At 41.1% G+C, this 57,060-nt stretch carries 64 protein-coding genes, 5 pseudogenes and 1 riboswitch (1 of these 70 only partly in view); of the genes and pseudogenes, 58 read left to right on the top strand and 11 right to left on the bottom strand.

Annotated features, from left to right (window positions below):
• On the top strand, positions 1–204 hold the 3' end of the coding sequence (locus R2B77_RS00805; protein WP_203246901.1) for a metal ABC transporter permease. 663 nt of this gene lie to the left of the window's left edge; 204 of the gene's 867 nt are visible here — the last part of the coding sequence; the start codon falls outside the window, past its left edge; it ends in the stop codon at positions 202–204.
• A complete protein-coding gene (locus R2B77_RS00800) occupies positions 201–617 on the top strand; it encodes a Fur family transcriptional regulator (protein WP_203246902.1) in 417 nt (138 codons plus the stop codon). The genes R2B77_RS00805 and R2B77_RS00800 overlap by 4 nt, the downstream gene beginning before the upstream one ends.
• A 42-nt stretch (positions 618–659) precedes the next feature.
• On the opposite strand, the gene R2B77_RS00795 is transcribed toward R2B77_RS00800, so the two are convergent.
• The 4 genes from R2B77_RS00795 to R2B77_RS00780 all read right to left on the bottom strand — a co-directional run bounded on the left by R2B77_RS00795 (position 660) and on the right by R2B77_RS00780 (position 3,347).
• Positions 660–1,247: a 5' nucleotidase, NT5C type gene (locus tag R2B77_RS00795; protein ID WP_203246903.1), complete on the bottom strand. Its 588-nt coding sequence runs from the start codon at positions 1,245–1,247 to the stop codon at positions 660–662.
• Complete coding sequence (gene ispG / locus R2B77_RS00790) at positions 1,244–2,368, bottom strand: flavodoxin-dependent (E)-4-hydroxy-3-methylbut-2-enyl-diphosphate synthase (protein ID WP_322555617.1); 1,125 nt, start codon at positions 2,366–2,368, stop codon at positions 1,244–1,246. The genes R2B77_RS00795 and ispG overlap by 4 nt, the downstream gene beginning before the upstream one ends.
• Positions 2,369–2,450: 82 nt before the next feature.
• Positions 2,451–2,798 carry a hypothetical protein gene (locus tag R2B77_RS00785; RefSeq protein ID WP_203246904.1) on the bottom strand — a complete coding sequence of 116 codons (348 nt, stop codon included), beginning with the start codon at positions 2,796–2,798 and terminating at the stop codon, positions 2,451–2,453.
• Between the two features lie 45 nt (positions 2,799–2,843).
• Positions 2,844–3,347 carry a DUF1189 family protein gene (locus tag R2B77_RS00780; protein ID WP_203246905.1) on the bottom strand — a complete coding sequence of 168 codons (504 nt, stop codon included), beginning with the start codon at positions 3,345–3,347 and terminating at the stop codon, positions 2,844–2,846.
• Between the two features lie 201 nt (positions 3,348–3,548).
• On the opposite strand from R2B77_RS00780, the gene R2B77_RS00775 reads away from it, so the two are divergent.
• The 4 genes from R2B77_RS00775 to R2B77_RS00760 all read left to right on the top strand — a co-directional run bounded on the left by R2B77_RS00775 (position 3,549) and on the right by R2B77_RS00760 (position 8,637).
• Entirely contained in the window at positions 3,549–5,180 is a 1,632-nt protein-coding gene (locus R2B77_RS00775; protein ID WP_212391268.1) for a Na/Pi cotransporter family protein, read from the top strand.
• A 12-nt stretch (positions 5,181–5,192) separates the two neighbouring features.
• Positions 5,193–5,675, top strand: coding sequence for a DUF456 domain-containing protein (locus tag R2B77_RS00770; protein ID WP_203246906.1), 483 nt, complete (start codon positions 5,193–5,195; stop codon positions 5,673–5,675).
• A gap of 96 nt (positions 5,676–5,771) precedes the next feature.
• Positions 5,772–6,374, top strand: a complete 603-nt coding sequence (locus tag R2B77_RS00765) for a superoxide dismutase (protein WP_203246907.1) — start codon at positions 5,772–5,774, stop codon at positions 6,372–6,374.
• A gap of 109 nt (positions 6,375–6,483) precedes the next feature.
• Positions 6,484–8,637 (top strand): peptidoglycan D,D-transpeptidase FtsI family protein, encoded by a 2,154-nt coding sequence (locus R2B77_RS00760; RefSeq protein WP_203246908.1) that lies wholly within the window; start codon positions 6,484–6,486, stop codon positions 8,635–8,637.
• Positions 8,638–8,667: 30 nt separating this feature from the next.
• Here R2B77_RS00760 and R2B77_RS00755 read toward each other — a convergent pair whose 3' ends face one another.
• Both R2B77_RS00755 and R2B77_RS00750 read right to left on the bottom strand, forming a co-directional pair.
• A complete protein-coding gene (locus tag R2B77_RS00755; protein WP_322555616.1) occupies positions 8,668–9,117 on the bottom strand; it encodes a hypothetical protein in 450 nt (149 codons plus the stop codon).
• Positions 9,114–9,488 carry a hypothetical protein gene (locus R2B77_RS00750; RefSeq protein ID WP_203246910.1) on the bottom strand — a complete coding sequence of 125 codons (375 nt, stop codon included), beginning with the start codon at positions 9,486–9,488 and terminating at the stop codon, positions 9,114–9,116. Before R2B77_RS00750 ends, R2B77_RS00755 begins: the two co-directional genes overlap by 4 nt.
• Positions 9,489–9,657: 169 nt before the next feature.
• Between R2B77_RS00750 and rpmG the strand changes: the two genes are divergently transcribed.
• The 5 genes from rpmG to R2B77_RS00725 all read left to right on the top strand — a co-directional run bounded on the left by rpmG (position 9,658) and on the right by R2B77_RS00725 (position 13,886).
• Positions 9,658–9,807, top strand: a complete 150-nt coding sequence (rpmG, locus tag R2B77_RS00745; protein WP_179391711.1) for a 50S ribosomal protein L33 — start codon at positions 9,658–9,660, stop codon at positions 9,805–9,807.
• A 109-nt stretch (positions 9,808–9,916) separates the two neighbouring features.
• A complete protein-coding gene (locus R2B77_RS00740) occupies positions 9,917–10,492 on the top strand; it encodes a 5-formyltetrahydrofolate cyclo-ligase (protein ID WP_203246911.1) in 576 nt (191 codons plus the stop codon).
• A 2-nt stretch (positions 10,493–10,494) separates the two neighbouring features.
• A complete protein-coding gene (locus tag R2B77_RS00735) occupies positions 10,495–10,689 on the top strand; it encodes a YqgQ family protein (protein ID WP_212391270.1) in 195 nt (64 codons plus the stop codon).
• 119 nt (positions 10,690–10,808) lie between these two features.
• A complete protein-coding gene (locus R2B77_RS00730; protein ID WP_203246913.1) occupies positions 10,809–12,713 on the top strand; it encodes an LTA synthase family protein in 1,905 nt (634 codons plus the stop codon).
• Between the two features lie 69 nt (positions 12,714–12,782).
• On the top strand, positions 12,783–13,886 hold the full coding sequence (locus R2B77_RS00725; protein ID WP_203246914.1) for a YqgU-like beta propeller domain-containing protein: 1,104 nt from the start codon (positions 12,783–12,785) through the stop codon (positions 13,884–13,886).
• 54 nt (positions 13,887–13,940) lie between these two features.
• Here the strand turns inward: R2B77_RS00725 and R2B77_RS00720 are convergent, their stop codons facing one another.
• Entirely contained in the window at positions 13,941–14,117 is a 177-nt protein-coding gene (locus R2B77_RS00720; protein ID WP_203246915.1) for a DUF2759 domain-containing protein, read from the bottom strand.
• Positions 14,118–14,325: 208 nt separating this feature from the next.
• On the opposite strand from R2B77_RS00720, the gene R2B77_RS00715 reads away from it, so the two are divergent.
• Positions 14,326–14,964: an MBL fold metallo-hydrolase gene (locus R2B77_RS00715; RefSeq protein ID WP_203246916.1), complete on the top strand. Its 639-nt coding sequence runs from the start codon at positions 14,326–14,328 to the stop codon at positions 14,962–14,964.
• A gap of 49 nt (positions 14,965–15,013) precedes the next feature.
• On the opposite strand, the gene R2B77_RS00710 is transcribed toward R2B77_RS00715, so the two are convergent.
• On the bottom strand, positions 15,014–15,253 hold the full coding sequence (locus tag R2B77_RS00710; protein WP_203246917.1) for a DUF2626 family protein: 240 nt from the start codon (positions 15,251–15,253) through the stop codon (positions 15,014–15,016).
• A gap of 301 nt (positions 15,254–15,554) precedes the next feature.
• On the opposite strand from R2B77_RS00710, the gene comGA reads away from it, so the two are divergent.
• The 13 genes from comGA to hemY all read left to right on the top strand — a co-directional run bounded on the left by comGA (position 15,555) and on the right by hemY (position 27,013).
• A complete protein-coding gene (gene comGA / locus R2B77_RS00705; protein ID WP_203246918.1) occupies positions 15,555–16,562 on the top strand; it encodes a competence type IV pilus ATPase ComGA in 1,008 nt (335 codons plus the stop codon).
• A complete protein-coding gene (gene comGB, locus R2B77_RS00700) occupies positions 16,555–17,610 on the top strand; it encodes a competence type IV pilus assembly protein ComGB (protein WP_203246919.1) in 1,056 nt (351 codons plus the stop codon). The genes comGA and comGB overlap by 8 nt, the downstream gene beginning before the upstream one ends.
• A 13-nt stretch (positions 17,611–17,623) precedes the next feature.
• Positions 17,624–17,950 (top strand): competence type IV pilus major pilin ComGC, encoded by a 327-nt coding sequence (gene comGC, locus R2B77_RS00695; RefSeq protein ID WP_203246920.1) that lies wholly within the window; start codon positions 17,624–17,626, stop codon positions 17,948–17,950.
• Complete coding sequence (locus R2B77_RS00690; protein WP_203246921.1) at positions 17,931–18,395, top strand: prepilin-type N-terminal cleavage/methylation domain-containing protein; 465 nt, start codon at positions 17,931–17,933, stop codon at positions 18,393–18,395. Before comGC ends, R2B77_RS00690 begins: the two co-directional genes overlap by 20 nt.
• On the top strand, positions 18,388–18,687 hold the full coding sequence (locus R2B77_RS00685; protein ID WP_203246922.1) for a hypothetical protein: 300 nt from the start codon (positions 18,388–18,390) through the stop codon (positions 18,685–18,687). The genes R2B77_RS00690 and R2B77_RS00685 overlap by 8 nt, the downstream gene beginning before the upstream one ends.
• Positions 18,684–19,121, top strand: a complete 438-nt coding sequence (gene comGF, locus R2B77_RS00680; RefSeq protein WP_203246923.1) for a competence type IV pilus minor pilin ComGF — start codon at positions 18,684–18,686, stop codon at positions 19,119–19,121. The genes R2B77_RS00685 and comGF overlap by 4 nt, the downstream gene beginning before the upstream one ends.
• Positions 19,102–19,281: a hypothetical protein gene (locus R2B77_RS00675; RefSeq protein WP_203246924.1), complete on the top strand. Its 180-nt coding sequence runs from the start codon at positions 19,102–19,104 to the stop codon at positions 19,279–19,281. The genes comGF and R2B77_RS00675 overlap by 20 nt, the downstream gene beginning before the upstream one ends.
• A gap of 30 nt (positions 19,282–19,311) precedes the next feature.
• Complete coding sequence (locus tag R2B77_RS00670) at positions 19,312–19,827, top strand: shikimate kinase (RefSeq protein WP_203246925.1); 516 nt, start codon at positions 19,312–19,314, stop codon at positions 19,825–19,827.
• A 318-nt stretch (positions 19,828–20,145) separates the two neighbouring features.
• Positions 20,146–20,237, top strand: a riboswitch (glycine riboswitch).
• Positions 20,238–20,373: 136 nt separating this feature from the next.
• Complete coding sequence (gene gcvT, locus R2B77_RS00665) at positions 20,374–21,471, top strand: glycine cleavage system aminomethyltransferase GcvT (RefSeq protein ID WP_203246926.1); 1,098 nt, start codon at positions 20,374–20,376, stop codon at positions 21,469–21,471.
• Positions 21,472–21,504: 33 nt separating this feature from the next.
• Positions 21,505–22,851 carry an aminomethyl-transferring glycine dehydrogenase subunit GcvPA gene (gcvPA, locus tag R2B77_RS00660; RefSeq protein WP_203246927.1) on the top strand — a complete coding sequence of 449 codons (1,347 nt, stop codon included), beginning with the start codon at positions 21,505–21,507 and terminating at the stop codon, positions 22,849–22,851.
• Positions 22,844–24,301: an aminomethyl-transferring glycine dehydrogenase subunit GcvPB gene (gene gcvPB / locus R2B77_RS00655; RefSeq protein ID WP_203246928.1), complete on the top strand. Its 1,458-nt coding sequence runs from the start codon at positions 22,844–22,846 to the stop codon at positions 24,299–24,301. Before gcvPA ends, gcvPB begins: the two co-directional genes overlap by 8 nt.
• A gap of 175 nt (positions 24,302–24,476) precedes the next feature.
• The gene (locus R2B77_RS00650; protein WP_203246929.1) at positions 24,477–25,556 is read left to right on the top strand and encodes a TIGR04053 family radical SAM/SPASM domain-containing protein; all 1,080 of its coding nucleotides are present in this window, start codon (positions 24,477–24,479) and stop codon (positions 25,554–25,556) included.
• 29 nt (positions 25,557–25,585) lie between these two features.
• Positions 25,586–27,013 (top strand): protoporphyrinogen oxidase, encoded by a 1,428-nt coding sequence (gene hemY / locus R2B77_RS00645; protein ID WP_203246930.1) that lies wholly within the window; start codon positions 25,586–25,588, stop codon positions 27,011–27,013.
• Between the two features lie 55 nt (positions 27,014–27,068).
• Here hemY and R2B77_RS00640 read toward each other — a convergent pair whose 3' ends face one another.
• Entirely contained in the window at positions 27,069–27,398 is a 330-nt protein-coding gene (locus R2B77_RS00640; RefSeq protein WP_203246981.1) for a rhodanese-like domain-containing protein, read from the bottom strand.
• A 149-nt stretch (positions 27,399–27,547) separates the two neighbouring features.
• Here R2B77_RS00640 and R2B77_RS00635 point away from each other — a divergent pair, with 149 nt between their 5' ends.
• The 5 genes and pseudogenes from R2B77_RS00635 to R2B77_RS00615 form a co-directional block, all read left to right on the top strand.
• Positions 27,548–28,384 (top strand): lipoate--protein ligase family protein, encoded by an 837-nt coding sequence (locus R2B77_RS00635; protein WP_203246931.1) that lies wholly within the window; start codon positions 27,548–27,550, stop codon positions 28,382–28,384.
• A gap of 179 nt (positions 28,385–28,563) precedes the next feature.
• Positions 28,564–29,355, top strand: a pseudogene (locus R2B77_RS00630) (ribonucleotide reductase N-terminal alpha domain-containing protein); the annotation flags it as partial.
• A gap of 231 nt (positions 29,356–29,586) precedes the next feature.
• The gene (locus tag R2B77_RS00625; RefSeq protein ID WP_232843441.1) at positions 29,587–30,450 is read left to right on the top strand and encodes an LAGLIDADG family homing endonuclease; all 864 of its coding nucleotides are present in this window, start codon (positions 29,587–29,589) and stop codon (positions 30,448–30,450) included.
• A gap of 74 nt (positions 30,451–30,524) precedes the next feature.
• Positions 30,525–31,205: pseudogene (locus tag R2B77_RS00620) on the top strand (vitamin B12-dependent ribonucleotide reductase); the annotation flags it as partial.
• A 245-nt stretch (positions 31,206–31,450) separates the two neighbouring features.
• Positions 31,451–32,569, top strand: a pseudogene (locus tag R2B77_RS00615) (vitamin B12-dependent ribonucleotide reductase); the annotation flags it as partial.
• 45 nt (positions 32,570–32,614) lie between these two features.
• On the opposite strand, the gene R2B77_RS00610 reads toward R2B77_RS00615, so the two are convergent.
• On the bottom strand, positions 32,615–33,595 hold the full coding sequence (locus R2B77_RS00610; RefSeq protein WP_203246936.1) for a DUF1385 domain-containing protein: 981 nt from the start codon (positions 33,593–33,595) through the stop codon (positions 32,615–32,617).
• Positions 33,596–33,726: 131 nt separating this feature from the next.
• On the opposite strand from R2B77_RS00610, the gene R2B77_RS00605 reads away from it, so the two are divergent.
• The 25 genes from R2B77_RS00605 to R2B77_RS00485 all read left to right on the top strand — a co-directional run bounded on the left by R2B77_RS00605 (position 33,727) and on the right by R2B77_RS00485 (position 55,317).
• Entirely contained in the window at positions 33,727–34,155 is a 429-nt protein-coding gene (locus R2B77_RS00605) for a hypothetical protein (protein WP_203246937.1), read from the top strand.
• A 61-nt stretch (positions 34,156–34,216) separates the two neighbouring features.
• A complete protein-coding gene (aroQ, locus tag R2B77_RS00600) occupies positions 34,217–34,657 on the top strand; it encodes a type II 3-dehydroquinate dehydratase (protein ID WP_203246938.1) in 441 nt (146 codons plus the stop codon).
• A gap of 4 nt (positions 34,658–34,661) precedes the next feature.
• On the top strand, positions 34,662–35,720 hold the full coding sequence (locus tag R2B77_RS00595; protein ID WP_203246939.1) for a M24 family metallopeptidase: 1,059 nt from the start codon (positions 34,662–34,664) through the stop codon (positions 35,718–35,720).
• 22 nt (positions 35,721–35,742) lie between these two features.
• A complete protein-coding gene (efp, locus tag R2B77_RS00590; RefSeq protein ID WP_203246940.1) occupies positions 35,743–36,300 on the top strand; it encodes an elongation factor P in 558 nt (185 codons plus the stop codon).
• Between the two features lie 106 nt (positions 36,301–36,406).
• A complete protein-coding gene (locus R2B77_RS00585; protein WP_203246941.1) occupies positions 36,407–36,616 on the top strand; it encodes a hypothetical protein in 210 nt (69 codons plus the stop codon).
• Positions 36,595–36,993, top strand: coding sequence for a SpoIIIAC/SpoIIIAD family protein (locus tag R2B77_RS00580; protein WP_203246942.1), 399 nt, complete (start codon positions 36,595–36,597; stop codon positions 36,991–36,993). The genes R2B77_RS00585 and R2B77_RS00580 overlap by 22 nt, the downstream gene beginning before the upstream one ends.
• A gap of 14 nt (positions 36,994–37,007) precedes the next feature.
• Positions 37,008–37,907, top strand: coding sequence for a stage III sporulation protein AE (locus R2B77_RS00575; protein ID WP_203246943.1), 900 nt, complete (start codon positions 37,008–37,010; stop codon positions 37,905–37,907).
• 243 nt (positions 37,908–38,150) lie between these two features.
• The gene (locus tag R2B77_RS00570) at positions 38,151–38,576 is read left to right on the top strand and encodes a hypothetical protein (protein ID WP_203246944.1); all 426 of its coding nucleotides are present in this window, start codon (positions 38,151–38,153) and stop codon (positions 38,574–38,576) included.
• Positions 38,563–39,117: a SpoIIIAH-like family protein gene (locus R2B77_RS00565; protein ID WP_203246945.1), complete on the top strand. Its 555-nt coding sequence runs from the start codon at positions 38,563–38,565 to the stop codon at positions 39,115–39,117. The genes R2B77_RS00570 and R2B77_RS00565 overlap by 14 nt, the downstream gene beginning before the upstream one ends.
• A gap of 148 nt (positions 39,118–39,265) precedes the next feature.
• Positions 39,266–39,760, top strand: coding sequence for an acetyl-CoA carboxylase biotin carboxyl carrier protein (gene accB / locus R2B77_RS00560; RefSeq protein WP_203246946.1), 495 nt, complete (start codon positions 39,266–39,268; stop codon positions 39,758–39,760).
• A 14-nt stretch (positions 39,761–39,774) separates the two neighbouring features.
• Positions 39,775–41,121 carry an acetyl-CoA carboxylase biotin carboxylase subunit gene (accC, locus tag R2B77_RS00555; RefSeq protein ID WP_203246947.1) on the top strand — a complete coding sequence of 449 codons (1,347 nt, stop codon included), beginning with the start codon at positions 39,775–39,777 and terminating at the stop codon, positions 41,119–41,121.
• A gap of 17 nt (positions 41,122–41,138) precedes the next feature.
• Positions 41,139–41,540, top strand: coding sequence for an Asp23/Gls24 family envelope stress response protein (locus tag R2B77_RS00550; RefSeq protein ID WP_212391276.1), 402 nt, complete (start codon positions 41,139–41,141; stop codon positions 41,538–41,540).
• A 115-nt stretch (positions 41,541–41,655) separates the two neighbouring features.
• Positions 41,656–42,036, top strand: coding sequence for a transcription antitermination factor NusB (gene nusB / locus R2B77_RS00545; RefSeq protein ID WP_203246948.1), 381 nt, complete (start codon positions 41,656–41,658; stop codon positions 42,034–42,036).
• Between the two features lie 24 nt (positions 42,037–42,060).
• On the top strand, positions 42,061–42,924 hold the full coding sequence (gene folD / locus R2B77_RS00540; protein WP_203246949.1) for a bifunctional methylenetetrahydrofolate dehydrogenase/methenyltetrahydrofolate cyclohydrolase FolD: 864 nt from the start codon (positions 42,061–42,063) through the stop codon (positions 42,922–42,924).
• A gap of 84 nt (positions 42,925–43,008) precedes the next feature.
• The gene (gene xseA, locus R2B77_RS00535; RefSeq protein ID WP_203246950.1) at positions 43,009–44,364 is read left to right on the top strand and encodes an exodeoxyribonuclease VII large subunit; all 1,356 of its coding nucleotides are present in this window, start codon (positions 43,009–43,011) and stop codon (positions 44,362–44,364) included.
• Positions 44,365–44,607 (top strand): exodeoxyribonuclease VII small subunit, encoded by a 243-nt coding sequence (locus R2B77_RS00530; protein WP_203246951.1) that lies wholly within the window; start codon positions 44,365–44,367, stop codon positions 44,605–44,607. It abuts the gene before it with no gap.
• Positions 44,600–45,484: a polyprenyl synthetase family protein gene (locus R2B77_RS00525; protein ID WP_203246952.1), complete on the top strand. Its 885-nt coding sequence runs from the start codon at positions 44,600–44,602 to the stop codon at positions 45,482–45,484. The genes R2B77_RS00530 and R2B77_RS00525 overlap by 8 nt, the downstream gene beginning before the upstream one ends.
• Before the next feature lie 95 nt (positions 45,485–45,579).
• A complete protein-coding gene (gene dxs, locus R2B77_RS00520; RefSeq protein ID WP_203246953.1) occupies positions 45,580–47,481 on the top strand; it encodes a 1-deoxy-D-xylulose-5-phosphate synthase in 1,902 nt (633 codons plus the stop codon).
• Positions 47,478–48,299: a TlyA family RNA methyltransferase gene (locus R2B77_RS00515; RefSeq protein WP_203246954.1), complete on the top strand. Its 822-nt coding sequence runs from the start codon at positions 47,478–47,480 to the stop codon at positions 48,297–48,299. The genes dxs and R2B77_RS00515 overlap by 4 nt, the downstream gene beginning before the upstream one ends.
• A 120-nt stretch (positions 48,300–48,419) precedes the next feature.
• Positions 48,420–48,869 carry a transcriptional regulator AhrC/ArgR gene (ahrC, locus tag R2B77_RS00510; protein ID WP_203246955.1) on the top strand — a complete coding sequence of 150 codons (450 nt, stop codon included), beginning with the start codon at positions 48,420–48,422 and terminating at the stop codon, positions 48,867–48,869.
• Between the two features lie 15 nt (positions 48,870–48,884).
• Positions 48,885–50,582 carry a DNA repair protein RecN gene (gene recN, locus R2B77_RS00505; protein WP_203246956.1) on the top strand — a complete coding sequence of 566 codons (1,698 nt, stop codon included), beginning with the start codon at positions 48,885–48,887 and terminating at the stop codon, positions 50,580–50,582.
• A gap of 182 nt (positions 50,583–50,764) precedes the next feature.
• Complete coding sequence (locus R2B77_RS00500; protein WP_203246957.1) at positions 50,765–51,733, top strand: SpoIVB peptidase S55 domain-containing protein; 969 nt, start codon at positions 50,765–50,767, stop codon at positions 51,731–51,733.
• A gap of 280 nt (positions 51,734–52,013) precedes the next feature.
• Positions 52,014–52,805: a sporulation transcription factor Spo0A gene (spo0A, locus tag R2B77_RS00495; RefSeq protein ID WP_203246958.1), complete on the top strand. Its 792-nt coding sequence runs from the start codon at positions 52,014–52,016 to the stop codon at positions 52,803–52,805.
• 234 nt (positions 52,806–53,039) lie between these two features.
• Entirely contained in the window at positions 53,040–54,608 is a 1,569-nt protein-coding gene (locus tag R2B77_RS00490) for a DUF342 domain-containing protein (protein WP_203246959.1), read from the top strand.
• On the top strand, positions 54,601–55,317 hold the full coding sequence (locus R2B77_RS00485; protein ID WP_203246960.1) for a glycerophosphodiester phosphodiesterase: 717 nt from the start codon (positions 54,601–54,603) through the stop codon (positions 55,315–55,317). Before R2B77_RS00490 ends, R2B77_RS00485 begins: the two co-directional genes overlap by 8 nt.
• 40 nt (positions 55,318–55,357) lie before the next feature.
• Here the strand turns inward: R2B77_RS00485 and R2B77_RS00480 are convergent, their stop codons facing one another.
• Positions 55,358–55,594 carry a DUF2627 domain-containing protein gene (locus R2B77_RS00480; RefSeq protein WP_203246961.1) on the bottom strand — a complete coding sequence of 79 codons (237 nt, stop codon included), beginning with the start codon at positions 55,592–55,594 and terminating at the stop codon, positions 55,358–55,360.
• 203 nt (positions 55,595–55,797) lie between these two features.
• Here R2B77_RS00480 and R2B77_RS17960 point away from each other — a divergent pair.
• The 3 genes and pseudogenes from R2B77_RS17960 to R2B77_RS17950 all read left to right on the top strand — a co-directional run.
• A pseudogene (locus R2B77_RS17960) lies at positions 55,798–56,391 on the top strand (PAS domain S-box protein); the annotation flags it as partial.
• 39 nt (positions 56,392–56,430) lie between these two features.
• Positions 56,431–56,781, top strand: a pseudogene (locus R2B77_RS17955) (PAS domain S-box protein); the annotation flags it as partial.
• Positions 56,758–57,060 (top strand): sigma 54-interacting transcriptional regulator (locus R2B77_RS17950; protein ID WP_404830724.1); only part of this gene is annotated, 303 nt, incomplete at its 3' end. The pseudogene R2B77_RS17955 and the gene R2B77_RS17950, both read left to right, overlap by 24 nt.

Genomic DNA, 57,060 nt, shown 5'->3' with positions numbered 1-57,060 from the left:
AAAAGCTTCAAAGGGGCGATTATCTACTCGATTGTATTTGGGGAAACGGCAGTCATTGTTGGACTCGTGACAGCCTATTATTTAGATATTGCTCCTGGAGGAACAATTGTCGTTACGTCTATCATAATTTTGTTACTCGTTCTCGTTTGGAATAAATTACGGGCCGGTTACAATGCTCGTGCTGTGAAGGAGGGAATTGTATGACACCCGATGAGGCATGGCGTATACTGCAAGACAAGCAATTTAAACGCACGAAAAATCGAGAAACGATTCTTCAGTTTTTCTCAGAAAATGATCGTTATTTAACAGCAGCAGAAGTACGAGGTTTTATGGAACAAGATAATCCAGGCATTAGTTTCGATACGATTTATAGGAATCTCACGACCTTTGCAGAACTCGGAATTTTGGAGGAAACAGATTTGACGGGAGAACGTCATTTCCGGATGCAATGCGAGCCTGGCGTTCATCATCATCACTTCATCTGTACAGCTTGCGGTAAGACACGCAGTATTCCGCATTGTCCGATGGAAATGATTGCAGTTAATTTACCGGATTATGAAGTTGAAGGTCATAAGTTTGAGATTTATGGTAAATGTCCGTTATGTGTGGCGAATTAAAAATGGTGTGGCACTCTAGTTAGTAGAGTGTCACACCATTTTTTATTTCAATACAGCTTGTTCAATCGGAAACAATTTCTTAATCCAGTCATTCGCTTCTTGCCAGTCATTGACACGAATAACACCTTCGGGAATAGGCTCTCGATTATACGGTGTATCGAATAGAATGACAGGGATATTAAGTTCTTCATGAATTTCCACGGCATTGTCATGCTTGTCTTCAAAAAAAGCATGGACGCCAAATTTTTTCGCTGTTGCAATCTTATGATGACTGCCGACAAGTTCGATATGGTCGTACGGAATTTCTTCACGTTTGAACCAATCTACCGTGGCATCCCAAACCTGTGGACCGCGGGCGGAAATATAAAACAATTCGAACTGTGCATGCCAGTCATCCAATATTTTCTTAGCATAGGCTTGTGCAGGAGAAGTACTGTAAATATGTGCTTCTGCCCCTGTATACCACTGCCAGAAAACATCTTTATCGACTGGGAATGCCTCAGTCAAGTCATATTTTGTAATATCGTCAAGTACAAGATTACAGCCGAATTGTTCATTAATATGCGGTAACAGGGAAGTAGGGCATGTCACCGTACCGTCGATGTCAATGCCGAAACGGATATCTCTCATTCCGTTTTTCCTGCTTGAAGCAATAATTCTTCCTGGCGTTTCTTTTCAAAATATTCTTCAGCAAGTTTATCAATTTCAATCTTCAGTTCATCAACCATCGTTGCTTCAGGCACTTTACGAACGATTTCACCTTTCATAAAGAGTAAACCTTCGCCGCGCGCGCCGGCAATACCGATATCCGCTTCGCGTGCTTCGCCTGGTCCGTTGACTGCACAGCCGAGCACCGCGACTTTCAGAGGTGCTTTGATATGTGAAATATACTCTTCAACTTCATTGGCAATGGCAATGAGGTCGATTTCAATGCGTCCACAAGTAGGGCAAGAAATAAGTGTTGCCGCATTGGAGGACAGACCGAATATTTTTAACAATTCACGTGCAACTTTGATTTCCTGAACAGGGTCCGCGCTCAACGAAACACGCATTGTGTTACCGATACCAGCTGACAAAAGTGTTCCGAGACCTGCTGCGCTCTTAATTGATCCTGCAAACAGTGTACCAGATTCGGTAATTCCCAAGTGTAATGGATAATCGAAGGCAGCTGCGGCTTTCTGATAAGCCTCTACTGCCAAATTGACATCAGATGCTTTTAAAGACACGATGATGTCATGAAAATCAAGGTCTTCCAATATTTTAATATGGTGAAGCGCACTTTCTACCATTCCATCTGCAGTCGGATAGCCGTACTTTTCAAGAATTTTTTTCTCGAGTGATCCAGCATTGACACCGATTCGAATCGGAATACCTTTTGCTTTTGCAGCATTGACAACGGCTTCAACTTTCGCCTGTCTTCCAATATTACCTGGATTAATGCGAATTTTATCCGCCCCTTGCTCAATGGCGATTAGCGCAAGTTTGTAATCGAAATGAATGTCGACGACAAGCGGGATATTAATTCGTTCTTTAATAGCCCTGATTGAGTAGGCAGCCCGCTCATCTGGACATGCAACGCGAACGATTTGGCATCCAGCTTCCTCTAAACGCAAGATTTCTGCAACTGTAGCTTCGACGTCGTGCGTCTTGGTTGTCGTCATACTTTGGATGAAAAGCTCATCGCTTCCACCGATCGTCAAATTACCGACGCGGACCTTACGTGTGTTTGCTCTGTTTATCATTGGTTTCATTTATTTCTCTCCTTAAAATGTCTAGACCTTATTACTATATCTATTTTAACAATCAACATAGTAAAAAGACAAGGGACAGCCCTTATCTAATGGATTCAGTACAATTGCTACTTGGGATACGTGAAAGAGGAAGGTCGATTTTCTCGCCCGCAAAAAGCTGCTGGTTTTGAAGATGCGGATTGAGGGCATAAAAAGAATGTAATCTATCTAGAAAGCCTATATGTGGGTCAGGATAGAGTGCAAACAACGTCTCAATCGTATCTCCAACGACTGTTGTTACTGGAATAGAAGTGGCTGTAAGTTGTTCCTCACAAGGTACAGGCTCTTCCTCACGAATGAAGGAAGAAAGTGAAATGGTCCCTTCTACGAGGTCCATTCGAATGACGTGAAAGGCTATGAATAATAGTAAGGCAAGTAGTAGAACTCTCATGGTAATCCCCTCCTTCGTCACTATATGCACTAGAAAGGGAAGTATTCATTTTGCTAGCTTCGGGTAATGCTTCGCCGCGCTGGCAACATAGCCTACATGGATGAGCGAAGTGATAAACATGTTGTAATCGCTCATGAATGGAAAGAATTCCAGTGCAATGGTTGCGAGAATGGGAACTGTCACTGCGATAGCCGAAGTGTTCCACATAAAGCGATATTCTCCTCGTCTTTTCATCAGTCGCAGTAAAACGACACCGATATAGGCGAAAATACTAATACGTAGAAAAATATAAAGAGTGCTAATGACTAATTGTAGGATGAAAGCGATTGGATAGATAAGTCCGCCAACCAATTGACCTTGTTCTAGTAGCTCCGGGGATGCCTCGAACAATACAGTATCTCCTGCGATATAACGGACAAAAGAAATGACTGTAAAGAGTGTTATGAATAAGAACACGTATTGGAATACCTTACCGATTTTTAGCAAACGGAATGCGGCTAGTTTTTTCGGTTCATATATAGATGCTTTAAAAATTTGATGGAATTTCATATGTATCATCTCCTCTACTAGAAATAGTTTATCATTTTCTTTACAAAGAGTCGTCAAGTATAAATTTGGCGGTGCGATGTTATTTGTAAAGCGATTGTTAAGATAATGTAAAGATTGAGTCGTTTCTATTTACAATTCGTTGATGTTATCGACATAATAGGAAGCTATTATACATAAAGAATGATGGAGGTTGACTGCGTAATGGAGGTAAACTGGCAGGAAATGCTGTTCCAGTTTTTAGGCGGACTAGGGATATTCTTATTCGCAATAAAGTATATGGGAGATGGGCTTCAAAAGACAGCGGGCGATCGGCTTAGAAGCATTCTAGATCGCTTCACGACAAACCCATTTATGGGCGTGCTCGTCGGGATTATCGTTACAGTACTTATTCAATCGAGTTCTGGAACGACTGTTATTACTGTGGGACTTGTTAGTGCAGGCTTTATGACACTGCGCCAAGCGATTGGTGTTATTATGGGTGCTAATATTGGGACAACCATCACAGCATTTATCATTGGGCTTGATGTCGGGGCATATGCACTTCCAATCATGGCAGTTGGGGCATTCCTTATTTTCTTCATCAAAAAAAGTCGAGTTAAAAATATTGGAGAAGTCATTTTTGGATTTGGTGGACTGTTCCTCGGGCTCGAATTGATGAGTGGAGGCATGAAACCATTACGGGAACTAGAAACCTTTACAGATATGATGGTTTCGATGAGTGACCAACCGATGCTTGGTGTAGTTGTCGGAACAGTCTTTACACTGATTGTCCAAAGTTCTAGCGCCACTGTTGGGATATTACAAGGTTTGTACGCTGAAAATCTTGTCAATTTGGACGGTGCGTTGCCGATTCTTTTCGGAGATAATATCGGGACGACGATTACAGCGGTGCTGGCGTCCATTGGTGCTTCGGTTGCAGCAAAACGAGCGGCGGCAACGCATGTTCTCTTCAATGTTGTGGGGACAGTTATATTCTTGCTGCTACTTGTACCGTTCACTGCCTATGTTGAATGGTTGTCAGGAGTTCTAGCGCTTGAAAATAAAATGCAAATTGCCTTTGCACACGGTTCCTTTAACATAGCCAATACAATTATCCAGTTTCCACTAATCGGAGCATGGGCCTGGTTAGTGACCAAAGTGATTCCGGGTGAAGACGTGACAATTGAATATAAGCCAAAGCATTTAGATCCGCATTTCATTGATCAGTCACCAGCCGTTGCAATTGGCCAAGCAAAAGAAGAAATTGTTCGCATGGGTGAGTTCAGTGTACAAGGGATGCAGGAGTCATTTGAATACTTGAAGACAGGCAATAAAAAACATGCTGAAAGAGCAAGTCAGATTGAAGATGCCATCAATAATCTAGATCGAAAAATCACGGATTATTTGATTGGAATTTCTTCTGCAAGTCTTTCACCGATTGAATCTGCACGTCATGTGATGCTCATGGACTCGGTACGAGATATTGAACGAATCGGAGATCATTTCGAAAACATTCTCGAGCTCATCGATTTCCGCGATATTAACCGTGTGAAATTAACGGAAGATGCAATGGAAGAGCTAACAGAGATGTTCACCTTGACGATTGAAACGGTTCAAAAAGCAGTAGATTCTCTCAATCTGAATGATATGGGATTAGCGAGAACTGTTGCTGAACAAGAAGACTTAATTGATAAAATGGAACGTAAATTTAGAAAAACGCATATTTTACGACTTACTGAAGGTCGTTGCAGCGTGCAATCAGGTATGGTCTTTGTCGATATCATCTCGAACTTAGAGCGTATAGGTGACCATGCAGTAAATATCGCTGAAGCGATTTTAGGAAATAGAGGATAAGGAGTTGAGTTGATGGAAATGATAGGCTGGATTGCTGCAATCGTTTTGTTCATCATTGCTTTTGCCGGACTTGTGTATCCAATCATTCCATCGGCTCTGTTTTTAGTAGGCGGTTTTCTCCTTTATGGTTGGATTCACACTTTCGACGGGATGAATGTTTTCTTTTGGATTATCCAAGTATTATTCGTTGTTTTGTTATTTGGTGCGGATACCTTGTCCAATTTAGTCGGAGTAAAGAAATTTGGTGGCTCGAAGGCGGGCATGTGGGGCAGTACAATAGGTCTGCTGCTCGGTCCGTTCGTCATTCCTGTCGCGGGTATTTTAATCGGCCCCTTTTTGGGAGCTGTCATTGCAGAACTAATTGTTACGCGCTCCGATGTGAAACAATCATTCAAAACAGGTATCGGTTCGCTCGTTGGATTTTTAACGTCAGTCGTGACAAAAGGCTTTATCATGGTTGTGATGATTGTGATTTTTATCCTCTTTGTTCGGTGAAAGTTCACAAATAGTACATTTTATTTGAACGCTTTTTACAATTTTGATAATGTTGAAGTGTAGGATAATTTTTTAATTCACTAGGAGGAATTGACAATGGCTTACCAACTACCTGAACTACCTTACGCATACGATGCATTAGAACCACATTTTGACAAAGAAACGATGAATATTCACCACACAAAACACCATAACGCATACGTAACGAACTTGAATAACGCACTTGCAGGAAACGAAGAGCTTCTAAGCAAGTCAATTGAAGACCTAATCGCAAACCTTGATGCAGTTCCTGAAGCGGCACGTACGGCTGTCCGTAATAACGGTGGCGGCCACGCAAACCACTCACTATTCTGGGAACAACTTTCTGCTGATGGTGGTGGACAACCAACTGGCGCACTTGCTGAAGCAATTGATAAAAAATTCGGCAGCTTTGACGCATTCAAAGAAGAGTTCGCAAAAGCGGGCGCTACTCGTTTTGGATCAGGCTGGGCTTGGTTATCACTGAACAATGGAGAGCTAGAAGTTACTTCTACGCCAAACCAAGATTCACCAATCATGGAAGGCAATACACCACTTCTAGGACTTGATGTTTGGGAGCACGCGTATTACTTACACTACCAAAACCGCCGTCCTGACTACATCGCTGCATTCTGGAACGTAGTAAACTGGGATGAAGTTGCAAAACGTTTCGGTAAATAATGAATCAATACACGTAATAATGGAACAAAGCACAGACCTTGAACGTCAAGGTCTGTGCTTTTTCTTTTTTTGGTGTTATAATTCATGATTGAAGAAGGAGGGAGATAATTTGAAAAAGCAGGTGCATAAAGCTGATCAAGCGAAAATACGCCAACGAAAACATATTGCATTTCGTATGAACTTCCTATTCTTTTCAATTTTCGTTCTTTTTTCAATGCTTATTTTTCGATTAGGCTACTTACAAATTGTCAAAGGGGAAGATTATAGTCGTGAGCTTGAGAAGACAGAAGAGCATACTGTCAATACAAGCATACCTAGAGGTAGATTGTTTGATCGGTTAGGAACCGTCATGGTGGACAATGAACCCCAAAATGCCATTACGTACACAAAAACGACTTCGACAAGCTCTGCTGATATGCTGAAAGTTGCTCAAGAGCTTGCAGGCTTAATTGAGCAAGATACGAAAAGAGTCACGCTAGGTGATAAAAGAGACTTCTGGATTTTGAATAATCCAGAAGAAGCAGATGCGAAAGTATCAAAAGAAGAAGAGAAAGCGATTGCTGAAGATGGAACACCGTCACGCACGGAAGTCCAGCGTGCAGTGAATAGACTGACGCGAGAGCGTGTGACAGATAAGGAAATTAATTCTTTTACAGAGGACGAGCTAGAAGTGCTTGCCATATACAGAGAAATGATGTCAGGATATGCGTACTCGCCACAAATCGTCAAAAGTGGTAATGTCACGGAAGAAGAGTTTGCGTCCGTTTCCGAACGGCTTGGTGAGCCTGAGCTATTGGGAGTTAACACGACAACGGATTGGGATCGGGTGAAAAAATCGACCAATGCGATTCTTGGTACAACATCAACCCCAATTGAAGGGATTCCGAATTCACGCAGGGACTATTTTTTGGCTAGAGATTATGCAAGAAATGACCGTGTTGGTAAAAGTTATTTTGAGCAATACTATGAGGAACTACTAAAAGGTCAAAAAACGATAATGAAAAATATTAAAGACCGTAGTGGACGAATTGTTGAAACGAAAACAATTAAAGAAGGAGAACCTGGCAAGGACCTTGTGCTAACAATTGATAGCGAGCTACAACTGGCAATCGAAGATATTGTATCCGAGAAATTATTGGAATTGAAAGCGGGTCCGAATGCACAGGAGTTGGACAGGGCGTTCTTTGTGATGATGAATCCGAATAACGGTGAAGTCCTGTCGCTTGTTGGCAAACAAGTAATCAAAAATAAGGATACAGGGAAATTTGAAATACGGGATTATACGTATGGCACATTTACTTCTTCCTATGAAGCTGGATCGACAGTGAAGTTGGCGACTTTGCTCACTGGCTATCAGGAAGGCGCTGCACGTATCGGAGAAGTGAAAATTGATGAACCGCTTAAAATCGGTGGAATTTATAAAAGATCACTTTTTAATCAATTTGGCAGGGTGCGGGTAAATGATATCGAAGCAATTGGGAAATCTTCAAACGTTTACATGTTCAGGATTGCGATCGCAATGGGAAAAGGAAATTATAGATTTGGAGAGGCAATGAGAATCGATAAAACAGCTTTTGATAGATTCCGTCAATCGTTTTCTTCGTTTGGTCTAGGAACAAAGACGGGTATTGATTTACCAGGTGAGATAGCTGGGTATCCTGGAAAGGATACATTGACAGGCTTATTACTAGACTTTTCTATTGGACAGTACGATACGTATACACCCCTTCAGCTTGCGCAATATGTTTCGACGATTGCCAATGGCGGATACCGTATTGCGCCTAAAGTATTAAAAGAAATACGTGAGCCTTCCGAAGATGGGGAAATTTTCGGGCCATTAATTCAGGAAACAGGGGTTACGATTTTAAATCGTATTGCGAATACAGATGCGGAGATTGAACAAGTGAAGCGCGGGATGCAATATGTATATGGTCCATCCGGGACGGCAAGAAACATGTTTGCTGGCAAAGCGTATGACGGAGCAGGAAAAACAGGTACTGCGCAATCGTTTAGTAATGGCTATGAGACCATCAATCTATCTCATGTAGGTTATGCTCCCTATGAAAATCCGGAAATTGCCTACGCTTGGGTCATTCCACATGTATCCACAAATCCAAGCAAACCCCAAATTGGTGCACAGAATGATGTCACTAAGCAAGCTGTGGATAAATATTTTGAGTTGAAAGCAAGCAGGGCAAAAGTAAATGAAACCACTGTTACGCAGCCAATTATAAAGGCAGTTGACAAAGAGGTTGAAAAATAAAAATAAGGAAGCCGCGTGGCTTCCTTATTTTTATTTAGTAATTTTTTTTGCGATTGTTTGGAGATCCATTGAGGAATCTAGCTGATACTCACCAATCTGAATCTTGCCGGCTAGTCCGTTATCTGAAAGATAATCATCGAATGCTTTGGCGTCCTGGATAATGCCTAAACTTTCGAGGGTAGCAGCAACGAGAGTAGAAGTTGAACCACTTTCAATGATTAGAATCTGTTCATTCAAATCCTCATCGCCTTCAACGACTTCAGGTTCAACTTTGTCATCAGTTTTCTCAGTGGAAGACTTCGTTTGGGCGATAGCTAGCTCTTCTTTCGTTTTAGCTAGCTCACTTTTCAACTTACTTATTTCTTCTTTGAATTGCAGTGCATCTGGATTAGCAGCTTCTTGATTATCCGGAGTGAAATATAAAATCCCGCCTGCTAAAATACAGCTAGCTCCGAGCGTACGCAGTATATCTCGCATCATGTTGTCACACCTTTCGAATGTAAAACAGTGATGACCTCCTCATTGGATAGGGAGGAGCGCTTGGCGATTTCATTGACGGAATAACCTTGCGAATGGAGTGATAGGATTTGACTAATAATGATATTGTGAATGGGCTTTGCTTTTGGTTGTGCAGTCATTTTCCGTTTGTTTACGGAAGGCATTGGTTGTGCGTTAATCATTAACTCTTCTTCCACAATGCGAATTCTTTTTTTCAAACCGTTCGTTTCCTCATGAAGACTCATTGAAACTTTTTCCAATTCATCTGCGTATTTGTTAGAAAAATTTCCGACGAAAAAGGAAGCAATGACGCTTATAAGTCCGATGATGAGTAGGATCATTGAAATGTCCATTTCTCCACTCCTTTGATGAATCAATTTGTTTTCATTTTACCATAGACAAGTCATTTAGGAAATTTCAATCTTTTTACTAGACAAATCTAGGTTATGTGATACACTTGATAAGTCGTATAAATCATGCTCATAATAAATTTTATATTCCTGATGAGTGGGAGGGACAATAATGCGCGTAAATATTACACTTGCTTGCACAGAATGCGGTGAGCGCAACTATATTTCAAAGAAAAACAAACGTAACAATCCGGAACGTATTGAAATGAAAAAATACTGCTCACGTGAAAAGAAACAAACTTTGCACCGTGAAACGAAATAATTGCTCAGGCCAAAACCTTCACCGGTTTTGGTTTTTTCATTGCTACACTCAGGACAACAATGCAGGACCCTACATTTTTTTAGTTTTTAGAACCGAAAGGGGATTACCGATGACTAAAAAAGTAATGAGGAACCAAGTGCTAGCGCTTATGAATAATATGAATCGTGATGAACATAAAGAATTATCGTTGGCCATTGTCAATCGTCTGATTCAAACAGCTGAATTTCATGATGCTGAGACAATTGGACTGACGCTCTCCCGATTTCCAGAAGTGGATACAAGACCACTTATTGAAGCGGCGTGGGAAGCAGGTAAAAGAGTTACGGTGCCCAAATGCATAAAAGAAACGCGTGATATGGATTTTCGTCTCATCACGTCATATACTCATCTAGAAACAGTTTATATGGATCTATTAGAACCGATCGTCGTTGAAACGGTCGCGGTTGAAAAGGATTCGATTGATTTACAAATTGTACCGGGAGTTGTATTTTCAAACGAAGGGTATCGAATTGGTTTTGGTGGCGGTTATTATGACCGCTATTTAGCTGATTATAATGGACATAGGCTATCTTTGGCATTTGACTGTCAAATTAATGGGCTAGTTCCCGTGAAAAGTCATGACATACCCGTCCATAAAATAATTACAGTAACAGGAGAAATAGTTTGTCAGGAAAATGAGGTTTGAACATGAAAGATTATTTTGGCGTCCTTCAATTGTTGAAACGTTACGGAATATATATTTACACCGGTAATCGAAGTGACGATATTGAAATGGTACTATCAGAAGTGAAGGATTTGTATGATAACGGGCTTCTCATGCAGGAGGATTATTTACAAGCAATACTTATTCTGCGTAACGAGTCAGCTGGACTATGCGAATAGTCCTACATTTATAGTTCTTTTTAACTTTTCTACTGCCATAATGAAACTTTTTGTCAATCATACCGTCTATTATATAGTGCAGTTTAAAGCAGTAATTATTTTTGAAAGGGAGAGATGGAATGAAGAACATAGTATGGCCCAAACATTCCGTACTCATCATCGCAATTATCGCAACTTGGCTTACAACGTATTTCGGCTATTTAACCAGCTTCAATATGAAAATTGATAATCTGATGCAGGAATTCATTCTTTTTTTGAATCCGCTAAGTTTCCTTTTATTTGTTTATGGCCTTGCGCTATTCATGAAGAGTACGAAAAGACGTAATATCTATCTACTGTCAGTAAGTGCAATCACTTCAGTTATTATGTTTAGTAATGCAGTATTCTATAGATTTTTTAATGATTTCATTACAATACCTGTATTATTTCAAACGAGTAACTTCGGAGATTTATCTTCCTCGGTAACCGCCAACTTACATTTGACGGATATTTTCTTTTTCACGGATGTTCTCATTGTCTATTTGGCGATTCGCTATATTCCAGAAGGACAACGGAGTGACCAACGTGGAAAAATTGCGAGAAAAATTTATTTTGTCGTAACGGCTATCGTGATGATGGTCAATTTAGGACTTGCAGAAATGGAAAGACCCCAACTACTTACACGTAGCTTTGATAGAGAGCTTCTTGTAAAAAATATTGGTACCTATAACTATCATATTTATGATTTGTTCATCCAATCAAAATCGCATGCGCAACGTGCACTTGCGGATGGCAGTGAATTAGTAGAAGTAGGGAACTATATTAATGCGAATTACGCTGCTCCTAACCCAGAAATGTACGGACTTGCGAAAGGTCGCAATATCATTGCCATCTCGCTTGAATCCTTGCAGTCTTTCGTTATTAATGAAGAGATGGATGGACACGTTATTACGCCATTCCTGAATGAGTTGACAAAGGATCCTGATACATTCTATTTCTCTGACTTTTATCACCAGACAGGACTTGGAAAAACTTCAGATTCTGAATTTATTCTTGAAAACTCGTTGTATCCAAGAAACGGCAGTGCGGTATTTTTCACGCATAGTGGAAATAAATATCAATCAATGGCCGCGCAACTTGGAGAAGAAGGCTACTTCACAAATGTAATGCATGCCAATAACCGAAGCTTCTGGAACCGTGATATTATGTACGGGGCTCTTGGAATTGATAAGTATTATGATCTTGAAAGTTATGTAGTCGGTGAAGGCGAAGCTGTTAACTGGGGAATGAAGGATATTCCGTTTTTCAATCAATCGGTTGAATTGATGAAAGATATGCCGCAGCCATTTTATTCAAGGTTGATTACATTGACGAATCATCACCCATTTGATTTAGATGAAGAAGATAAGCTTATTCCAGAATATACGTCTAACTCGAACACGTTAAATAAATACTTCCAAGCAGTTAGGTATATGGATGAGGCAATTAAGGTTCTTTTTGAGGACTTGAAAGCAAGTGGACTTTATGACAACTCAATCATTGTTATGTATGGAGACCATTATGGTATTTCGGAAAATCATAACAAAGCAATGGGGATGTATTTAGATAAGGAAATTACTCCTTATGATAATGCAAAATTACAGCGAGTTCCTTTGTATATCCATATTCCTGGTTACGGTGAAGGGAAAACGATTGATGAAGTGGCGGGACAAGTGGACTTAAGACCAACGATTCTTCATTTGATGGGAATTGATACAAAAGAAGATATGCAATTAGGTGCGGATATCTTTTCTCCAGACCACGAACCGTTTGCTATTTTCCGTGATGGGCGTTTTGTAACGGATAAGGTCGTTTTCACACAGGATGTTTGCTATGACACTGAGACTGGTGAAGAAGTGGATCCTGCAGCATGTGAATCATATATAGAACGTGCATCTACAGAGTTAAACTATTCAGATATGATTATTAATGGGGATTTACTCAGATTTAAGGAACAACAAGATTTTGAGAAATCTCCAATGAAAATAGGTCAACAGACTGAATAAAGAGGTTCTGCACGGGACTTTCCGTGCAGCCTTTTTTAACTTAATTCAATAGAGGATGGAGGTGGCATCATGAAAATGAGATTGATCACTTCCTGCCTTACAGTTCTGCTTCTGACAGGCTGCGTAGCGAAGGTGATAGATGACGGTGTAGAAGAAAATCCGGTAGATAACGAGCTAACAGAACAAATAGATGAAGTTGAAAATGCACAACAAAAAGTATTGACTGCTGATCCAGCGAAATTCCATTTTGTTGCAGATTGGCTAACGGATACAGAAATTGTCTATGTAGAAAAAAATGAAGGTTTTTATAATGTGAATAGTTTTGACTTAACGACAGGTAAAGTAACTACATTGTATGAAGAGCAGTCTATTATCGTAGATGTCCTCATCCACCCCTCGAAAAAATTTCTATTACTACATACAAGTGATAATTCAACCTCTGCAACGATTAAGATCTTATCGACAGATGGTATTTTACAAAATGAGGTTGAAGTTTCCTCTACAGAGTTGGAGATTGAGTGGAATGATTTAGATTCCACACTTCTTATCCTTACTGCCTTTTATGAAGATTGGACTTTTGATCTTTTTCTATTTGAAGGTGCAGAATCCGAATTGAGTTTGCTTCCAATAGATGATCCATTTCCTAAATGGTTTGGGAAAGAACAAATTATCATTGGTAATATAGAAGATCATGCGTTAGATGGAAGTGAACTTTCTCTTTTTAACCCGAAAACCAAGGAGTGGACCGATTTAGCTACGCAGGGCATTATTTATTTCGATACATACGAACAATCGTTATTGACTGTAACGATGAGTGCGTCAGGGGATGCGCAATACAAGCTATCCGATTTGGATGGAGCTGTACAGTCAGAATGGACATTACCTGCTGTTAGTAATTATTCCGAATGGGTCGTTCCCGAAGTGAACTGGTCATCCAATGAAACGGTCTTTTTACGAGCACCAGAAATAGGTGGGCAATTGGACGAATTAAGCTCTCCGTTTCGCCTAATTCGGGTAAAGGACGGGCAACAACAAGTGGTAAGTGAAGACGTCGCAACAGGCTTTCTACGCTGCTCAGCCTCTGGGGCAACTTGCATCACGGACTCTTCGGCAACAACAATCACGAATGTTGAGACGGGAGAACAAAGAATTTGGTTAGATTTAATTAATTAAAAAAATAACATCATTCTTTGTTTACGCAAAGAATGATGTTATTTTTTAATTAGCTTATAGTGTTGGTGGGTAACCTTGAAAAACGATTGTTGCAATTGTAAAGCCTCCAAAAATGACGGCAGCTCCAAGGTTGAAAACAATACTTAGAACATTACGCTCTTTGAACGCTTGGACTGTACCAACGACCGCTAGAATTGCGATAAGTCCGAAAATAACCATTAATAAGTTCATTGGGTAGACACTCCTTTCATATAGGAACTTCTGTTCAAATAGGGCTCAAGTCATGAGCGATACAGAAGTTAGCATTACACCGAAGCGTTATTTATTAATATTCCTCTTCTATTGTACTGTTTATCAGTAATTTTGTCGAGGTAAATAAGTGACGATTATTTGAAATCGTATTTCAAGTTGCGTAGTATATTTGATGGAGGTGAGATCGATGTTGAAGATTAATACATATCCGCTCGGACCCATTCAGACAAATTGTTATATCATCCAGGATGAAGCAGGAAATTGCTTGATTATCGATCCGGGTGAGGAAAGTGGCCGTATTATTCGTAAAATTATGAGCCAAGAGTTGACGCCCGTTGCTATTTTATTAACGCACGCTCATTTTGATCATATTGGTGCAGTGGACAGCATACGGGATCGCTTCAGCATACCAGTTTATCTTCATGAGGAAGAGAGTGAGTGGCTGTCGGACCCTAAATTGAATGGCTCTGCCAAATATCCTAATTTTCCTAATGTATCCAATCGTCAGGCGGATCAGCTTATTTCGCGGGAAGGTTTAATGGAGGTCGGTCCATTTACATTCGAAGTACGACATACGCCTGGTCATTCACCGGGGAGCGTGTCTTTTATTTTTGAGGACGCTCGTTTTGCTGTTGTAGGCGATACATTGTTCAAACGCAGTGTAGGTAGAACGGATCTACCAGGGGGCAATACGGGAATTTTACTCGATTCGATTCATACTAAGTTATTGACACTTGATGATGACTTTATTATTTATCCCGGACATGATTCATCGACAACACCTGGAGATGAAAAAGATTCAAATCCTTATTTGAATGGCTTCTAAATATGAAAACAAAAAAACAGCCCAAGTGGCTGTTTTTTTGTATGTACGATTAGTGCATACCTTGTACGTGAATGAATGTTGTATAGTAGCTGAATCCAACCATGAAAACAGTTAGGTATGCTCCAAAAATATACATATACATACGTTCTGAAAGGTTCAAAAACCCAAGTAGTAAGAAGAATACAGTGCTCGCAACAAAAATAAGTGAGGCAGGTAGCATGTCTCCAATGAAGAACATAACTGCGAAAATACCTGTCCACCAGCCCATTAACTTAAACATATTATCCATGTGTGCGTCCCTCCTTAATAAAACATTACAATAAGCTCCCATTCATTATAAAGGATAACGTCAGTAGAAGTAAACTCAAATCGTTATTTCATTGTGACAAAGAAGTGTATAAGATGAAAACTATTTTGAAATCTGAAATTTACTGCATAAAACAGTGTCAAATTTCAGATATGGTCCCTTTCGAGTAAGACACAATTCGGCTTTTGGGAAAAGTATTCCATATTTTAACCATCCATCGTATACTTTGTCGTAAGGTGGAAAGTGGTCTTCCATCTTTAAACTTGAAAAAGAGGGGTGTTCCATGAATAGAAATGATAACGTCGTCGAACAGAAGAGTTTTCAACTTCTAGAAACGGCCATCCAATATGATGCAAGTGATATCCATCTTGTACCGATGAGAGAAGGATATGAGGTGTTATTTAAAAAGAATGCTAGGCTCGACCGAACCGGTTCATTACCCCCACAGTTGGCGAGTCGAATGATTTCATTTTACAAATTCCTTTCCTCACTTGATATAAGCGATAAACGCAAACCCCAAAGCGGCTCTTTTCATAAACGAATGCAAGAAGAGAATTTTTCTTTCCGAGTGTCCACGATTCCATCTATTCAGATGAAAGAAAGTGTAGTCATTCGCCTGCAAAGACATGATCGGATTACATCACTCGACGAACTATGTATCGAGCAGGAGTGGTCGGAAAGCTTACGGCGGGCTGTGTCAAAGCAACAAGGGCTCATCTTGCTAACTGGTCCGACTGGCTGCGGAAAAACCACCACCATTTACTCACTAACGGCCTACTGCACTAATCAACTTGAGCGTCATGTTATTACATTAGAAGATCCTGTAGAAAATAATCATGCCCATTTGTTGCAGATTCAAGTGAATGAACAATCGGGGATGACGTACTCGGCAGGTCTGAAGGCGATTTTACGTCATTCGCCCGATGTTATTATGATTGGCGAAATTCGTGACAGTGAAACAGCAAAAATAGCAGTTCAGGCAGCTCTGACAGGACATTTAGTGCTCACTTCTGTTCATTCCAAAGATCCTGCGGGCTGTTTTTACAGAATGATGGATTTTGGAGTTTCTGCTGAAGAATTAAGGCAGACGATTATTTGTATTTCAGCCCAACGTCTAATCCAAAGAGCATCGGGAGAGATGGGTGCGGTATTCGAAATTATTCAAGGGGATCACCTCGACAACATGGCAGATTCGATTATTAAGGGAGAGAGAGTGGTGGTACCAGAACATCTTCAAGTGGAATCACTTATCCACAAATATGGTCCTAAAACAGTGATGCGAAATGGTTAAGTTTGTAAAGAAGTCAGTATTTCAGAAAAAGGACAAACTTCAAAATCAACCAGCGTTCCTCGATAGGCTTGCTGTCTTATTGCAAGAAGGGTACACATTTTATGAGAGTATTGTGTTGCTATTGCCCCATCATATGAAAAAGTATGAGTCGACATTGGTTGTGATTCATGAAGATTTAAAGAAAGGACTTGGGGTGACGTCTATTTTGAGGCGATTAGGATTTTCGTCTGCTATGCTCTTGCCTGTTGCCATCGCAGAATTGGATGGACGGTTGGCGCTAGCAATGAAAGGGATGGCACAGCGTCTAAGGGGAAAAGAAGAAAAACAGAAGAAGTTAAAAAATCTTTTAGCCTACCCGATGATTCTATTTATGTTTGTTGGAGCGCTACTCATTGCTTTTCGACGTTTCTTTTTGCCGAATATAGAAATGCTAGCATTTACAAGGTCAAGTGAGTCAAAGGGATTTCTTTCTTCCCTACCTTCTATTGTGACAAAAATACCCGACGTTGCTGTCCTGTTTGTAATTTCCTTGGCATTACTGACGTTAATAGCCTTCTTTGTGTACAACAAATTTGAGCCGAAAACTAAAATTCGGACGATGATATCTTTACCGATTGTAGGTACACTTTTCACTATGATTAAAACACGTGATTTCGCGAGTGAACTTGGTAGTTTGTTGGAGTCTGGACTTTCGATGCAAGATGCATTAGATATTTTGGTGGATCAGCGATTGGACAGGGTGCTCAGTGAAATTGCTGGCAATGTGAGAGAGCTGGTAATTTATGGAGAGTCATTTGATATAGCAACTCAGTTGACAGAAGGATTGACAAACCAATTAGCAGCATTTGCGAAGCACGGAGCAAATAGTGGCTATTTAGCAAAAGAATTAGTCATCTACAGTGAACATTTAGGGGAAGAAATCGATAAAAAATTAGCAAAGGCGTTAACTATGCTACAACCAGCTCTGTTTTGCATTATTGCAGTTTGTATTTTAGCAGCATATTTAGCTTTGCTACTACCTGTTTACGGCTTGATGGATAAATTATGAAAGGGGAAGCGAAATGAAAAAATATATGGGCAATTCAGGTTTTACATTAATCGAAATGATGATTGTGCTTTTAATAATATCGGTGCTAATCCTCATTGCGATTCCGAATGTTACTAAGCATTCGAAGTCGATCGATGAGAAAGGATGTGCTGCCTATGTGAAAATGGTTGAAGGTCAAATAGAGGCGTTTAAAATGGATGAAAAAAAGCTGCCAATTAGTCTCGAGGAGTTGACGGAAAAAGAGTATTTACCTGAAAATCCGCAATGTCCTAATGGTAGCCAACTTTCAATTAGCTTGGATGGGAAAGTGGAAATAGCAGATGGAACTCCGAGCCCATGAGCGAATGATGAAGGGGCATAACGAAAGTGGATTCACGTTTTTGGAGATGATTTTAGTTTTATCCGTAGTATCTCTAGTGACATTTATCATTTTACCCATTGGTGATAAGTGGATACGTAGTGCGTCGGAGGAGGATGGGCTACAAGCGTTTGTAGCAGCAATTCACAATATACAGGCGTATTCAATGGCGAATAATGTTGCGACAAGATTAGACTTTAAAAATTCGGGGACGATGTACATCACTCTGGTTCCGGGAAAACGTGAATTTGTCAGAACTACTTTTCCAATGGGAATGAGGCTGTCAGATTCGAGTAGTATGAAGGCAGTTGAGTTTCAACCCAATGGAGATATAGTAAGATCGGGCACGCTCGTACTCGAAACAAGCTCAGGCCTTACCGAAATTCGGTTTCAATTTCAGCGTGGGAGGATGATTGTTTATGAATGAAGGAGGTTATTCATGGTCTGAGGCGATACTGACATTGACTATTGTTATGGTTATATTTGGGTCTTTACTTCCTTTGGCGACAACAATGACCTCGAAGCTCCAAATGAAAAAAATGCAGATGTATGCGGCAGAAACGGCTCTTCAAGGGGCAATCTACTTTAAGGCTCACGGTTTGACGGCGGGTTATCGTCAAGTGGATGAAGTGGATTATCATTGGTCAATCGAAGGGCAAGCTGTTTGTGTTTCATATCATATGGTTGAACAGCCGATTAGAAAATGTGTGTATTCATGAAGCAAACAGATGAACGTGGCTATACATTACTAGAAAGTATATTTCAACTATTAATTATGGCACTCTTCATCCACCTGTTTATATTGTTTTTCTTCTGGAAAGATCCTGTTGAACAGCAGTATGCAAATTATTCCAAGATGCAATGGGAATTGTTTTCTGCAGAATTACAACAGCTTCTTACTGAGGTTAGTGAAATTCAATTACTGAACGGAGGAAAAGTTATTCATTTTAGAAATCATCATGGCTCGGTTGATATCGAACAAAGCGGTAGCGTTATCAGAAAGCGAGTAACGGGCGACGGGCATATTCCACTCCTGACAGATGTTCGTTCTGTGGTATTTAGCCTAGATAGTACAACGTTAACAATAGCTGTGACGACTGTAGAAGGCACCGTTAAAGTAAGGAGGTTTGCAGTTGGCCACTATCCAAAATGAACGTGGTGCGTTACTAGCTGCTGCGATTGTTTTATTATTTTTCGTTAGTACCTTTCTTTTCACCCTCGTTTCATGGCATGATAGTATTCAAAGGAACTATGATTCACTAGAAATATTTTATGAAAATGAAACGAAGAAGACAATGAGTCGGGACGAATAGAGCTATTTGTCCTGTAAAATGGGTGATAAAATGAAGAAAGTATACTTAATTGGCTATATGGGATGTGGAAAAAGTGCGATTGGCAAACGGCTAAGCTTTGCGACCAAGCTACCATATTACGATATGGATTCTGAAATCGTGAAAAAAACAGGCATGGCCATACCCGAAATTTTTGAAAAGTATGGGGAAGAGTATTTTCGTGATTTAGAGACGGAGTTCCTCGAAAATTTTCGTGATGAGTATTGTATCATTGCGACAGGCGGAGGAGTTCCGATGCGGCAAAAAAATCGTGAGATTATGAGACAGACAGGCATTGTCTTTTTCTTGAATGCACCGTTCCGTGATATATGGAGACGGATTGCCTCGGATCGCAATCGGCCTATTGTTCAGCGTTCCACACGTGTAGATCTTGAAAAGCTATTTAATGAGCGCAAACCCCATTATTTGCACACGGCCCATTTTAAAGTCGAAACAGAAAATCGTTCACTGCGAGATATTGTGGATTATATCGGATTCCAAATACGTAGACTGAAGGGCGAAACGTAAAAAAGTAGAAATCATTTTGATTTCTACTTTTTTATGTGCGAGCAAAAAACACGAACGATTATCTTTTTAAATTAAATATCGTTCGTAAAAGTAACTATCTATTAAAAACTATTGCGCTTTCACATAGCAAATGTTAAGATATAAGGCGAAAGGGCATGATTGTCCGAATCTTATTCGAATTCAACTTTATTCAGCAAGCTGAATGAAGATGAAGCCTCCGGCGAATGCCATAGATTTTGAATTGAGCAAGCTCAATTCAAAATCTCGACGCAATTACGCCGAGGCGTAATTGATACTAAGACCAATTGAATAACGCGAATGATTGTATGGGGAGAGCACGCACTGGCGTCGCCGAAGGAGCAAATAACAGCAGTTATGAATCTCTCAGGTAACAAGACTCATACATGACGCATCTCTGGAGAGTGCCGGCATTGTTCGGCCACCAACGAGGAAAGCCGTAAGGTCAAACTTTCAGGTACAAGGACAGAGGTTCTCTTTTAAGGGGACCTCTGTCTTTTTTTATCATTATCAAAGGAGGAGTAAGTTATGACAAATGTGTTAAAGCGTACTGCATTATTTGATAGCTACGCACAGTACGGCGGAAAAACAATCGACTTTGGTGGTTGGGAATTACCAGTTCAATTTTCAAGTATTAAAGCAGAACATGAAGCAGTGCGAACAAAAGCGGGTTTGTTTGATGTCTCCCATATGGGTGAGGTTTTTGTAAGTGGAGCAGGGGCACTTGCCTATCTTCAAAAATTAGTGACAAATGACGTGTCGAAATTAGCAGACGGTCAAGCGCAATACACGGCGATGTGCTATGAGGACGGTGGAACAATCGACGACCTTCTCATCTACAAACGCGGAGACAACGACTACCTACTTGTTGTCAATGCATCGAATATTGACAAAGATGTTGAGTGGATGAACAGCCATGCAACAGCGGATGTCGTCATTGAAGACAAATCATCTGACTATGGTCTTCTTGCTTTACAAGGACCTGTAGCACAAGAAGTACTACAAAAATTAACAGATGAGCCATTGGCGGATATTAAGTTTTTCCGTTTTAAAGAAAATGTCAACGTTGCTGGTCATTCTGTCCTTGTTTCACGCACGGGATATACTGGCGAAAATGGCTTTGAAATTTACGGATCACCAGAGGCGATTGTTGCACTTTGGCCAGCAATTCTTACAGCTGGTGAAGAAGAAGGGGTAATTCCAGCAGGTTTAGGTGCGCGTGATACACTGCGTTTCGAAGCGGGCTTGCCACTTTATGGCCAAGAGTTGTCAAAAGATATTTCACCACTTGAAACGGGCCTTGGCTTCGTTGTGAAATTGAATAAAGAAGAGGATTTCCTCGGAAAAGCAGCCCTTACTGCACAAAAAGAAAATGGTGTGCCCCGTAAATTGATTGGTCTTGAAATGATTGATAAAGGGATTCCGCGTACAGGCTACAAAGTATTCTTGGATACCGTCGAAATTGGCGAAGTGACAACAGGTACACAATCACCGACACTGAAAAAGAATATTGGCTTTGCTTTACTGAAAAGTGAGCATACAGCTGAAGGTACAGAAGTCGAAGTTGAAATCCGTAACAAGCGACTGAAAGCAGTTATTATTGCAACACCATTTTATAAACGCTAATCCAATAACATGATGAAAAGGGGCTAACTAGACATGAAGCATCGTTACCTTCCAATGACGGAAACCGATCGTACTGAAATGATGCAAACAATCGGTATTTCCTCAATAGATGAACTATTCGCTGATATTCCTGAAAAAGTTCGTTTTAAAGGCGAATACAATATTAAAAAAGCAAAATCCGAGACTGCATTAACAAAAGAATTGGCACAAGTTGCTGCAATAAATGCGGATGCGCGTACATATGCATCATTCCTTGGTGCGGGCGTCTATGATCACTTCAAACCCATCATCGTCGACCACGTCATTTCGCGTTCAGAGTTTTATACGGCTTATACACCGTATCAGCCAGAGATTTCACAAGGAGAGCTACAAGCTATTTTTGAATTCCAAACAATGATTTGTGAATTAACGGGTATGGATCTTGCCAACTCTTCTATGTATGATGGCGGAACGGCGCTTGCAGAAGCAGGAAATCTTGCGGCAGGTCACACACGTCGAAAAAAACTTCTTGTTTCTGAAACTGTACATCCAGAATCACGTGATGTTGTGCTATCTTATGCGTCAGGCCAATCAATTGAAGTCGTGACGATTCCGCAAAAAAATGGCGTGACAGATATGGCAAAGCTAGAAGAATTGATTGATGAGGATACAGCGGCTGTTCTTGTACAATATCCAAACTTCTTCGGTCAAATTGAAGATATTCAAAAAATTGGTGAACTAACGCATGATAAAGGTGGATTATTTGTTGTATCCTCTAACCCACTAGCACTTGGCGTACTGACACCTCCAGGTAAGTTGGGTGCTGATATTACAGTGGGAGATGCACAACCATTCGGTATTCCGGAAGCTTTCGGTGGACCACACTGTGGTTATTTCGCTGTAACGAAAAAGTTAATGCGTAAAGTTCCAGGACGTCTTGTTGGAGAAACGACTGATGACGAAGGACGTCGTGGTTATGTATTGACATTACAAGCACGTGAGCAGCATATTCGTCGTGATAAAGCGACATCTAATATCTGTTCAAACCAAGCGTTGAACGCATTGGCGGCTTCTGTTGCGATGACTGCACTTGGTAAAGTCGGTGCACAGGAAATCGCTTACCAAAATATTGTTAAAACACGTTATGCCAAGGATGCATTTGAAAAAGCTGGTTTTGAAGTCTTATTTGGCGGTGCTCATTTCAATGAAATCGTCGTTAATTGCAAAAAATCGGTTAAAGAAGTCAATGCACACCTCTTCCAGAAGGGGATTCTTGGTGGATATGATTTAGGCTTGACGTACCCGGCATTTGCCAATCACGCGTTGATTGCTGTGACTGAACAACGTACAAAAGAAGAAATCGATGCACTTGTGCAGGAAATGGAGGCCCTTCATGCATAAAGATAATCAGCCGTTAATTTTCGAACTGACAAAAGAAGGACGAATTGGTTACAGTCTTCCAGAACTAGATGTACCTGAGTTGGATCTGTCAGATTTATTGCCAGCGGGATTTATCCGCGAAGAAGCAGCAGAACTTCCAGAGGTTTCTGAGCTTGATATTATGCGCCATTACACAGCGTTGTCTAATCGTAACCATGGTGTAGACACAGGATTTTACCCGTTAGGATCTTGTACGATGAAATATAATCCGAAAATTAACGAATCTGTTGCACGATTCCCTGGATTCGCCAATATTCACCCATTGCAAGATGAGTCGACTGTACAAGGTGCAATGGAAATTTTGTATGATTTGCAAGAGCATCTTGTTGAAATTACAGGAATGGATGAAGTAACACTTCAACCAGCGGCTGGAGCACATGGTGAATGGACAGCACTGATGATGATTCGTGCATTCCACGAAGCAAACGGTGACTTCCACCGTACGAAAGTGCTTGTTCCAGACTCTGCACATGGAACAAATCCAGCATCGGCAACGGTTGCAGGTTTTGAGACCGTGACGGTGAAGTCAAATGAGCATGGACTTGTTGATCTTGAAGACTTGAAACGTGTAGTTGGACCGGATACGGCGGCATTGATGCTGACAAACCCAAATACGCTTGGACTATTTGAAGAAGACATTCTTGAAATGGCTGAAATCGTTCACGCTGTTGGTGGGAAATTGTATTATGATGGTGCAAACTTGAATGCAGTTATGTCTAAAGCACGCCCTGGCGACATGGGCTTTGATGCGGTTCACTTAAACTTGCACAAAACATTTACAGGTCCTCACGGTGGTGGCGGTCCAGGTTCTGGTCCAGTTGGTGTCAAAGCAGACTTGGCTCCGTTCTTACCAAAACCAGTGCTTGTGAAAAAAGACGATGTGTATACATTTGATTACAACATCCCACAAACGATTGGTCGCGTGAAGCCGTTCTATGGTAACTTTGGTATTTACCTTCGTGCGTACACGTACATTCGTTCAATGGGGCCAGATGGCTTGAAAGCTGTTACGGAATATGCGGTATTGAATGCAAACTATATGATGCGTCGACTTGAGCCTTACTTTGACCTGCCATATAACCGTCATTGTAAGCATGAATTTGTTCTTTCTGGGCGTCGCCAGAAGAAATTGGGTGTGCGTACACTTGATATGGCAAAACGACTGTTAGACTTTGGTTATCACCCACCAACAATCTACTTCCCACTAAATGTTGAGGAAGGCATGATGATTGAGCCGACAGAAACAGAGTCAAAAGAAACACTCGATGCATTTTGTGATGCGCTCATTCAAATCGCAAAAGAAGTTGAAGAAAACCCTGAAATCGTTCAAAACGCACCACATACGACGGTCATCAATCGTTTGGATGAAACGAAGGCGGCACGTCAACCTGTATTGCGTTATACAAAATAAGTTTGATTTAAAAAAGCACAGCCTTGCGTTGTGCTTTTTTGTCGTATTTGTGACTAAAAGTTCACATCCTTACTCTTTTCTTGTGATAAATATCACAAGTGCTATCCCGTCGTAGCACTATGCTAATGGTGTAGATATATTGCAAGATACATCATGACTAAAGGGAGCGTTTAAGATGATATCTGTCAAACAAGAGCTTAATTACGATGTGAATCCGTTTATTGTTATATGGGAAGTGACACGAGCCTGTGCACTGAAGTGCTTGCATTGTAGGGCGGAAGCTCAATATAAGGCTGACCCTCGTCAATTGTCATTTGATGAAGGAAAAAAACTAATTGATGAGATTGCTGGCATGGATAATCCACTGTTTGTTTTTACAGGTGGAGATCCATTGATGCGTCCTGATTTATTTGACCTTGCAAAATATGCGATTGATGAGAAAGGTCTTCCGGTTTCCATGACGCCGAGTGCAACACCAAAAGTTACGAAGGAAGCGATTCAGAAAGCGAAAGATGTTGGGTTATCGAGATGGGCATTTAGTTTGGATGGTTCCTGCGCGGAAATTCATGACCACTTCCGGGGAACGAAAGGGTCCTATGATCGAACGATGAAAGGGATTGAGTATTTAAAAGAATTAAATATCCCGATCCAAGTGAATACAACCATTTCAAAATATAATCTCCATGATCTTGAAGCAATTGCTGAAAAAGTGAAAGAGATGGGAACTGTACTGTGGAGCACGTTCTTCTTAGTACCAACAGGACGCGGTATGGAAAAGGATATGGTGAGCCCGGAAGAGCATGAGGAAGTGATGAAATGGTTGTATCAAATTCAACAAACAATGCCCTATGGTGTGAAGACGACTGAAGCACCTCATTACAGACGCGTGTTTCACCAAGAAAAGGAGAGGTTAGGCGAGAGCGGAATCGCAAAACGCTCCGATTTATTAGGACGTGCACCAAAATTTGTGAATGACGGAGATGGTTTTGTCTTTATTAGTCATACGGGTGATGTCTATCCAAGCGGCTTTTTACCAGTAGTTTGTGGCAATGTTCGTGAACAGTCACTATCCGAAATTTATCAAAATTCACCTGTTATGAAGCAATTACGGGATAAGTCTTTATTAAAAGGCAAGTGCGGCGTATGTGAGTTTAAGCATATGTGTGGCGGTTCACGTGCAAGAGCTTATGCGATGACGGGAGATTATTTAGAAAGTGATCCATCCTGCTCATATATTCCAAAGGCGCTTCGCTAAAATGCTTGATTCCGAAAGGTGGATGCTAAGTGGAAAATACGAAAAGGAAGATTATTATTGTAGGTGGCGGTATTACAGGGCTAAGCGCTGCTTTTTATACAAAAAAATATTTTGACGAACGACAAATTCCTATTGAGCTAACAGTAATTGAAAAAAGTCCGTCTTTTGGTGGGAAAATAAGAACGTTGCTTCGTGAGGACTTCATTATTGAAAGGGGACCAGAGTCTTTTTTAGCACGCAAAATGCCGATTATGACTTTGGTTAAGGAATTGGGCCTTGAAGATGAACTAACGGCGACCAACCCACAAGCTAGAACGAATTATATTGTACATAAAGGGAAATTGCATAAAATGCCGCCTGGACTAATGCTAGGTATTCCGACACAATTGACACCTTTTATGAAGACGGGGCTAATATCGCCGTTAGGAAAAATTCGAGCAGCCATGGATTTATGGTTACCTAAAAAGAAAGGAATGGAAGATGAGTCACTCGGTCATTTCATCCAACGGCGTTTAGGAAAAGAAGTGCTAGATCGCATTACTGAACCGCTACTGGGTGGTATTTATGCGGGAGATACGCATTCATTAAGTTTACAAGCGACATTTCCACATTTTTCAGCGATGGAGAAAACGCATCGTAGTTTAATAGTAGGAATGTTGGCTAATAAACAAAAACCAGCACCTAGCATTGCGGGTCTACCCGAAATTGCGCAGAAAAGTATGTTTTTAACGTTTCGTAATGGGATGACGACGCTAGTTGATCGGCTATTAAAGGAGTTACAGACTGAACATTTAATAACGGAGCAAGGTGTACAAACGATTGTTCAGGAAGATGGAGGTTATACTGTTCATTTGGATAATGGGCAGCAGATACAAGCAGATGGGCTTATCATGGCTTTACCAACACAGCAAACTGCGAAGCTTTTACCCAATCGGTCTTCGATACAATGGCTGGAGAGGATTAACTATGTCTCTGTTGCGAACATTGCACTCGCTTTCGATGAAAAAGAGTTTACGTATCCGCTGGATGGTTCCGGTTTTGTCATTCCGCGCAAAGAAGGGCGTTTGTTAACGGCTTGCACATGGAGTTCTTCTAAATGGCTACATACGGCGCCGAAAGGCAAAGTTTTGCTGCGCTGTTATGTTGGGCGAGGAGGAGCTGAAGAGTGGGTTCAGTTGTCTGATGAGCAGTTAATAACAGCTGTATTACAAGAATTGAAAGAGATTATGGGAATCGAAGCACAGCCGATATTTCATGAAGTTACACGACTAGAACGCTCGATGCCGCAATATCCAGTGAAACATGTTGAGGAGTTAAGGAAGGTAAGGGCAGATCTTGCTATCCATAGTCCTGGCGTATACCTCTGTGGGGCTGGCTACGAGGGTGTTGGGATTCCGGACTGTATTCAGCAAGGGAAAGTGGCAGCTGAGCAGCTAGCGGCATATTTAGAGTTGTAGGAGCTATAACAGTTCAAATAACAATAAGGAGAAGCCGAGAGGCCTCTCCTTATTGTTATTTGCTTTTTACTTTACCCGTCCACTGACGGAAACCGCCTTGTAGATGGAATAACTGATCATAATCTTTTTTCTTTAAAAATAATGCTGCGCGTGCACTTTTACCACCGTTTTGGTCGTAAAGGTAGACTGGCTTGTCCGAACGAATTTCTTTGAAACGTTGACGGAATTGAGAGTATGGAATATTTCGGGCACCCAAAATATGGCCAGCATCAAAATCTTTCGTCTCGCGTACATCAATGAGCTGCGCTTTCCGATAGCCTTCGATAAACTGATCTTGTGTTAAATTTGTAACGGCTTTGCGAAGACGTAGTGTCGTAATCACCATGTATCCGATCAAAAGAACTAAAGCGACTCCTAAAATAATTAAATTCACAACAACTTTCCCCTTTCTCTCTACTTTTCTATTATAAAGATTTGGTGGCACTAGTTCAATGGGAATGATAAAATGAAATTCGTTGTGAAGGGAGAATTCGGATGAAGAAAACGATTTGGCACTTCATTAATTCTGGGAAATGTAGCGCTTCATACAATATGGCGCTCGACGAAGCGTTGTTGGAATGGCATAGCAAAGGTGAAATCGGTCCTGTGCTACGGTTTTATGAATGGCAGCCTGCAACATTGTCGATTGGTTATTTTCAAAGTGTTGAAAAAGAAATTGAAATGGATGCAGTGCGCGAACATGGACTTGGGTTTGTGAGGCGTCCAACCGGTGGACGTGGCGTTCTGCATGAGCATGAGCTTACATACAGCGTAATTGTCTCCGAGAGCTATCCGGAGATGCCTGAAACGGTGACAGAAGCTTACCGTGTGATTTCAGGTGGGGTGCTTGAAGGTTTTCGTAATTTAGGGCTCGATGCACAATTTTCAGTCCCTCAAACGGTTGAGCAATCGGATGACTTGAAAAAACCGAAAAGTGCGGTGTGTTTTGATGCACCGAGCTGGTATGAGTTGGTCGTCGAAGGAAAGAAAGTGGCTGGCAGTGCGCAGACGAGACAAAAAGGTGTCATTTTGCAGCATGGTGCAATACTTTTAAGTCTTGATGAAAATAAACTTGTGTCACTATTTAAATTCAAGTCGGAAGAACAACGCGAGCGAATGCTCGCTAGTCTGCCAGAAAAGGCGGTAGCGATTGATCGTCTAATGAATCGAGTAGTGGCTGTTGAGGAATGTGTGGAGGCATTTGCAAAGGGATTTGAAGATGCACTTGACATGCAGCTAGAGCCATTGCAATTAAGTGAGCAACAGCTCGAATTTGTACGCGATATCGAACGAAAAAAATATGCCAATGACGACTGGACGTTTAAGAAATAACCTATAACTTTCGAGCTATTTTTTGTAATAAAACTTAGTGAAATGGCGTAGATAAAGAGATTGTCGGAAAATGTAAAAATGTCGATATTGAAGACTGTTTCAAGATGTAGTAGATTAATAGAAGGAACTGACACCATATATTGTGTTGGTTAGTGAACTTTGAAAAGGAGGGTGCTTGAATGGTTATTGTTTCAAAGCATCAAGAGCCAATTTTAGACAAGGAGCAACTGAATGCGGATATTGCGAAATTTCCGCAAGTGCATCCGGTTACGGCAGATATGAAAATTGAACATAGCGGGGTATCTAGACTCGTTATGATCGACCGGTATTCGTTCAAGGATACGGCGAAAAAAACGCTTAAAGTTGGTGATTTTGTCGTTCTGACGGTGAAAGAGGATCCGAAATTTCCAGCACGTGGACTTGGATTTATTACAGCGATTGATGCCAAGAATGGCAAGGCGGATATTTGGATTGAAAAAGAATTCCGTTCGGCAATTGATAATCCAGAAGAACAGGAAAAAGGCATCGTAACTCGACCAGTTGATGTGATTGAGAAGCCACTAGAGGTGTTTTATGAGCAAATTGCCAAGCGTAATGCAACGGGGCTTGCTTCTGTTGAAACGACGGAGGACAAGCGTAAGCAGTCGTTTGATCGCTTTTACGACCAGTTATCTGATTTGAACTTCATCCCGGCTGGACGTGTGCTGTACGGGGCTGGATCGGATACGGAAGTAACATTTTTCAACTGTTATGTAATGCCATTTGTAGCAGACTCGCGCGAAGGAATTTCAGATCATCGTAAACAGGTGATGGAGATTATGAGCCGAGGCGGCGGGGTTGGAACGAATGGTTCGACATTACGACCACGCAACACATTAGCACGCGGTGTAAATGGCAAATCGTCCGGATCGGTATCATGGCTCGACGACATTGCGAAATTAACACATCTTGTGGAACAAGGTGGATCCCGTTAACTTTACACGGCGGGATTAAAATCCTGTGAATTGCTGGAACACCCTGAGAGCCTTATTTACCACAACGTGACTGGTGACAGTGAGCGTGAGGGTTTGAAAAAAATAAGGATTGGGCAATCAGCAGCGAAGGGTCTTCGGAAACGAAGATCAACGTTCAACGACTATTGAAACTTCCTAAAGCTTCATAAAAAGTATTCATGCGAATGGATGGTGGATAATTTGGATGCAATGGAAGGAGTAAACCATAACAATCGGAGACGACGTTATGGGGCGCGGGACAAAGATGAATTAATAAATACGATTATTAAACTTCATGAAGAAGGTTACAGTCAGGTTGCAATAGCTAAAAAACTTGATATATCTCGCGGGACGATTTTACGTTGGAATAAAGAATTGCAATTTTTCCAACCAAGAACTCCTGGAGAAGCCGGGAAATTGAAAAATAAGATTTATAATTATGATGAAGACTATTTTCAAGAAATGAAAACGGCGAATCAAGCTTATTTAGCAGGATATATTCTGGGGGATGGAACAATAGTTGATAGAGTGAAATCCAAAAGAATAGTATTGTGTCTGGCTGAAAAAGATCGGCAACTGTTGCAAGATATTGCTTGTGAACTTAGAATGAGCGATGCAATCAAATTCCGGAAGAAAAGCGCTCCAAATGAGCAAAATAAATATTCATTGGTAATTAATTCAACGAAAATGGCCGATGATCTCATAAAACTTGGGATCACTCCTAACAAGACTGGAAAAGAAAGATTCATTAATTTTGATAACAAGGAAGTTCAATGGGCTTTTTTGAGAGGTTTTTTTGATGCGGATGGTCATATCAGGGTATTCCGACAAAATGGATATTTAAAAGCTCGAATGGGTTTTACGGGCAACCGTGAAATGCTTCTTGATATTTTGGCTTTTTTAAGAATGCAGGGTTTCGCTGAAGGTGTTAAGTCTATTACAGAGAAACAAGGTTGTTTTGATTTATACATCGGTAGCATTAAACAGTTGAGAGAAATTTATTACCTTCTTTATCAACATGGAGATATTAAATTAAATCGTAAATATGAAATATTTTCATCTTTGATGAGATAGTCTGATCTCATGTGAAAGCATGAGAGTTGGGCAGAAATGACCCAACCCTCTTGAGTAGAGAGAGTAACAATTAGCGTGGAGCACAAATGATTATGTTGGCGGATTGGCACCCTGACATTTACGAATTTATCATCTCGAAAATGCAGAATCCTCGGATTCTTCGTTACCTTCTAGAACATACAGAAGACGAGCTGATTAAAAAACTCGCCAGTGAAAAACTGAAATTTAAACCGTTAACTGTACAAGAAGAAGCGATGTACCAAGGTTTATTGAATTACCGGGCAATACCGGGTATGGGCGGCTTTAACGAGGCAATCATGCGAGATGCTGAAACGAAATTACGCGATGGTGGGACGTATTCAGTACACAATTCGGAATTCCTCACAGGCGCAAATATTTCTGTCACGTTAACGGATGACTTTATGAAAGCTGTCGAACAGGATGCAGATTACGAGCTCCGATTCCCAGCAGTTGAGAAGTATTCGCCAGAAGAAATGATAGCTTACAACGAAGAGTGGCATAAAGTTGGGGATGTTCGTGAATGGGAGCGTCAAGGATACGCTGTACGCGTCTACCGGACTATCAAAGCACGTGCGCTCTGGGATTTGATTAATATTTGTGCAACGTATTCTGCGGAACCAGGCATTTTCTTCATTGACAATGCCAACAACGAAACAAATGCGAAAGCATACGGCCAGCAAGTCGTAGCAACAAACCCGTGTGGTGGACTTCGCCTCACGTTAAAAATTGCGGGATGAAGCGGGGAAGCTGAGAAATAGTATAATTAATTATACTTGCCAATCCGAACCGAAGGCTGAAGGTAAAGCTTTAGTCAGGGGCAACGCATACCTGGTGATCCTGTTTTCGTTAGTTAGAAAACAGACTATAATCCAGGCACGAGACCGCAACACTGTTAAATGCAGTGAAAATGTATGCTGAACTTACAGGAAAATGAACTGTAAGAACTAGGGGATAAAAAGCCTTTAGGATAACAATTTTGGAACAACCATTAGCACCTTATTCGGTTTGTAACCTTGCTGCTGTAAATCTTGCTGAGTTCGCTGACAAAGAAACAAAAACGGTGAACTATGAAAAATTGAAGGAAACGGTACGGGTTGGTGTTCGCATGCAGGACAATGTTATCGACGCCACGCCTTATTTCCTTGAAGATAATAAAGTACAAGCCCTCGGCGAACGTCGTGTCGGACTCGGTGTAATGGGTCTTGCTGACTTACTCATTTATTGTGAAAAAGAATACGGTTCAGTAGAAGGTAACGAACTCGTAGATAATGTATTCGAGGCAATTGCCACAACCGCATACCGTGAATCCGTCGAGCTTGCAAAAGAAAAAGGGAGCTTCCCATTCCTCATCGGTAAATCAGATGAAGAAACTGCAGCTCTCCGTAATGCATTCATCAACACAGGCTTTATGAAAAAAATGCCGGAAGATATCCGTCAGTCGATTTTGGAGTTTGGTATCAGAAATTCCCATTTATTAACAGTTGCGCCAACGGGGTCCACTGGAACAATGGTTGGAGTTTCTACCGGGTTAGAACCATATTTTTCCTTTACTTATTATCGCAGTGGACGCCTTGGGAAATTCATCGAGGTGAAAGCGAATATTGTAGAGGAATATTTACAACGCAATCCCGAAGCAGATCCGGACAACTTGCCGGAATGGTTTATTTCATCAATGAGCCTAGCACCGGAAGCACATGCGGATGTCCAGTGTATTATCCAACGCTGGATTGACAGCTCAATTTCCAAGACAGTTAATGCACCACGCGGTTATACAGTCGAGCAGGTTGAAAGCGTCTATGAGCGTCTGTATAAAGGCGGAGCAAAGGGTGGTACTGTTTATGTTGATGGTAGCCGTGATTCCCAGGTCTTGACGCTGAAGGCGGAAGAAAATGACATGGAATCAAATTATGTAGAAGAAGTTGTTGAACAGCCGAAAGTTGTACTGGTCAACACGATTCAAGATTTACGATCAACCAACGTCACAATCGGCTCCGAAGTCGGCGATACATGCCCGGTTTGCCGTCAAGGAACCGTCGAAGAAATGGGCGGCTGTAATACTTGTACAAACTGTAATGCACAATTGAAATGTGGGCTATAAGTAAATAAAAACGGAAGGTGCCACTACTGGGCGCCTTCCGTTTTATTAATTAATAGCTATCGTATCAGCAGTAGGGGGTGTATCGACTTTCGCAGTAACCTCCAACACTTCAACGCCATGCTCCTCAATTTCTAATAATTTCTCAAAGGATGCAATCGCCACTTCGACCTGCTGATTATCGGGCTCTTTTGTTGTAAGTAGCTGCAGCCATAGTCCTGGGTAGCCTAAATATTTTAATACAGGGATATTACGCATTGCATTTGTGACTTGTAAAACTTCAAAAGAAATACCAAGAACGACTGGGATCAGAAGAATCCGGTTGACGATACGTAACCAGAGCGGATCCGTTGGGACAAGGAAATAGATGAACATGCCAACAATAACTGTAAAAAGGATGAAGCTACTACCACAGCGGAAATGCAGCCTTGATTGTGCTTGCACATTGTCAACTGTCAGCGGTAAATTATTTTCATAGGCATTGATAACCTTATGTTCAGCACCGTGGTATTGAAAGACTCGCTTAATGAGTGGAGTCAATGAAATCAGTGAGATATACGTTAGCAATAAGATAAGCTTGAACAGGCTTTCAAGCAAAATTTGAGCAGGTTTTCCAGGTGCTATAAATTGTAACATTTCTGCTAGGAAAACCGGGACGAGTGTGAAGACAAATTTACCGAACAAGAACGATAACACACCGACCACAGCTACGCCAAGCACCATTGCGATTTTGGACGTTTCTTGGGGCTGCTCTACTTCCTCACCAGGCATCACATCGTAACGATCACTGGAAAATGTCAAATGACGTGAGCCGATTCCTGCCGATTCAATTAAAGCAATAATACCCCTAACGAATGGGATTTTCTTTAATTTCATACGTGTCGAATTCTTTTCTTTAGGTAGATGATAATAATCGATTGAATCATCTTTACGTCTAATCGCCGTCACGGTATGATCTTTACTAGCGAACATAACCCCTTCAACGAGCGCTTGGCCTCCGTAAGTAGGAGCTTGTTGTTCTTTTTCCATAGTCATTCCCACACTTTCTTTTGTCTCAACTACAATCTATTTTACTATTGTACTAAAAAACAGCCGCACACTCCACAATTGATGTTTAAAAAAAAGAGAACGATCCAACACTTTGGGCAGGAGGGATTTCTATGTTGAATAAAACCTTACTGTGGACTGCTTTTTTTAGTGCATTATTCACGGCATTGTCATTGAAGTTTTTACATCTATTTAATTTCATTAGCTGGTCACCTGTCGCGTGGGTGAATAAGGGAATACCATTTGCAACGGGCTCAATCGTCTTCGAATGGCTGTTTCTTTTTGTTTTGCTGTTAGTCGTGTTTGCTCTTTTGTACATTGCTGTTTCATTTACTACTTCTATTCCCCCATCCATAACTTCGCTGATGATTGCTATTTTAACTGTTTTCGCAATTGAATGGACAATCGGTTCACCTAAAACGCCGTTCGATGCAATTCAGTCTGTGTCTATCCCATTTCTCGCAATTATCGCCATTGTGCTACGATTTCTCACAGGAACGGCCGTATTTATGAAGAAACTTTCAGAGGAAAGTGTGAAATGAGTTGCTAGACAACCGCGATATGATAAAATAGGAAAGAAAAAGATGAGGGGAATGGTATGGGGTGAAATTACTGATTCTGAACGGACCCAATTTAAACAGGCTTGGAAAAAGGGAACCGGGTATTTATGGGGCGGAAACGTTGGAGGATGTTGAGCGTAAATTAGAAGACGCTGCAGCTGAATATGGAGTGGAGCTAACATTTTTCCAATCGAACGTCGAAGGAGCTTTAATCGACAAAATCCATGATGCAGAAGACATAGGTCTCGATGGTATCGTCTTCAATCCAGGAGCCTTTACGCATTATAGTATAGCGTTGCGTGATGCGGTTGCTTCAATTCAAGTACCTGTTATCGAAATCCATATTTCGAACATACATAGCCGTGAATCGTTTAGACAGACGTCTGTCATTGCGCCAGTCTGCGTAGGTCAGCTGTCGGGATTCGGTACAGACGGATATATACTCGCCATCCAAGCTTTTCTCCTCCGAGGAAAAGGGGTATGACAGGATGAAACTAGTAAAATTACGGGAATTACTGAAAGAACAAGAGCTTGATGCGCTACTTGTTACGAACCCGTACAATCGCCGCTATATGACAGGGTTTACAGGAACAGCAGGACTTGCACTAATTTCGTCTGACGATGCTGTGTTCATCACAGATTTCCGTTATACGGAACAGGCCGAAAAAGAAATCGAAGGCTTCCGTATTGTCCAACATACGAAAACAATTATCGAAGAAGTTGCTACACAAGCTGAAAATATGGGGCTTCAAACAATCGGTTTTGAAAAAGATGATTTGACATTTGGGCTATACGAGTTATACAATGCACAAGTTAAAGCTACGTTAAAACCAGTGTCGGGTCTTGTTGAGAAACTACGTATGGTGAAAACAGAAGATGAATTGGTAGTTTTGAGAAAGGCTGCCAAAATTGCTGATGATGCATTCACACATATTTGTACATTCATCAAACCTGGCGTAACAGAACTCGAAGTATCCAATGAGTTGGAATTTGCGATGCGTAAACAAGGAGCAACGTCTTCATCGTTCTCCATTATCGTGGCATCCGGCTTACGTGGCGCGCTTCCGCATGGCGTGGCGACGGACAAGGTGATTGAATCGGGTGATCTTGTGACGCTTGACTTTGGTGCTTTGTATGAGGGTTATATTTCAGACATCACGCGTACGGTTGCTGTTGGGGAACCTTCAGACAAACTAAAAGAAATTTACGCAGTGACTCTTGCAGCACAAGAATTAGCTTTAGAAAAAATTAAACCAGGTATGACAGGCATTGAAGCAGATGCCATTGCACGTGATTATATTGCTTCAAAGGGCTATGGCGAAGCTTTTGGTCATTCTACTGGCCATGGTATCGGTCTAGAGGTGCATGAAGGACCTGGACTGTCCTTCCGTTCAGAAACTGTGCTTGTGCCTAATATGGCTGTTACAGTTGAGCCGGGGATCTATCTTCCGGGTATAGGCGGCGTACGCATCGAAGACGATATCATTATGACCGAAGACGGCAACGTGCGCCTAACACATTCAACAAAAGAACTACTTATATTATAATCTAATAAATGGAGGAATCATCATGATTTCAGTAAACGATTTTAAAACAGGCTTAACAATAGAAGTAGACGGTGACATTTGGCGCGTAATGGATTTCCAACACGTTAAACCAGGTAAAGGTGCAGCGTTCGTTCGTTCAAAACTGCGCAATCTTCGTACAGGTAACGTCAATGAAAAAACGTTCCGTGCAGGAGAAAAAGTAGGAAAAGCACAAATCGATAACAAACGTATGCAGTATTTATATGCAAACGGAGACGATCATGTTTTCATGGACAACGAATCATATGAGCAAATCGAATTACCTGCAAAACAAATTGAAGAAGAGCTGAAATTCCTGAAAGAGAACATGGAAGTCCATGTTATTCAATATAAAGAAGAAATTCTTGGTGTTGAATTACCAGTAACGGTTGTCCTTGAAGTTGCAGAAACAGAGCCGGGCATTAAAGGTGATACAGCAAGCGGTGGTTCAAAACCTGCTAAACTTGAAACAGGTTTAATTGTTCAAGTGCCGTTCTTTGTTAATATTGGAGACAAACTAATCATCAACACAGAAGAATCTGAATACGTTTCACGCGCATAATCTACATGAATCGGAAAACATCCTGCTCCCCATCTGGGAAGTAGGATGTTTTTTTTCATATGTTTACTCAGTCATACATAGGATAAAGCAATGGGGGGAACGCCGGATGGAATTGAGTGATTTACTACGTGTCGCCGGTATCGGGCTAGTTATCGGATTACTACATGTTTTTTTTGAACAGACCGGCAAAAAGGAATTCTCCTATTTCCTTTTTTTTATAGCCTACATTTATATTACTGCGGAAATGCTGCGCTTTCTTAAAATCTTCTTCACGGAAATCATGGAATTTTTCCAATGGTTGTCGATGTCAGTGTAATGTTCATTCTAATCCAAACGATTGCAGTCTTTCTAATACTTTTAGTCATCGCATTTGCTGTCCCTACATTGAATCCGCTGTTGTATGTAGCTATCTTTCTCTTTTATTTGCTGTATGTACTAAGCACCATCGTTTTTCCGTTTGGTCGAACATTTTCAACCATTTTCGAAGCGTTACCAGATCCTTTCGCTAAGTTGTTGATTGGTAGCGCCATTTTGTTCTATGTCTCCGAGCTGATAGCGGAGCATATCTCGGATGCGGGTTACGGCTCACTTGCGTCACTCACTCACTTTATTGTGAAAATTTTCATTCTAACATTGTGGATTAGTCAAACAACGAGACTCATTGAAATACTATCGACACTCATTACAAAATGATCGGACGGGCATCTATGATTACCTTTATTGAAACGATACTTGGCACTGTGCTCTCAAGCTTCGTCATCGTCATCATCGCAACATTTATGGCATTGTTAGTCGATTTTTTATTTCCAACCTTTATAAAATGGACGAGAATGATGATGATTTTTCTTGTCATTGCTGTGGTTTTACAGCCTGCATTTGAACATTTAGCGCTCATTCGAGATATTGCCCATTCCATTTCGATGATATTCATTTCGGTTTATCCGATTTTAACGGCAAGTATGATTGCTGCAGGCGGAGCTTTCAGTATGCTTAATTTTCAACCTGCTATGCTGCTGTTTGCCAATGGGGCTGTTGTGCTTGCGGAAAGTGTCCTCATACCTCTATTAACAGCAGCGTTGATTTTCGATTTAGTTACAAGGATATTGCCAGCTGTGCCGTTTTCTAAAATGGCGGATTTAATTCGGACGACTCTACTTGGCGCTGTTTCCGCCATCGTTGCAGCCTACTCAATCTTCATCACTGTTGGAGGCACAATGACTTGGGCATTAGCAGGGCTTGCGAGTGAGCCGATTAAGGAATTAATCCGTCAAAATGTTCCGCTGATCGGGTCGTTTATGACGGATAGTATGGGCGCGATGGGGCGTTACTCGTCGGGCATAAGTGTTTTTGCGGGTGGTTGGTTTATTTCGACCATTTGGACAGTAGCGCTCATTCCCTCAATTAAGACGTTATTGACGGCTTTTTTTTATAGATGGACAGCTGCGCTCATTGAACCTTTTGCTAATGAAGATATAACAGGAATTTTAGATGACATCGGCAAAACTTTATTCGTACTTTGTGCTGTGTCCTTTTTAATTGCTTTTGCCTTTATTTACTCAGCGCTCTTCTCGATTATTCTTATCAAATTAATGACAACAATGAAATGAGGTTCGCTAATGTCATCTTTTTAATAGGTGTTTTACTCATCACTTTGCTGTCCTCGACAGTATTGTTGTTATTTTCTAAAGAAACGGAAGAGGATTTTTTGCCGATTATTAAGCTAGCAATGGGCATTTGGCTAATTCGATCAATCCTCATATTTCTTGGTCATAGTCTCTCATGAAACTGCATAAAATGAATCATTGATGACAGGTCCTATAACCAGCTCAATGAATGGAAATGGTGATGATATGCAAACAACAACAAGGAAATTCCATCCAATCCTTCTCGGGACAATCGTTATTTTAATCATCATTTTCATCACTTCCAATCTAGGAAGCATCGGGGAGGAGAAGGGGAAGAAGGAGGAGAGCCGGGAATTTGTGGAACTGGAGCAAGCATTAATGAAAGTAGAAGGGATTGGACAGGTAATGTTGTATTTTCATTATGAAGATAGAGAACCGACTAATGCACTTGCCAACTACTTCTCAGCCTCAACAACAACCACTACAAAAGGGAATAACCTGCAAGGTGTTCTTGTCGTTGCGGAAGGTGCTAAAGACTATAAAGTTCAAAATGAACTCTACAAAATTTTGACAGCTGTCCTGCAATTGCCCGAACATCGAATCGTCATTGCAGAAATGAATAAAAGGGGGAATACGAATGAGAACGAATAAAAGAACAGTGTGGTTTTTAACTTTGTTAAGTCTAGTCGCTGTTATCTCCATCTACACAATGAGGGAGAAAACGATGTCCTTTGATGGTATCACACTTTTTACAAAAGGAGAGTCGAAGGACTCCCTCTCATTATCGGAGCAATTGGATGCTGCTGATAAAACGGCTCCTGTCTTTGCGGAACGTTATTTATTCGAAGAGATGCGGATGGAGGTCCGTGATGTGCGTAGTAAATTAGCGGAACAACTGACGACGAAAATTACATCTTCAGACTATACAGCAGCTGAGAAAAATGATGCCATTGATGAAATGGCAGAGATGACAAAACGTAATTCAGATGAAACGCTCATGGAAATGCAAATTATCGCGCTCGGCTATCCAGAAGCATTTGTTCACAAGGAAGAGGGCGCGGTGAAAATAACGGTGATGGCAACAGAAGGACAGTCCAAAACGCTAGCAGATGAAATTATTCGACATGTCAAAACGAGCTGGTCCGATGCAGGAACCGTCCAAGTTGTGTTCACCGGAGGTACAGAAGAATGAAAAATGAAAGAAAAAGCCCTGAATGAGGGGCTTTTTTTCTGTTTTTATGTTGATTTCAATAACAAATCACCATTATCTATTTCAATATGGAGTGAAAACGTCTAAAATAGAGAAGAACGTTATTATAATGTAGTCAGGGGAATCGATCATGTTAAAAATTCAAGAAATCCGTGAAATTATTAAATTAATTGATCAATCATCAATCGAAAAATTTACATTTGAATCCAACGGGGAAAAAATCAAATTAGAAAAAGGAAACGGACAGTCTGTCGTTATGCCAGCAGGCGTTGCCGCACCTATTGTTCAACAGGCAGTTCCTGTTGCACAACCAGTAGCAGTAGAAGCAGTTGCTGCACCTGTACAAGAAGTGCCTGTCGCGACTTCACAAGTGGAAGATCCTTCTTTACACAAAGTGACTTCACCAATGGTTGGTACATTTTATGCGTCCTCTTCACCAGATGAGCCTGCTTATGTGCAAAATGGCGATAAAGTAAAACCAGACTCTATTGTCTGTATCGTCGAAGCGATGAAACTTTTCAATGAAATTGAAGCGGAAGTTTCTGGGGAAATCGTGGAGATTCTCGTAAAAGACGGTCAACTCGTCGAGTACGGACAACCTCTCTTCCTTGTAAAATCAAATTGAGGAGGACAGCTAACATGAAAAAAGTATTAATTGCCAACCGTGGCGAAATTGCAGTTCGTATTATTCGAGCGTGTAAAGAACTTGGTATCCAAACAGTTGCGGTCTATTCTGAAGCAGATCGCGAAGCTCTTCATGTCGAATTGGCGGATGAAGCCTTTTGTATCGGTCCGAAGCTATCGAAGGATAGCTATTTAAACTTTTCTAATATTATCAGCATCGCCAAGATGACGGGCTGTGAGGGAATTCATCCTGGTTATGGATTTCTAGCAGAGAACGCGAGTTTTGCGGAACTTTGTGAAGAAGTGAATATTGAATTCATTGGACCGACAGCTGATGCTATTTCACGTATGGGAACAAAGGATGTTGCCCGTGAAACGATGCGGCAGGCAGGTGTACCAATCGTTCCAGGTTCGACAGGTATTGTAGCAGATGAAGATGAAGCGCTTCGTATTGCAAAAGAAATTGGTTTTCCGGTCATCATTAAAGCGACAGCTGGTGGTGGAGGTAAAGGAATTCGTGTTGCAAGGGATGAAGAAGAGCTGAAAAGTGGCATCAATATTACGCAAAAAGAGGCTGCAGCTGCGTTCGGAAATTCGGGCGTCTATCTTGAAAAATTCATTGAAGTATTCCGTCATGTGGAAGTGCAAGTGTTAGCTGACAAATTCGGGAATACAATCCATCTAGGCGAGCGTGATTGCTCGATACAACGCAGAATGCAAAAGCTTGTAGAAGAGGCGCCTTCACCAGCTATAACGCCTGAACTTCGCCAAGCAATGGGAGAGGCAGCTGTTAAAGCGGCTGAAGCTGTTCAATATCGTGGTGCTGGAACAGTCGAATTTATATTCGACCATATTAACCAAAAGTTCTATTTTATGGAAATGAATACGCGTATCCAAGTCGAACACACAATCACTGAAATGATTACAGGCATTGATTTAGTTCAGCAGCAATTGAAAATTGCGGCGGGTGAAACTCTTATTCACCGCCAAGAAGATATCAAACTTAATGGTTGGGCGATTGAATGCCGCATCAATGCGGAAAACCCCGCGAAAAACTTTATGCCTTCTCCAGGAAAAGTAACGATGTACATTCCTCCAGGTGGTTTTGGTGTCCGAGTCGACTCAGCTATGTATACTGGTTATTCCATACCTCCATACTATGATTCGATGGTTGCAAAACTAATTGTTCACGCAGATACGAGGGAAGAAGCGGTCGCAAGGATGGCGCGAGCACTCGATGAATTTATCGTCGAAGGTGTGGATACAACGATTCCTTTCCACTTAAGATTAATGGATGACGCAGTCTTTAAGTCTGGAGATTTCGATACGAAGTTTCTGGAAAAATACTCAATTATGAACTAACAGAGAGGAGAATCGGAATGCCTGAAAAGACAAATCCATCATTCGTCGGGATGGCACCGTCGGGTGATGTTGAGCTTGGACGCGTCCAACTAGCTCCAGAAGTTCTTGAAGTGATTATTGGTATTGCAACAACAGAAGTAAAAGGTGTTGCGAACACGAGAGGTAATTTTGCTACTGGCGTTGCTGAGAAATTTGGCAAAGTAGTTCATGGGAAAGGTGTCAAAACGGAGTGGTCTGAAGAAGGTTTAACAATTGACGTTTATTGTGTCGTTGACTATGGCTACTCTGTTCCAACCGTCGCAACCGAAATACAAAAGCAAATTCGACATGCAGTTTTTCATATGACTTCACTTGAAACAAAAGAAGTGAATGTACATATAACGGGAATTCAGCTCGAAGCGGCAACGGAAACGGTATGATCTGAAAAGCATCGTCCTAATCGGATGATGCTTTTCAGCTTGTCTTACTGTATCCGGGCACCCTGTTTTATGCTATGATAATGCCTTAGAGATACAGTAGTGGAGGAGAAAATTTATGAAACGAAGAGAAGCAAGGGAAAAAGCCGTTCAAACTCTTTTTCAGCTTGATAATACAGAACTAACCATTGAAGAAGCAATCACGTATATTGTCGATGAGCCAGCCAATGCGTTTTACGAGCAACTTGTGCGTGGAACGATGCTACATCAGGCAGCAATCGATCAGACATTGGTCGATAAGCTAGAGCATTGGTCGTTGGATCGGCTACCTAAAATTGAACGGACAGTTTTACGGCTTGCCGTTTACGAGTTATTATTTAATGAAGAAGTGCCACACCGAGTTGTGTTGAATGAAGCGATTGAGCTTTGTAAAACATTCGGCGATGAAAAATCGGGTCGTTTTGTCAATGGTGTGCTATCGAAATTCGAAGAAAAATAATCGAAGCCGTCTGGAGGAACAATTATGACAGGAACAATAATTGATGGTATTGCTATTGGGAAAGAAATTAGAGAAGAAATCAAAGAAAGAGTTACTGCGCTAAAAGACCAAGGGTGCCAACCAGGTCTTGCAGTTATTCTTGTTGGCGACAACCAAGCTTCTCGTACATATGTGAAAAACAAACAAAAATCTACTTTAGAAGTGGGTATGAAATCTGAGTTGATTGAACTTCCGGCTTCTATAACTGAGGAAGAACTATTAGGATATGTGACAAAATTGAACAACGATGATTCCATTAACGGCATTCTTGTTCAGCTTCCACTACCAGGGCATATTGATGAAAATCTAGTCATTCGTGCCATTGATCCTTCAAAAGACGTTGATGGATTCCATCCTGAAAATGTTGGTAAGATGATTATTGGTCAGCAAGCCTATTTGTCTTGCACACCATACGGCATCATTAAGTTATTAGAACGAACGGGAACAGAGATTAGCGGAAAACATGCCGTTATCGTAGGTCGTAGTAATATCGTCGGTAAGCCGATGGGGCAATTATTGTTGCAACGTGATGCTACTGTCACTTATTGTCATTCTAAAACAAAAGACTTAGCTTCCTTTACAAAACAAGCAGATATACTAATTGTTGCTATTGGTAAAACGAAATTTATTACAGGTGACGACATTAAAGAAGGTGCTGTTGTCATAGATGTGGGCATGAACCGTGATGAAAATGGAAAGCTTTGCGGTGACGTCGATTTTGCATCCGCAAAAGAAGTCGCCTCTGCCATTACCCCTGTCCCAGGTGGAGTAGGCCCGATGACTATAACGATGTTATTGAAAAATACATTGAAAAGTGCAGAACTATCCCACGCACAAGAAAATCGTTAACAATTACTATAAAATACTGAACGGACGCTGTTTTTCATAAGAAAGACAGCGTTTCTATACGTCGGAAATTGGGAGGTGGGACTGTTGACCGGTAACCCCTACTTATCTGTACAAGCCTTATCGAAATATATCAAACGTAAATTCGATGCAGATCCCTATTTACGCAATGTTCTCGTCAAGGGGGAGCTATCGAATGTCAAGAGTCATCCGAGTGGTCATATTTACTTCACTTTAAAGGATGATAAAAGTCGAATTCAATCGGCGATGTTCCGCTCAAGTGCAGCGCAGCTGAAATTCAAGCCTGAAAATGGCATGAATGTGCTCATAACAGGTGATGTAACAGTTTATGAAATGAGTGGAAATTATCAATTATATGTCCAGTCGATGCAACCTGATGGTATTGGAGCATTATATTTAGCCTTTCAACAATTGAAGGAAAGTCTTGGAGCGGAAGGCTTGTTCGATGCGCGTTGGAAAAGTCACCTCCCTGCGTTCCCAGAAAAAATTGGTGTCGTAACGGCGCAATCAGGCGCGGCTATTCAAGATATTTGTTCAACAATTGAAAGGCGATATCCACTTGCTGAAATCGTCCTGTTTCCAGCTATCGTTCAAGGTGCACAAGCAGCACCCTCCATCGTCCAATCCATTGCAAAGGCCGAAGCACATGGCGGTATCGATGTTCTCATTGTAGGACGTGGTGGTGGTTCCATCGAGGATTTATGGGCGTTCAATGAAGAATCGGTTGCGCGTGCTATCTTTTCTTGTCGTATTCCGATTATTAGTGCGGTTGGACATGAGACGGACACGACAATCGCTGATTTTGTATCTGATAGAAGAGCACCGACGCCAACTGCGGCTGCCGAGATGGCGGTCCCCGCTCGAGACGAGTTGTTTGAAAGGTTACTAGACCGAAAACGTTCCCTTTATAATTCCTTATCAAACCAAATTAAGCACGAACGTAATCGTTTGACTACCTTACAAACTTCTTATCCACTACAATTTCCTGAACGTTTATACCGTCCGTTCACCGAAAAACTAATTGGATTTGAAGGAAGATTACAGCGGAGTAGTCAAGAAATTATGCATCGAAGGGTCTCTGATTTCCAAAGATTAAGTACTATGCTTGCCACCTTTTCGCCGACTCAGCGCATTAAGGATGAACAGCGCAATGTAACGCTGCTTACCGAACGTTTAGCGAGGGCAGTACTGCACGATGTCCGCATACGAAGTGATCGTTTCCAAGCCTCTATTCGTATGCTACAAGCACTCAATCCGCTTAATATCATGGAGCGTGGCTATTCGATTGTCTATCGAGACGGGGTCGTTGCGAATTCCGTTACATCTATGGACATTGGATCGAACATTCAGATTAAGTTGCAGGATGGAGTAGCAGAAGCAATCGTTCAAACGATTACAACGAATGATAGGGAGGAAAGTTAAGTGGGAAAAGAGGAAATTCGCTTTGAAGAAGCGATGCAACAATTAGAAGAAATCGTACAGAAGTTAGAAACAGGAGATGTTCCACTAGAGGACGCCATTACCTTATATAAGCAGGGAATGGAGCTGTCGGGCTATTGCCATGGGAAATTACAAAACGCGGAGAAGCAACTGATTACTATCATTGACGAGGATGGCAAGTCATCCCCATTTGATCCGACAAAGGATGAGGATTCGCATGCATAAAAAACTACAAAATTTTATATCGAAAAACCAACCTGTTATTGAAAATGAACTGAACCATCTACTAGCGAATCTAAATGTATCCGAGACGTTGAAATCTTCCATGTCCTACTCAATCAATGCTGGTGGAAAACGTATCCGACCACTACTCGTTCTTGCTACGCTAGAAGATTTAGACGTCCAATCGGCTGATGCCTTAACGGTAGCTTGTGCTGTTGAATTGATTCATACGTATTCGCTAATACATGATGATTTACCCTGTATGGATGATGATGATTATAGGCGCGGTAAATTGACGAATCATAAAGTCTATGGAGAAGGAGTAGCCGTTCTCGCGGGTGATGCATTGCAGACGTTAGCATTTGAGGCATTGACAACTTTGCAAGAAACGTCGTCCAAGGATGCATTACAGCTGGTTAAAATGCTAGCAAGTGCTTCGGGTGCTATGGGTATGGTCGGTGGTCAAATGCTTGATATTGAAGGGGAAGCAAGACCATTGTCACTAATGGAATTGGAAACTGTTCATGTTAATAAAACAGGAGCGTTGCTATCCTTTTGTATAGAGGCTGGCGCTGTTATGGCGGGGCTTGAAGTGGAAAAAGCGGCAAACTTAAATGTATTTGCTTGGAATATTGGACTAGCTTTCCAAATCCAAGATGATATTCTCGATATTACGTCTACGACCGAAGCACTCGGTAAAACCGCGGGTAGTGATATTAGCAGTGATAAATCGACGTATCCATCATTACTAGGTCTTGAAGGGGCTAGGAAACGCCTTGCTGAGCATCATCGTCTCGCAGAGGAGTCGCTTGATTTTCTTGGAAAAGAGGAGCCACTTCTTAAGTTGTTCGCAGATTACATTGTTAATCGGCAGTCTTAAGGGAACGAAAAGGTTGTACGAATCGTCCTCTTTGATATAAAGTACTAACTATAGCGGAAACCGTAGTAAACAATTTATGAAGGTGTGTGATAGTGATGGATCTTACTGAAATTACCAGTCCATCTTTTATAAAAAAACTAAATAAGAACCAAATAGCAGAGCTTGCAGAGGACATTCGTGAATTCTTAATTGAAAAATTATCAGTAACGGGTGGGCATATTGGGCCGAATTTAGGTGTTGTGGAGTTAACGATTATGCTTCATCGATTATTCGATAGTCCGACTGATAAAATTCTTTGGGATGTTGGGCATCAGGCTTATGTCCATAAAATTTTGACAGGGCGTGCAAGTGAATTTGATTCACTTAGGCAATTCAAGGGTCTCTGCGGCTTTCCGAAAATGAATGAAAGTGAGCATGATGTTTGGGAAACTGGTCATAGCTCAACATCATTATCGGCAGCGATGGGGATGGCGGCAGCGCGTGATGTTAAGGGTGATACCAATTACGTGATACCTGTTATTGGAGATGGTGCGTTAACAGGTGGTATGGCACTTGAAGCACTAAATCATATTGGTCATAAAAAAACTAATATGATTGTTATTTTGAACGACAATGAGATGTCGATTGCGCCAAATGTTGGTGCTCTTCATACGATATTGGGGAAACTTCGAACAGCTGGCAAGTACAATAATGCCAAAGATGAGCTTGAATATATTTTGAAGAAAATCCCTGCTGTCGGAGGTAAGGTAGCAGCGGCTGCGGAACGTGTTAAAGATAGCCTAAAGTATTTACTCGTTTCCGGCATCTTCTTCGAAGAATTAGGCTTTACATACTTGGGGCCAGTAGATGGACATGATATCAATGAGCTAGAGCGTCAACTCCAGTATGCGAAGAAAATGGATGGACCTGTTCTACTTCATGTCATTACGAAAAAGGGGAAGGGCTATAGTCCTGCTGAAGAAGATAAAATTGGTACTTGGCATGGCACGGGTCCTTATAAAATTGAAACGGGTGATTTCGTTAAATCTGCATCCGTTGCACCTTCATGGAGTGGCTTAGTAGCAGAAACTGTACGAACAATTGCACGGGATGATCGACGTGTTGTCGCAATCACACCAGCAATGCCAGTCGGTTCTAAACTCGAATCTTTTGCAACAGAATTTCCAGATCGTTTCTTCGACGTGGGGATAGCTGAACAACATGCAACGACGATGGCTGCTGGACTTGCTACACAAGGCATGAAGCCATTCTTAGCGATTTATTCGACTTTCCTACAGCGTGCGTACGATCAAATGCTCCATGATGTTGCTAGACAGAACTTGAATGTCTTTATTGGCATTGATCGTGCAGGACTTGTTGGTGCCGATGGTGAAACGCATCAAGGTGTTTTTGATATTGCCTTTTTAAGACATATGCCGAATTTGGTCATTATGATGCCCAAAGACGAAAACGAAGGTCAGCATATGGTAAAGACTGCGATTGATTATGATGGTGGTCCGATTGCGATGCGTTACCCGAGAGGAAATGGTCTCGGTGTAAAAATGGATAAAACACTGCAAGCTATCCCGATTGGTTCATGGGAAGTCCTTCGTGCGGGGGATGATGCTGCCATTTTAACGTTTGGCACGACAATTCCAATGGCATTGCAGGCAGCTGAAACGCTGGCAGCAGTGGGGATTCATGTGAGAGTAATTAACGCGAGGTTTATCAAGCCGTTAGATAATCAGATGTTAGATCAACTCTTTGCTACGGGAATACCAATCATGACAGTTGAGGAAGCAGTTCTTGCAGGTGGTTTTGGTAGTGCAGTTATTGAATATGCACATGACACAGGCAAGAAGGATATTCCAATTCGACGAATGGGTATCCCTGATCAGTTTATTGAACATGGTAATGTTGATGAATTACTTGCGGAAATTGGTATGACAGCAGGTCATCTCGTTGACAATATGCAAACGTTCATAAAAGAAGTTGCAGTGGAAAGGGAACAAGTATGACAAATCGAATAGCAAAGGAACGAGTCGATGTCTTGCTCGTCGCGCGAGGATTAGTTGAAACGCGCGAGCAGGCAAAGCGTTCAATTATGGCAGGCATCGTTTATTCCGCAGAAACAAGGCTCGATAAACCAGGGGAGAAAATTCCAGAGGATGCACCGCTTACCGTGAAGGGTTCCACTTTGAAATATGTTAGTCGGGGTGGTCTGAAGCTTGAAAAAGCATTGGAGCAATTTACAGTTGATGTAAAGGATAAAATAGTTCTCGACATCGGCTCATCGACAGGTGGTTTTACAGATTGTGCACTTCAAAACGGTGCGGAGCATTGTTATGCATTAGACGTTGGCTATAATCAGCTTGCTTGGAAAATACGTCAAGACCCGCGTGTAACTGTAATGGAAAGAACGAATTTTCGACATGCAACACCTGAGCTCTTCACAGAAGGTATGCCGCAATTTGCGACCATCGATGTGTCATTCATCTCATTAACACTTATTTTACCGGCTTTGAAACGTATCATAGCACCAGACGGAGACGTTATTGCACTTGTTAAGCCTCAGTTTGAGGCTGGAAAAGGTAAAGTGGGTAAAAAAGGTGTTGTTCGTGAGAAATCTGTTCATTTTGATGTGTTGAAAAAGATTGCAGAAGCGTCCATACAAGAAGGATTTAGTTTGCGTGGTATTTCATTTTCTCCTGTTACGGGTGGAGAGGGGAACATTGAGTTCCTTTTTCATCTAACAGCTGATGATGTACCGACAACTCTTTTTCATGATGAGTCATATGTACAGTTAATTGAAGAAGCTTACAAAGAATTGCTATAGCGCGCATTCATTTGCGCGTTTTTCTCGTCTAGATTCTAGCTGTATTTTTTGTTGTTACAATAAATAGTAGATGGTACAGTATAGATAAGACATAATTTAGTTTGTATGGGAGCGATATGTATGAACAAAGGGCATAGACATATTCGGATTCGTGATATTATCTCGAATTTTGAAGTTGAGACACAGGATCAGCTAGTAGATAGTCTAAAAGAAGCAGGAGTTGCGGTGACACAAGCGACTGTGTCGCGAGATATTAAAGAAATGCACCTTATCAAAGTACCGTTGCCAGATGGACGCTATAAATATAGCCTGCCTGCCGTGCATAGTCATAACACAGAGCAAAAGCTTAATCGTATGTTGACAGATGCATTTGTGAGTATTGACGGAGCTGGACATTTTATTATTTTGAAAACGCTTCCTGGTAATGCACAAGCAGTGGGATCTTTAATTGATCATCTCGGGTGGGAAGAAATGCTGGGAACGATTTGTGGAGACGATACATGTCTCATTATTTGTAGGGATGAATCGCTGACCGTGTTTGTCAAAGAAAAATTACTTGCCATGATTTAAGAGAGGTGACTGACATTGTTAAGTGAAATTTCCATTAAAAATTTTGCAATCATTGAAAGCCTCGATATTACCTTTGAAGACGGTCTGACGGTCTTAACGGGAGAAACAGGTGCGGGAAAATCGATTATTATTGACGCTGTTCAGCTATTGGCAGGTGGCAGAGGATCACATGAGTTTATCCGGCATGGTGCAGCCAAGGCAGAGCTAGAAGGGTTGTTTACCATTGCGGAGCTGGTACATCCAGTCATTGATAAATTAGCGGAGCTTGGCATTGATGTGGAAGATGGCAACATCATTTTAAGACGCGATTTAAGTGCAAATGGTAAATCAATTTGTCGGGTGAATGGCAAGCTTGTCACTATTGCTGTTTTAAGAGAAATCGGTTCTCAGCTAATTGATATTCACGGCCAACATGAAAATCAAGAGCTTATGCATGAGAGAAGTCATATACATCTATTGGATCATTTTGCAGGTGATGAGTTAGCGCGCGCAACTGACAATTATACCGATCTCTACGAGCGGTATCGGAAGTTGAAGCGTAAGCTTGAAACGGCTAATGAAAACGAACAGCAAGTAGCTCAACGTATCGACCTCTATTCATTTCAGTTGAAAGAAATTAATGCAGCTGCACTAATTATTGGTGAAGAGGACGAATTAGAAGCGGAAAAGCAAAAGCTGCAAAATTTTAACCGTCTATATGAGCGATTAAATACGGCATATTTATCCATAAGTGGCGATACACATGCACTTGATTGGGTTGGCTCAGCTATGAGTGATATTGAAGATGCAGCTTCTGTAGACAAAACATTGGCACCACATGCCGAAGCCGTTGCTGCAAGCTTTTATTCGTTGCAGGATACTGCACACGAACTGAAAAGCATACTGGATAATATGGAATTCGACCCGAACAGACTTGAAGTAGTGGAGGATCGACTTGCCCTCCATATTTCGTTGAAAAGAAAATATGGTAAAACGATTGAGGATATTTTATTGTATCGCGATAAAATTGAGGATGACTTGGAAAATTTAATTAGTCGAGATGAACGACTAGCTGAACAACAGGAAAAAATGCTGCAATTATTACAGGATCTAGAAGTGGAAGCGGGTGAGTTATCCATTATCCGTCAGGAGGTATCTAGCCGGTTGCAGCTAGCAATTATGGAGCAACTGCAGCAGTTACATATGAATAAAGCATCATTTAAAGTAGAAATTACACGTAAGGCAACAGGCGTTTTTGATGCGAACGGCTACGACGATGTAAGATTTCTCATTTCAACAAATGTTGGAGAACCTTTAAAACCACTTGTTAAAGTAGCCTCGGGCGGAGAGCTTTCACGAATTACACTGGCGTTAAAGACGATTTTTTCCAAACATCAAGGCATTACCTCGCTTATATTTGATGAGGTTGATACAGGTGTGAGTGGAAGAGTGGCGCAAGCTATTGCGGAAAAAATTGCAATGATTGCAACGTATTCACAAGTATTGTGTATTTCTCATTTGCCACAAGTTGCGGCAATGGCTGATCATCATTGCCTCATTAAAAAGGAAGTGCAAGGCGACAGAACTCGAACAGCTATCCTTGATGTCATTGAATCAGAAAGAACTCAAGAGCTCTCACGAATGCTGTCTGGAGCTGAAATTACACCGCTCACACTAAAACACGCTGAAGAATTATTAACTTTGGCAGAAGAACGGAAAAAAACCTTTCGATAATGAAAAAGCGTGCATAAAATATTATGCGCGTTTTTTCGTGTTTTACTTCATACAGCGAAATGCTTTGCTATATGCGACACAAGATTCATCTAGAGATGCTTTTCAATATTTCATGATTTACCCTTTCATAACATCCCACAGAACGGACATACCAACAGTATCTTATTACGGGGAGGTGAAGTATGGAATGGAGTAGACAGTTTAAGCTGGCCGTGTCGTTTTCCGTCTTGTTGCTTGTCATGCCATTCACTACAAATGCCACGTTTGCACAAGATGGATCGCTCATTCCGATGGGACATTCCATCGGAATTCAAATGGAGCTATCAGGTGTATTCATCACAAATGATGTCATGATTAGCAAAGATCATTGGTTAAAATCAGGCGATTTACTTGAGAAACTGGATGATGTTGAGATTGGCACATTAACGGATTTCGAAAAAGCGCTGTCCAGCCGGCGAAGCAAAAAAGAAATTGTTTTGCATGTCCTCCGAAACGGAGACAAAAGCCAAATCCGAGCAGATGGTGAAGCGATGAAACGTCTCCTTCCATTCCTGAAAGATCGGACGGAAGGTACAGGCACCTTAACGTATGTAGATCCAGACAATGGGACCTATGGTGCTCTCGGTCATCAGATCATCGACAGTGCATTAAAATCACCACCCTCTTTTGAAACGGGGGCCATTTATCTTTCAGAAATTGGGCAGATAAAGAAAAGTGTCCCAGGTGTTCCAGGTTATAAAATTTCAACAATTGTTGAAGATGAAGACTTTTTGGGAACAATTCAGACAAACGGTGTGTACGGCATTTTCGGCACGTGGAATAGTGCTCATAAGAAAGTGTTAGCTGAACCACTTGAGATTATGCATCCAGAACAAGTCAAAGAAGGTATGGCAGAAATCTTTACAACAATTAAAGGGACAGAAGTTCAATCATTTATGATTCGAATAACCGAAGTGGAGCAGGATCAGTTTCATTTTGTGTTGACGGATCCTAAATTATTAGCTACAACAGGTGGCATTTTACAAGGGATGAGTGGTAGCCCGGTAATTCAAAACGGCAAATTTGTTGGTGCTGTTACACATATGTTTGTCGATGATCCAGAAAAAGGTGCCGGTCTTTTTCTGGAGACAATGCGGAGTGGGGAAAAGTAAAAGTGGAGTGCATTGATAAACACTGAAAAAAAGGGCCAACTTGCAATTATGAGTTGGTCCTTTTTTTTTGCCGTGGTAAACTAAATATAAATGATTCGACAAAAGAATAGAAAACAATGGAATTCGTCGAAATATAGGGAAACCGTATGTCTGAAGATTCATTTTTCATTTTTAAAAAAGGGTTGTCTTATTATTTGTCGAAAATTTCCTTTACGCAATGTAAAAGAAGATTGCTACTTTTTCGAGAAATTCATACGAGACGTACAGGAGGGAAATGGGAATGGAAAAACTGAAAATAGCGATTGCTGACGATAACAAGGAATTAGTGAAAACGATGGTGATGTATTTTGAAAAGCATCCTGAAATCGATGTCATCTGGACTGCAAATAACGGAAAAGTCTGTCTGTCTATGCTAGAAGAGAAAAGGCCAGATGTGCTGTTACTAGACATTATTATGCCGCATCTTGATGGAATTGCCGTATTGGAAACTTTAAGTACGAACGCACAAACACCAGATTTGCATATTATTATGTTAACGGCGTTTGGACAGGAAGACGTGATGACACAAGCAGCAAGCCTAGGAGCTTCATATTTCATGCTGAAACCGTTTGAATTTGAACGACTCGCCAATCAAATTTTTCAAGTAGCAGGCACAAGAAAGCCAATTATTCCTATTTCGAAGCCAGAGGAAGAATACGTGTCAGGAAAAGTTAGTCAAAAGGTACTCGATACGACAATCACATCTATTATAAAAGAAATTGGAGTGCCTGCACATATTAAGGGCTATGCTTTTCTTCGAGAAGCCATCCAAATGGTTTACACAGATGTTGAACTACTAGGTGCTGTTACGAAAGTGCTATATCCAGAAATTGCGAAAAAATATAACACGACATCATCTCGAGTTGAACGTGCCATTCGGCATGCGATTGAAGTTGCGTGGAACCGAGGAAATTACGATGTCATTTCTAAAATGTTCGGCTACACCGTGCATCATTTAAAAAGCAAACCAACTAATTCAGAGTTCATCGCGATGATTGCTGATAAGATTAGGTTGGAGCATATGGCGAGTTAAGGTTAATGAGAACCTATAATTAATAAAATAGAATAGCGTAAAGGCTGGACGCCTTCACATTCCTTGGGCTTACTACTAATTCCAGGAATGGGAGGTGTCTTGTTAACTTTGGGTGAATAATCAATAAACTCCATGTTTATAAAAGAGATTCTGATTTTCCTGTAATAACGAAAAATCATTACTCTACCAAAAGTTCTGAAATGTATTATAATAGTAATAGAGAGAAAGGGTGAGATGTCGGTGTTGATTCAAAATGATTATTTTGACTTAGAATTACAAGATGATAAAGTGATTGTGCATTCGAAAAGAAGTGGCTTTCCACTAAAGTCATTCGATGCAATCACAAAACAATATCCCCGATTGAAAATATCTTCATTTGCCGTGTTAAGGAAAGCGCTTACTGAATCAGAAGGGGAGCATATTATTGGTAGTTGGCTTTCTGATTTTGAGTTGTTTGTAACAGCGGACAAGATGAAAGCACAAATCATTTTCAATATGTCTATGGACGAATTTGAAAACAATAAACAGGCTATTTTGGAGCAAGTCGAAAATCAACTGGATATAGAAGGAGTTGTTTTTGGTAGACTGCCGCTACAAGATATATCGTTTAAACCTGGAGAACCACTGCCTGCTGCGATTGGAAGACAACCCGAACAAGGTGCGGATGCTGTAATCACCTATTTGGAAATCCCGGATCGGAAACCAGTCATTCGTGAAGATGGATCGGCTGACTATTATGAGATGAACTTTGTAACAGCGGTTGACGAGGGGGATTGGATTGGCGAAAAAATTCCTCCTCAAAATGGGATAGACGGTAAAGACATTTTTGGCAATGTCTTAGAAGCGCCAAAGGGAAATGATGGCAAGCTGTCCTATGATCGAAAATCGATAAGTGAAGAACAAGAAAGTGGTAAAATTGTGCTGCGTGCGTTACATGGCGGTGCTTTGGAATATATAAACGATGCTATCAGCATTGGCAAGCAACTAGTGATAAATGGTGATGTAGGACCTGAAACAGGAAATATTACGTTTGATGGTGCTGTTTCCATTTATGGGACTATACTTGCCGGGTATTCTGTAAAAGCAACGGGAGATATTTCAATTGAAGGAAATGAAGGCGTTACCAACGCAAAAGAAATTCAATCATCAGAAGGCGATATATACATCAAAGGCGGCGTTTTTGGTGGGGGAGTAACAATTGTTGAAGCAAAAGGCGATATTTTTATAAAACATGCAAATAATTGCAAGCTTTACGCTACAGTTGTTAATGTTGGCCTTTATTTATTTGGAACGGATGTTATCGCCGACCGTGTGCTTGTTGATAAAAATAGAGGGAAGATTATCGGTGGTCAAATTGAAGCAATGTTCCGTATCGAATGTGCCTATGCAGGTAATAATCATGAGCGCATGACATTACTTCATACAAAGGGAATTAACAAGGATGGACTTTACAAGGAAATTCAAGAGATGGCACAAGATTTGAAGGAACGCCAAGGCGTTTTGAGTAGAATGGAAGAACATTCTGTTCAGTATGCAAAAGTAGCGGTAGGCACAAGGGGACCGCAAGCAGAAGCATTTAAGAAAACTACAGAAACCATAGAAACAAATCGACAGGCCATTCGGGAACTTGATAAAGAGATTCAGGTGCGTCTGCAACTTATTAAACAGGCAGTTCCAGCACAAATCGAAGTAACGAGAGAGGCTTATCCAGGTGCAGTTATCCAGATTGGATCAAGGTCGACGACATTACACGACTCAAGAAAAGGTGTTTTTGAAGTTGTTGATGGCGTATTGAATGTCTAAACCAACTGTATTTGCACATCGGGGAGCCTCGGCTATACAATTTGAGAATACGATGAAATCTTTCGAAAAAGCACTTGATCAAGGGGCGGATGGCATTGAACTAGACGTCCAAGTGACAGAGGACGGTGTACCAATCGTCATTCATGATGCTGACTTGGTCAGGATTGCGGGCGTTCGTCGAATGATTGCCTCCATGACGAGTACAGAAATTGCCAACATTCGAGTAGGTAAAAAATATAATCGCTTGGTGAACGGTCATCGCATCCCGACACTATTGGAGGCTGTGGTATTTTGTGAACGACATCACTTGGCACTCAATGTTGAATTGAAAGAAACTGTTTCAGAACGCCCAGAATTTGTTGAAAAAATTGTTGACAGTGTATCGTATCTAGACAATATCCATATATCCTCGTTTGATTATCAGCTTCTTGAAATCGTAAAAGAAGTAAATGCAAATATGGAAACGGGCTATCTTTTGCGCAAAAACAGCGTGGATTGGAATGCGCTTGAACAGTATTCATCGGCAGATGGTTTTCATATTCACAAAAAGTTTTTGAAAGAACCCTATTTGCAAAGTCTTATTCAAACAGGTAAAAAAATCCGTGTCTACGGGATGACAGGGAAAGAAGAAATTGTAGCTTTATCTCCATCTTATATAACTAGCTGGATAACTGATTTTCCCAACCGATTTAATAAGAGAAAACAATAGAAAAGGACTACAACATTACCATTGTGTTGTAGTCCTTTTCTTATTTCTTTGCAAATCGACCTTGTACGCGTCCATTTTTTCGATCACGACGCAAGAGAAAGCCAGCAAAAAATGCAAGCCCAGCAGCACAGAAGAGTAGGCCAACGACAAATTGTAGCCAGATGAATGGAAATGGTTTAAATAGTATACCGAAAATCGAGTCCCTCATTAGCTTTATACCCCAAGCCGCAAAAAGGCCGGGGATGAGTAGAACGATAAAAGCAGCAAAACGTGCCATAAATCACAACTCCTTAACTATTTATAATTTTACCTCGCTATATTTTATTGTCAAGAAGAGTGCAATCGTGTATGATTAGTTTGTAATTGCAAAAGATTGCATGATTTAAAAGAGGAGAATGAATACCCTTGCAAAATGTTCTCATTGTCGGGGCGGGGACAGGCGGAACTATCATTCTGGACCTTCTCCAAAACTTAGAATTCATGAATGTTAGAGCAATCATCGATACCGATGAACAAGCACCAGGAATCATTCAAGCAAAAAAACAAGGCATTGCGCACGGAACAGATTGGAGACCTTATCTAACTGATGATTTGCACATCATTTTTGATGTAACTGGAAACAAATCGGAATTTGTTGAATTGTTGAAAGTACGGCCAGCCCAAACGGTGTTGATACCTGGCACTGTTGCTAATCTTCTTGTCAATCTTCTTGAAGAGAATGGAACGTATATTAAGCAAATCCATGCAGAAATGCATAAGCAACGAATGATTTTTGATTCCATTGAAGAAGGTATGATTGGTATTACTGAAGAGGGTACAATCAACTTTTTCAATAAAAGCTCATCTCGAATGGTTGGTTTTTCAAATGACAGTGCAATAGGTAGACCAATTGCAGAAGTGATCCCGCTCACGAAGCTTCCTAGAGTATTTCAAACGGGTAGTGCAGAGCTAAATCAGGAGCTCATTCTGGCAAACGGCATGAAAATCGTTACATCGCGTTACCCACTTTTAAATACTGAAGGCAAAAGGGTTGGAGCTTTCGCTGTATTTAAAGACATTACAGAAGTCGTTACGCTCGCAGAGGAAATTACAGATCTCAAAAAAGTCAAGACCATGTTAGAAGCAATTATCCACTCCAGCGATGATGCGATTTCAGTTGTTGACGATCATGGTAACGGAATTCTTGTGAATCCAGCTTACACACGAATTACAGGTTTAACTGAAGATGAAATCATTGGTAAGCCTGCAAATGCAGATATCAATGAGGGCGAAAGTATCCATATGAAAGTACTTCAAACACGTAAGCCTGTCCGTGGAGTCAATATGCGTATAGGTGAAAATAATCGTGAAGTCGTTGTTAACGTTGCGCCTATTATCGTCGATCAGCAAGTTAAAGGTAGTGTTGGAGTCATTCATGACATTACCGAAATGCGTAAGTTGATGAAGGAGCTTGATCGAGCAAGAACGATTATTCGTAAGTTAGAAGCAACGTATACTTTTGAAGATATTTTTGGCGGTTCATCGGATATTGAGATTTCGATTGAGCAGGCTAAGCTTGCAGCGAAGTCAGACGTAGCTGTTCTTTTAAGAGGAGAAACGGGAACGGGTAAGGAATTGTTTGCGCATGCGATTCATAGCAGTAGCAAGCGACGTTTTCATAAGTTCATTCGTGTCAATTGTGCAACAATGAATCCGGTTACATTTGAGTCCGAGCTTTTCGGACAGAAGGAGATACCGGAAAAA

The sequence above is a fragment of the Sporosarcina beigongshangi genome, assembly GCF_033485195.1.
Taxonomy (GTDB): domain Bacteria; phylum Bacillota; class Bacilli; order Bacillales_A; family Planococcaceae; genus Sporosarcina; species Sporosarcina beigongshangi.
The sequence above is the reverse complement of the archived record's forward strand: the minus strand, read 5'-3'. Positions and strand labels throughout refer to the sequence as shown.

Coding starts and splice junctions, on each gene's coding strand:
- R2B77_RS00800 (WP_203246902.1), top strand. CDS start 201: ATGACACCCGATGAGGCATGGCGTATACTGCAAGACAAGCAATTTAAA.
- R2B77_RS00795 (WP_203246903.1), bottom strand. CDS start 1,247: ATGAGAGATATCCGTTTCGGCATTGACATCGACGGTACGGTGACATGC.
- ispG (WP_322555617.1), bottom strand. CDS start 2,368: ATGAAACCAATGATAAACAGAGCAAACACACGTAAGGTCCGCGTCGGT.
- R2B77_RS00785 (WP_203246904.1), bottom strand. CDS start 2,798: ATGAGAGTTCTACTACTTGCCTTACTATTATTCATAGCCTTTCACGTC.
- R2B77_RS00780 (WP_203246905.1), bottom strand. CDS start 3,347: ATGAAATTCCATCAAATTTTTAAAGCATCTATATATGAACCGAAAAAA.
- R2B77_RS00775 (WP_212391268.1), top strand. CDS start 3,549: ATGGAGGTAAACTGGCAGGAAATGCTGTTCCAGTTTTTAGGCGGACTA.
- R2B77_RS00770 (WP_203246906.1), top strand. CDS start 5,193: ATGGAAATGATAGGCTGGATTGCTGCAATCGTTTTGTTCATCATTGCT.
- R2B77_RS00765 (WP_203246907.1), top strand. CDS start 5,772: ATGGCTTACCAACTACCTGAACTACCTTACGCATACGATGCATTAGAA.
- R2B77_RS00755 (WP_322555616.1), bottom strand. CDS start 9,117: ATGATGCGAGATATACTGCGTACGCTCGGAGCTAGCTGTATTTTAGCA.
- R2B77_RS00750 (WP_203246910.1), bottom strand. CDS start 9,488: ATGGACATTTCAATGATCCTACTCATCATCGGACTTATAAGCGTCATT.
- rpmG (WP_179391711.1), top strand. CDS start 9,658: ATGCGCGTAAATATTACACTTGCTTGCACAGAATGCGGTGAGCGCAAC.
- R2B77_RS00740 (WP_203246911.1), top strand. CDS start 9,917: ATGACTAAAAAAGTAATGAGGAACCAAGTGCTAGCGCTTATGAATAAT.
- R2B77_RS00735 (WP_212391270.1), top strand. CDS start 10,495: ATGAAAGATTATTTTGGCGTCCTTCAATTGTTGAAACGTTACGGAATA.
- R2B77_RS00730 (WP_203246913.1), top strand. CDS start 10,809: ATGAAGAACATAGTATGGCCCAAACATTCCGTACTCATCATCGCAATT.
- R2B77_RS00725 (WP_203246914.1), top strand. CDS start 12,783: ATGAAAATGAGATTGATCACTTCCTGCCTTACAGTTCTGCTTCTGACA.
- R2B77_RS00720 (WP_203246915.1), bottom strand. CDS start 14,117: ATGAACTTATTAATGGTTATTTTCGGACTTATCGCAATTCTAGCGGTC.
- R2B77_RS00715 (WP_203246916.1), top strand. CDS start 14,326: ATGTTGAAGATTAATACATATCCGCTCGGACCCATTCAGACAAATTGT.
- R2B77_RS00710 (WP_203246917.1), bottom strand. CDS start 15,253: ATGGATAATATGTTTAAGTTAATGGGCTGGTGGACAGGTATTTTCGCA.
- comGA (WP_203246918.1), top strand. CDS start 15,555: ATGAATAGAAATGATAACGTCGTCGAACAGAAGAGTTTTCAACTTCTA.
- comGB (WP_203246919.1), top strand. CDS start 16,555: ATGGTTAAGTTTGTAAAGAAGTCAGTATTTCAGAAAAAGGACAAACTT.
- comGC (WP_203246920.1), top strand. CDS start 17,624: ATGAAAAAATATATGGGCAATTCAGGTTTTACATTAATCGAAATGATG.
- R2B77_RS00690 (WP_203246921.1), top strand. CDS start 17,931: ATGGAACTCCGAGCCCATGAGCGAATGATGAAGGGGCATAACGAAAGT.
- R2B77_RS00685 (WP_203246922.1), top strand. CDS start 18,388: ATGAATGAAGGAGGTTATTCATGGTCTGAGGCGATACTGACATTGACT.
- comGF (WP_203246923.1), top strand. CDS start 18,684: ATGAAGCAAACAGATGAACGTGGCTATACATTACTAGAAAGTATATTT.
- R2B77_RS00670 (WP_203246925.1), top strand. CDS start 19,312: ATGAAGAAAGTATACTTAATTGGCTATATGGGATGTGGAAAAAGTGCG.
- gcvT (WP_203246926.1), top strand. CDS start 20,374: ATGACAAATGTGTTAAAGCGTACTGCATTATTTGATAGCTACGCACAG.
- gcvPA (WP_203246927.1), top strand. CDS start 21,505: ATGAAGCATCGTTACCTTCCAATGACGGAAACCGATCGTACTGAAATG.
- gcvPB (WP_203246928.1), top strand. CDS start 22,844: ATGCATAAAGATAATCAGCCGTTAATTTTCGAACTGACAAAAGAAGGA.
- R2B77_RS00650 (WP_203246929.1), top strand. CDS start 24,477: ATGATATCTGTCAAACAAGAGCTTAATTACGATGTGAATCCGTTTATT.
- R2B77_RS00640 (WP_203246981.1), bottom strand. CDS start 27,398: ATGGTGATTACGACACTACGTCTTCGCAAAGCCGTTACAAATTTAACA.
- R2B77_RS00635 (WP_203246931.1), top strand. CDS start 27,548: ATGAAGAAAACGATTTGGCACTTCATTAATTCTGGGAAATGTAGCGCT.
- R2B77_RS00625 (WP_232843441.1), top strand. CDS start 29,587: ATGGAAGGAGTAAACCATAACAATCGGAGACGACGTTATGGGGCGCGG.
- R2B77_RS00610 (WP_203246936.1), bottom strand. CDS start 33,595: ATGGAAAAAGAACAACAAGCTCCTACTTACGGAGGCCAAGCGCTCGTT.
- R2B77_RS00605 (WP_203246937.1), top strand. CDS start 33,727: ATGTTGAATAAAACCTTACTGTGGACTGCTTTTTTTAGTGCATTATTC.
- R2B77_RS00595 (WP_203246939.1), top strand. CDS start 34,662: ATGAAACTAGTAAAATTACGGGAATTACTGAAAGAACAAGAGCTTGAT.
- efp (WP_203246940.1), top strand. CDS start 35,743: ATGATTTCAGTAAACGATTTTAAAACAGGCTTAACAATAGAAGTAGAC.
- R2B77_RS00585 (WP_203246941.1), top strand. CDS start 36,407: ATGGAATTGAGTGATTTACTACGTGTCGCCGGTATCGGGCTAGTTATC.
- R2B77_RS00580 (WP_203246942.1), top strand. CDS start 36,595: ATGGTTGTCGATGTCAGTGTAATGTTCATTCTAATCCAAACGATTGCA.
- R2B77_RS00575 (WP_203246943.1), top strand. CDS start 37,008: ATGATTACCTTTATTGAAACGATACTTGGCACTGTGCTCTCAAGCTTC.
- R2B77_RS00570 (WP_203246944.1), top strand. CDS start 38,151: ATGCAAACAACAACAAGGAAATTCCATCCAATCCTTCTCGGGACAATC.
- R2B77_RS00565 (WP_203246945.1), top strand. CDS start 38,563: ATGAGAACGAATAAAAGAACAGTGTGGTTTTTAACTTTGTTAAGTCTA.
- accB (WP_203246946.1), top strand. CDS start 39,266: ATGTTAAAAATTCAAGAAATCCGTGAAATTATTAAATTAATTGATCAA.
- accC (WP_203246947.1), top strand. CDS start 39,775: ATGAAAAAAGTATTAATTGCCAACCGTGGCGAAATTGCAGTTCGTATT.
- R2B77_RS00550 (WP_212391276.1), top strand. CDS start 41,139: ATGCCTGAAAAGACAAATCCATCATTCGTCGGGATGGCACCGTCGGGT.
- nusB (WP_203246948.1), top strand. CDS start 41,656: ATGAAACGAAGAGAAGCAAGGGAAAAAGCCGTTCAAACTCTTTTTCAG.
- folD (WP_203246949.1), top strand. CDS start 42,061: ATGACAGGAACAATAATTGATGGTATTGCTATTGGGAAAGAAATTAGA.
- R2B77_RS00525 (WP_203246952.1), top strand. CDS start 44,600: ATGCATAAAAAACTACAAAATTTTATATCGAAAAACCAACCTGTTATT.
- dxs (WP_203246953.1), top strand. CDS start 45,580: ATGGATCTTACTGAAATTACCAGTCCATCTTTTATAAAAAAACTAAAT.
- R2B77_RS00515 (WP_203246954.1), top strand. CDS start 47,478: ATGACAAATCGAATAGCAAAGGAACGAGTCGATGTCTTGCTCGTCGCG.
- ahrC (WP_203246955.1), top strand. CDS start 48,420: ATGAACAAAGGGCATAGACATATTCGGATTCGTGATATTATCTCGAAT.
- R2B77_RS00500 (WP_203246957.1), top strand. CDS start 50,765: ATGGAATGGAGTAGACAGTTTAAGCTGGCCGTGTCGTTTTCCGTCTTG.
- spo0A (WP_203246958.1), top strand. CDS start 52,014: ATGGAAAAACTGAAAATAGCGATTGCTGACGATAACAAGGAATTAGTG.
- R2B77_RS00490 (WP_203246959.1), top strand. CDS start 53,040: ATGTCGGTGTTGATTCAAAATGATTATTTTGACTTAGAATTACAAGAT.
- R2B77_RS00485 (WP_203246960.1), top strand. CDS start 54,601: ATGTCTAAACCAACTGTATTTGCACATCGGGGAGCCTCGGCTATACAA.
- R2B77_RS00480 (WP_203246961.1), bottom strand. CDS start 55,594: ATGGCACGTTTTGCTGCTTTTATCGTTCTACTCATCCCCGGCCTTTTT.